This window comes from Sulfurihydrogenibium subterraneum DSM 15120, from assembly GCF_000619805.1.
Taxonomy (GTDB): Bacteria; Aquificota; Aquificia; order Aquificales; family Hydrogenothermaceae; genus Sulfurihydrogenibium; species Sulfurihydrogenibium subterraneum.
On the sequence record NZ_JHUV01000010.1, the window covers coordinates 115,344 to 172,049 of the forward strand.

General features: G+C 31.3%; 63 protein-coding genes, 1 tRNA gene, 1 other RNA gene and 1 pseudogene (2 of these 66 running past the window's edge). 40 read left to right on the plus strand and 26 right to left on the minus strand.

The window, feature by feature from the left end; all coding sequences use genetic code 11:
* Positions 1–1,120, minus strand: the beginning of a protein-coding gene (gene mgtA / locus Q385_RS0104940; protein WP_051524401.1) for a magnesium-translocating P-type ATPase. It extends 1,334 nt beyond the left edge of the window; the window shows 1,120 of its 2,454 coding nt (coding positions 1–1,120); the start codon lies at positions 1,118–1,120; its stop codon lies beyond the left edge, outside the window.
* Positions 1,121–1,175: 55 nt separating this feature from the next.
* The gene (locus tag Q385_RS0104945; protein ID WP_028950601.1) at positions 1,176–2,558 is read right to left on the minus strand and encodes an amino acid permease; all 1,383 of its coding nucleotides are present in this window, start codon (positions 2,556–2,558) and stop codon (positions 1,176–1,178) included.
* Positions 2,559–2,707: 149 nt separating this feature from the next.
* Between Q385_RS0104945 and Q385_RS09550 the strand changes: the two genes are divergently transcribed.
* Together Q385_RS09550 and Q385_RS0104955 are read left to right on the plus strand one after the other, a co-directional pair.
* Positions 2,708–2,830 carry an EAL domain-containing protein gene (locus Q385_RS09550; protein ID WP_156925200.1) on the plus strand — a complete coding sequence of 41 codons (123 nt, stop codon included), beginning with the start codon at positions 2,708–2,710 and terminating at the stop codon, positions 2,828–2,830.
* Between the two features lie 88 nt (positions 2,831–2,918).
* Positions 2,919–4,088, plus strand: a complete 1,170-nt coding sequence (locus tag Q385_RS0104955; RefSeq protein ID WP_028950602.1) for a hypothetical protein — start codon at positions 2,919–2,921, stop codon at positions 4,086–4,088.
* Here Q385_RS0104955 and Q385_RS0104960 read toward each other — a convergent pair.
* The 7 genes from Q385_RS0104960 to Q385_RS09400 form a co-directional block, all read right to left on the minus strand.
* Complete coding sequence (locus tag Q385_RS0104960) at positions 4,082–5,206, minus strand: glycosyltransferase (RefSeq protein WP_028950603.1); 1,125 nt, start codon at positions 5,204–5,206, stop codon at positions 4,082–4,084. The two genes, Q385_RS0104955 and Q385_RS0104960, sit on opposite strands and share 7 nt — an antisense overlap.
* Positions 5,203–5,445, minus strand: a complete 243-nt coding sequence (locus Q385_RS0104965; protein WP_028950604.1) for a hypothetical protein — start codon at positions 5,443–5,445, stop codon at positions 5,203–5,205. The genes Q385_RS0104960 and Q385_RS0104965 overlap by 4 nt, the downstream gene beginning before the upstream one ends.
* Positions 5,442–7,748, minus strand: a complete 2,307-nt coding sequence (locus tag Q385_RS0104970) for a glycosyltransferase (RefSeq protein ID WP_028950605.1) — start codon at positions 7,746–7,748, stop codon at positions 5,442–5,444. The genes Q385_RS0104965 and Q385_RS0104970 overlap by 4 nt, the downstream gene beginning before the upstream one ends.
* Before the next feature lie 67 nt (positions 7,749–7,815).
* Complete coding sequence (locus Q385_RS0104975; RefSeq protein ID WP_028950606.1) at positions 7,816–8,517, minus strand: polysaccharide deacetylase family protein; 702 nt, start codon at positions 8,515–8,517, stop codon at positions 7,816–7,818.
* Positions 8,502–9,275, minus strand: a complete 774-nt coding sequence (locus tag Q385_RS0104980; RefSeq protein ID WP_028950607.1) for a lysophospholipid acyltransferase family protein — start codon at positions 9,273–9,275, stop codon at positions 8,502–8,504. The genes Q385_RS0104975 and Q385_RS0104980 overlap by 16 nt, the downstream gene beginning before the upstream one ends.
* Positions 9,262–10,098, minus strand: a complete 837-nt coding sequence (locus tag Q385_RS0104985) for a GNAT family N-acetyltransferase (RefSeq protein ID WP_037919640.1) — start codon at positions 10,096–10,098, stop codon at positions 9,262–9,264. Before Q385_RS0104985 ends, Q385_RS0104980 begins: the two co-directional genes overlap by 14 nt.
* Before the next feature lie 15 nt (positions 10,099–10,113).
* The gene (locus Q385_RS09400) at positions 10,114–10,290 is read right to left on the minus strand and encodes a hypothetical protein (RefSeq protein WP_169733169.1); all 177 of its coding nucleotides are present in this window, start codon (positions 10,288–10,290) and stop codon (positions 10,114–10,116) included.
* A gap of 151 nt (positions 10,291–10,441) precedes the next feature.
* Between Q385_RS09400 and Q385_RS0104995 the strand changes: the two genes are divergently transcribed.
* The 5 genes from Q385_RS0104995 to Q385_RS0105015 all read left to right on the plus strand — a co-directional run bounded on the left by Q385_RS0104995 (position 10,442) and on the right by Q385_RS0105015 (position 16,204).
* A complete protein-coding gene (locus tag Q385_RS0104995; protein ID WP_028950609.1) occupies positions 10,442–10,645 on the plus strand; it encodes a hypothetical protein in 204 nt (67 codons plus the stop codon).
* Entirely contained in the window at positions 10,642–11,079 is a 438-nt protein-coding gene (locus Q385_RS0105000; protein ID WP_028950610.1) for a ribonuclease H-like YkuK family protein, read from the plus strand. The genes Q385_RS0104995 and Q385_RS0105000 overlap by 4 nt, the downstream gene beginning before the upstream one ends.
* Positions 11,080–11,166: 87 nt before the next feature.
* Entirely contained in the window at positions 11,167–13,155 is a 1,989-nt protein-coding gene (locus Q385_RS0105005; protein WP_028950611.1) for a dynamin family protein, read from the plus strand.
* Between the two features lie 2 nt (positions 13,156–13,157).
* Positions 13,158–14,711, plus strand: coding sequence for a dynamin family protein (locus tag Q385_RS0105010; protein WP_028950612.1), 1,554 nt, complete (start codon positions 13,158–13,160; stop codon positions 14,709–14,711).
* Between the two features lie 11 nt (positions 14,712–14,722).
* The gene (locus tag Q385_RS0105015) at positions 14,723–16,204 is read left to right on the plus strand and encodes a dynamin family protein (protein ID WP_028950613.1); all 1,482 of its coding nucleotides are present in this window, start codon (positions 14,723–14,725) and stop codon (positions 16,202–16,204) included.
* Between the two features lie 16 nt (positions 16,205–16,220).
* On the opposite strand, the gene Q385_RS0105020 is transcribed toward Q385_RS0105015, so the two are convergent.
* The 9 genes from Q385_RS0105020 to Q385_RS0105060 form a co-directional block, all read right to left on the minus strand.
* Positions 16,221–17,219, minus strand: a complete 999-nt coding sequence (locus tag Q385_RS0105020) for a sensor histidine kinase (protein ID WP_028950614.1) — start codon at positions 17,217–17,219, stop codon at positions 16,221–16,223.
* Positions 17,209–17,868 carry a phosphate signaling complex protein PhoU gene (gene phoU, locus Q385_RS0105025; RefSeq protein ID WP_028950615.1) on the minus strand — a complete coding sequence of 220 codons (660 nt, stop codon included), beginning with the start codon at positions 17,866–17,868 and terminating at the stop codon, positions 17,209–17,211. Before phoU ends, Q385_RS0105020 begins: the two co-directional genes overlap by 11 nt.
* A complete protein-coding gene (locus Q385_RS0105030; protein ID WP_037919643.1) occupies positions 17,862–18,302 on the minus strand; it encodes a hypothetical protein in 441 nt (146 codons plus the stop codon). The genes phoU and Q385_RS0105030 overlap by 7 nt, the downstream gene beginning before the upstream one ends.
* Positions 18,271–18,558: a nucleotidyltransferase domain-containing protein gene (locus Q385_RS0105035; RefSeq protein ID WP_028950617.1), complete on the minus strand. Its 288-nt coding sequence runs from the start codon at positions 18,556–18,558 to the stop codon at positions 18,271–18,273. Before Q385_RS0105035 ends, Q385_RS0105030 begins: the two co-directional genes overlap by 32 nt.
* A gap of 1 nt (position 18,559) precedes the next feature.
* Positions 18,560–19,324 (minus strand): phosphate ABC transporter ATP-binding protein PstB, encoded by a 765-nt coding sequence (gene pstB / locus Q385_RS0105040; protein ID WP_028950618.1) that lies wholly within the window; start codon positions 19,322–19,324, stop codon positions 18,560–18,562.
* A gap of 18 nt (positions 19,325–19,342) precedes the next feature.
* Positions 19,343–20,185, minus strand: coding sequence for a phosphate ABC transporter permease PstA (gene pstA / locus Q385_RS0105045; RefSeq protein ID WP_028950619.1), 843 nt, complete (start codon positions 20,183–20,185; stop codon positions 19,343–19,345).
* 1 nt (position 20,186) lies between these two features.
* Positions 20,187–21,143: a phosphate ABC transporter permease subunit PstC gene (gene pstC / locus Q385_RS0105050; protein ID WP_028950620.1), complete on the minus strand. Its 957-nt coding sequence runs from the start codon at positions 21,141–21,143 to the stop codon at positions 20,187–20,189.
* A gap of 98 nt (positions 21,144–21,241) precedes the next feature.
* Complete coding sequence (gene pstS / locus Q385_RS0105055; RefSeq protein ID WP_028950621.1) at positions 21,242–22,246, minus strand: phosphate ABC transporter substrate-binding protein PstS; 1,005 nt, start codon at positions 22,244–22,246, stop codon at positions 21,242–21,244.
* A 116-nt stretch (positions 22,247–22,362) separates the two neighbouring features.
* Positions 22,363–23,655, minus strand: coding sequence for a porin family protein (locus Q385_RS0105060; protein WP_028950622.1), 1,293 nt, complete (start codon positions 23,653–23,655; stop codon positions 22,363–22,365).
* A gap of 163 nt (positions 23,656–23,818) precedes the next feature.
* Between Q385_RS0105060 and Q385_RS0105065 the strand changes: the two genes are divergently transcribed.
* From Q385_RS0105065 to Q385_RS0105075, 4 genes are all read left to right on the plus strand, one after another.
* Positions 23,819–23,908 (plus strand) — tRNA-Ser (locus Q385_RS0105065).
* 17 nt (positions 23,909–23,925) lie between these two features.
* Positions 23,926–24,021, plus strand: an RNA gene (ffs, locus tag Q385_RS09240) — signal recognition particle sRNA small type.
* Between the two features lie 61 nt (positions 24,022–24,082).
* The gene (locus tag Q385_RS0105070) at positions 24,083–24,514 is read left to right on the plus strand and encodes a phosphate-starvation-inducible PsiE family protein (RefSeq protein WP_028950623.1); all 432 of its coding nucleotides are present in this window, start codon (positions 24,083–24,085) and stop codon (positions 24,512–24,514) included.
* Between the two features lie 2 nt (positions 24,515–24,516).
* Positions 24,517–25,203 carry a response regulator transcription factor gene (locus tag Q385_RS0105075; protein WP_028950624.1) on the plus strand — a complete coding sequence of 229 codons (687 nt, stop codon included), beginning with the start codon at positions 24,517–24,519 and terminating at the stop codon, positions 25,201–25,203.
* A gap of 15 nt (positions 25,204–25,218) precedes the next feature.
* Here Q385_RS0105075 and Q385_RS0105080 read toward each other — a convergent pair whose 3' ends face one another.
* From Q385_RS0105080 to Q385_RS0105115, 8 genes are all read right to left on the minus strand, one after another.
* On the minus strand, positions 25,219–25,716 hold the full coding sequence (locus Q385_RS0105080) for a DUF302 domain-containing protein (RefSeq protein ID WP_028950625.1): 498 nt from the start codon (positions 25,714–25,716) through the stop codon (positions 25,219–25,221).
* A gap of 81 nt (positions 25,717–25,797) precedes the next feature.
* Positions 25,798–26,193: a secondary thiamine-phosphate synthase enzyme YjbQ gene (locus Q385_RS0105085; RefSeq protein ID WP_028950626.1), complete on the minus strand. Its 396-nt coding sequence runs from the start codon at positions 26,191–26,193 to the stop codon at positions 25,798–25,800.
* Between the two features lie 3 nt (positions 26,194–26,196).
* The gene (locus Q385_RS0105090; RefSeq protein ID WP_028950627.1) at positions 26,197–27,486 is read right to left on the minus strand and encodes a complex I 51 kDa subunit family protein; all 1,290 of its coding nucleotides are present in this window, start codon (positions 27,484–27,486) and stop codon (positions 26,197–26,199) included.
* Entirely contained in the window at positions 27,461–27,943 is a 483-nt protein-coding gene (locus tag Q385_RS0105095; protein WP_028950628.1) for an NADH-quinone oxidoreductase subunit NuoE family protein, read from the minus strand. Before Q385_RS0105095 ends, Q385_RS0105090 begins: the two co-directional genes overlap by 26 nt.
* 59 nt (positions 27,944–28,002) lie before the next feature.
* Positions 28,003–28,878: a glycosyltransferase family 9 protein gene (locus Q385_RS0105100; protein WP_245596365.1), complete on the minus strand. Its 876-nt coding sequence runs from the start codon at positions 28,876–28,878 to the stop codon at positions 28,003–28,005.
* Between the two features lie 50 nt (positions 28,879–28,928).
* Complete coding sequence (locus Q385_RS0105105) at positions 28,929–29,249, minus strand: tetratricopeptide repeat protein (protein WP_028950630.1); 321 nt, start codon at positions 29,247–29,249, stop codon at positions 28,929–28,931.
* A 4-nt stretch (positions 29,250–29,253) separates the two neighbouring features.
* Complete coding sequence (locus Q385_RS0105110; protein WP_028950631.1) at positions 29,254–29,562, minus strand: ComEA family DNA-binding protein; 309 nt, start codon at positions 29,560–29,562, stop codon at positions 29,254–29,256.
* Positions 29,559–30,692, minus strand: a complete 1,134-nt coding sequence (locus Q385_RS0105115) for a DNA double-strand break repair nuclease NurA (protein ID WP_028950632.1) — start codon at positions 30,690–30,692, stop codon at positions 29,559–29,561. The genes Q385_RS0105110 and Q385_RS0105115 overlap by 4 nt, the downstream gene beginning before the upstream one ends.
* A 160-nt stretch (positions 30,693–30,852) precedes the next feature.
* Between Q385_RS0105115 and Q385_RS0105120 the strand changes: the two genes are divergently transcribed.
* The 29 genes and pseudogenes from Q385_RS0105120 to fliF form a co-directional block, all read left to right on the plus strand.
* Positions 30,853–32,442, plus strand: a complete 1,590-nt coding sequence (locus tag Q385_RS0105120; RefSeq protein WP_028950633.1) for a methyl-accepting chemotaxis protein — start codon at positions 30,853–30,855, stop codon at positions 32,440–32,442.
* A gap of 13 nt (positions 32,443–32,455) precedes the next feature.
* On the plus strand, positions 32,456–32,980 hold the full coding sequence (locus Q385_RS0105125) for a PAS domain-containing protein (protein WP_028950634.1): 525 nt from the start codon (positions 32,456–32,458) through the stop codon (positions 32,978–32,980).
* Positions 32,981–32,982: 2 nt separating this feature from the next.
* A complete protein-coding gene (locus tag Q385_RS09585) occupies positions 32,983–34,437 on the plus strand; it encodes a methyl-accepting chemotaxis protein (protein WP_028950635.1) in 1,455 nt (484 codons plus the stop codon).
* A gap of 160 nt (positions 34,438–34,597) precedes the next feature.
* Positions 34,598–34,822 (plus strand): annotated as a pseudogene (locus tag Q385_RS0105135) (methyl-accepting chemotaxis protein); the annotation flags it as partial.
* 14 nt (positions 34,823–34,836) lie between these two features.
* A complete protein-coding gene (locus tag Q385_RS0105140) occupies positions 34,837–35,784 on the plus strand; it encodes a chemotaxis protein (RefSeq protein WP_028950637.1) in 948 nt (315 codons plus the stop codon).
* Entirely contained in the window at positions 35,781–37,742 is a 1,962-nt protein-coding gene (locus tag Q385_RS0105145; protein ID WP_028950638.1) for a chemotaxis protein CheA, read from the plus strand. Before Q385_RS0105140 ends, Q385_RS0105145 begins: the two co-directional genes overlap by 4 nt.
* A 10-nt stretch (positions 37,743–37,752) precedes the next feature.
* A complete protein-coding gene (locus Q385_RS0105150; protein ID WP_028950639.1) occupies positions 37,753–38,226 on the plus strand; it encodes a chemotaxis protein CheW in 474 nt (157 codons plus the stop codon).
* A gap of 7 nt (positions 38,227–38,233) precedes the next feature.
* Positions 38,234–38,707, plus strand: coding sequence for a J domain-containing protein (locus Q385_RS09130; RefSeq protein WP_028950640.1), 474 nt, complete (start codon positions 38,234–38,236; stop codon positions 38,705–38,707).
* Positions 38,707–39,267, plus strand: a complete 561-nt coding sequence (locus Q385_RS0105160; RefSeq protein WP_028950641.1) for a protein phosphatase CheZ — start codon at positions 38,707–38,709, stop codon at positions 39,265–39,267. The genes Q385_RS09130 and Q385_RS0105160 overlap by 1 nt, the downstream gene beginning before the upstream one ends.
* 11 nt (positions 39,268–39,278) lie before the next feature.
* Complete coding sequence (locus Q385_RS0105165; protein WP_028950642.1) at positions 39,279–39,671, plus strand: chemotaxis response regulator CheY; 393 nt, start codon at positions 39,279–39,281, stop codon at positions 39,669–39,671.
* 4 nt (positions 39,672–39,675) lie between these two features.
* On the plus strand, positions 39,676–40,692 hold the full coding sequence (gene fliG, locus Q385_RS0105170) for a flagellar motor switch protein FliG (RefSeq protein WP_028950643.1): 1,017 nt from the start codon (positions 39,676–39,678) through the stop codon (positions 40,690–40,692).
* 24 nt (positions 40,693–40,716) lie between these two features.
* Positions 40,717–41,685: a flagellar motor switch protein FliM gene (locus tag Q385_RS0105175; RefSeq protein ID WP_028950644.1), complete on the plus strand. Its 969-nt coding sequence runs from the start codon at positions 40,717–40,719 to the stop codon at positions 41,683–41,685.
* Positions 41,666–42,235, plus strand: coding sequence for a FliM/FliN family flagellar motor switch protein (locus tag Q385_RS0105180; protein WP_028950645.1), 570 nt, complete (start codon positions 41,666–41,668; stop codon positions 42,233–42,235). The genes Q385_RS0105175 and Q385_RS0105180 overlap by 20 nt, the downstream gene beginning before the upstream one ends.
* Positions 42,236–42,237: 2 nt before the next feature.
* Entirely contained in the window at positions 42,238–42,951 is a 714-nt protein-coding gene (locus Q385_RS0105185; protein WP_028950646.1) for a flagellar hook-basal body protein, read from the plus strand.
* A 14-nt stretch (positions 42,952–42,965) separates the two neighbouring features.
* The gene (flgG, locus tag Q385_RS0105190) at positions 42,966–43,766 is read left to right on the plus strand and encodes a flagellar basal-body rod protein FlgG (protein WP_028950647.1); all 801 of its coding nucleotides are present in this window, start codon (positions 42,966–42,968) and stop codon (positions 43,764–43,766) included.
* Positions 43,767–43,771: 5 nt separating this feature from the next.
* A complete protein-coding gene (locus Q385_RS0105195) occupies positions 43,772–44,275 on the plus strand; it encodes a flagella basal body P-ring formation protein FlgA (protein ID WP_028950648.1) in 504 nt (167 codons plus the stop codon).
* Complete coding sequence (locus Q385_RS0105200) at positions 44,276–44,944, plus strand: flagellar basal body L-ring protein FlgH (protein ID WP_028950649.1); 669 nt, start codon at positions 44,276–44,278, stop codon at positions 44,942–44,944.
* A gap of 11 nt (positions 44,945–44,955) precedes the next feature.
* Positions 44,956–46,047, plus strand: a complete 1,092-nt coding sequence (locus tag Q385_RS0105205; protein ID WP_028950650.1) for a flagellar basal body P-ring protein FlgI — start codon at positions 44,956–44,958, stop codon at positions 46,045–46,047.
* A gap of 9 nt (positions 46,048–46,056) precedes the next feature.
* The gene (locus Q385_RS0105210; protein WP_028950651.1) at positions 46,057–46,347 is read left to right on the plus strand and encodes a rod-binding protein; all 291 of its coding nucleotides are present in this window, start codon (positions 46,057–46,059) and stop codon (positions 46,345–46,347) included.
* 2 nt (positions 46,348–46,349) lie between these two features.
* Positions 46,350–48,428, plus strand: coding sequence for a flagellar biosynthesis protein FlhA (flhA, locus tag Q385_RS0105215; protein WP_037919646.1), 2,079 nt, complete (start codon positions 46,350–46,352; stop codon positions 48,426–48,428).
* Positions 48,418–49,572, plus strand: coding sequence for a flagellar biosynthesis GTPase FlhF (gene flhF, locus Q385_RS0105220; protein ID WP_028950653.1), 1,155 nt, complete (start codon positions 48,418–48,420; stop codon positions 49,570–49,572). The genes flhA and flhF overlap by 11 nt, the downstream gene beginning before the upstream one ends.
* Positions 49,572–50,444, plus strand: a complete 873-nt coding sequence (locus Q385_RS0105225) for a MinD/ParA family protein (RefSeq protein ID WP_211245385.1) — start codon at positions 49,572–49,574, stop codon at positions 50,442–50,444. The genes flhF and Q385_RS0105225 overlap by 1 nt, the downstream gene beginning before the upstream one ends.
* Positions 50,441–51,109: a sigma-70 family RNA polymerase sigma factor gene (locus Q385_RS08910; protein WP_037919649.1), complete on the plus strand. Its 669-nt coding sequence runs from the start codon at positions 50,441–50,443 to the stop codon at positions 51,107–51,109. The genes Q385_RS0105225 and Q385_RS08910 overlap by 4 nt, the downstream gene beginning before the upstream one ends.
* Positions 51,087–52,568 carry a hypothetical protein gene (locus tag Q385_RS0105235; RefSeq protein ID WP_028950655.1) on the plus strand — a complete coding sequence of 494 codons (1,482 nt, stop codon included), beginning with the start codon at positions 51,087–51,089 and terminating at the stop codon, positions 52,566–52,568. Before Q385_RS08910 ends, Q385_RS0105235 begins: the two co-directional genes overlap by 23 nt.
* On the plus strand, positions 52,565–54,466 hold the full coding sequence (locus Q385_RS0105240; protein WP_028950656.1) for a tetratricopeptide repeat protein: 1,902 nt from the start codon (positions 52,565–52,567) through the stop codon (positions 54,464–54,466). Before Q385_RS0105235 ends, Q385_RS0105240 begins: the two co-directional genes overlap by 4 nt.
* Positions 54,456–54,824 (plus strand): flagellar basal body rod protein FlgB, encoded by a 369-nt coding sequence (gene flgB / locus Q385_RS0105245; RefSeq protein WP_028950657.1) that lies wholly within the window; start codon positions 54,456–54,458, stop codon positions 54,822–54,824. The genes Q385_RS0105240 and flgB overlap by 11 nt, the downstream gene beginning before the upstream one ends.
* Positions 54,825–54,838: 14 nt before the next feature.
* On the plus strand, positions 54,839–55,252 hold the full coding sequence (gene flgC, locus Q385_RS0105250; RefSeq protein ID WP_028950658.1) for a flagellar basal body rod protein FlgC: 414 nt from the start codon (positions 54,839–54,841) through the stop codon (positions 55,250–55,252).
* 11 nt (positions 55,253–55,263) lie between these two features.
* On the plus strand, positions 55,264–55,551 hold the full coding sequence (gene fliE, locus Q385_RS0105255) for a flagellar hook-basal body complex protein FliE (RefSeq protein WP_028950659.1): 288 nt from the start codon (positions 55,264–55,266) through the stop codon (positions 55,549–55,551).
* A gap of 3 nt (positions 55,552–55,554) precedes the next feature.
* A protein-coding gene (fliF, locus tag Q385_RS0105260; protein WP_028950660.1) for a flagellar basal-body MS-ring/collar protein FliF crosses the window boundary here: on the plus strand, positions 55,555–56,706 show its 5' portion. Its footprint extends 450 nt past the window's final position; the window shows 1,152 of its 1,602 coding nt (coding positions 1–1,152); the start codon lies at positions 55,555–55,557; its stop codon lies off the right edge, out of view.

Genomic DNA, 56,706 nt, shown 5'->3' on the forward strand with positions numbered 1-56,706 from the left:
ATGGGATTTCGTCTAACTTTTTATAAGCCTCAATATCTAAACTCTTGTAAGAGATTAAGGCTTCATCTATCGGATTTTTAAATCCAGTTTGAAAGTAAGCATTAAGATAAGCAAGTAATAATAATTTCTCACTTTTTTTGTTGTTTAAATCTTTGTATGATGCTAATTTCATAATTCCTTGGGTAATTGTACCTGTTTTATCACTGCATAAAACATTCATACTTCCAAAGTTTTCTATAGAAATTAACCTTTTTACTACAACCTTTTTACCAGCCATTTTCTTTGCACCAACAGAAAGGGCAACAGTAACGATAGCAGGAAGAAGGGTAGGAGTTATTCCTATTGATAAAGATAAAGCAAATAAAAATGATTCAACAACAGGTCTATGGAAGTAAACGTTTACAAAGAAAACAATCAATATTAAAACAAAGGCTATTTCCGTTAGAAGATAACCAAATCTTCTTAAATTTCTTTCAAAGTCAGTTTCATATTTTAATTGACTGTATTTAGACGCAATTTTTCCAAACTCTGTATCTTTTCCCGTAGCTGTACATAAAGCCTTTGCAAAACCGCTTACTACATAACTTTCTCTGTAGACTTTATCTCCATTTTGCTTTTCAACAGGGTAGGATTCTCCTGTTAAAATAGACTCATTTACAAATAAATCTTTTGACTCTACAATTATACAGTCAGCTGGAACAATATCCCCAGCTGTAAGTAGCACTATATCACCAACAACTATCTCTTCAATGGGTACATCCTTTTTTTGACCACTTCTTATTACTGTTGCTTTAACTTTTACTAAAGACCTGAGACTTTCAATTGTTTTATGAGCTGACCTTTCTTGAAAAAAGTCAACTACTCCACCAAGAAATAAGATAAGGACTATTATCAAAGATTCAAACTTGTCTCCTAAAATGTAAGATATTAAAGAAGCAAACAGAAGTAGTAGAATAAAAGGATTTTTAAACTGATTTATAAAAAGTTTTAAATCAGAAAAACGATCTTCTTCTTTTATAGTGTTATAACCGTATATCTTTAATCTTCTTTTACTTTCCTCTTCGGCTAAACCTTTTTCAATATCAGTATTTAGTTTCTTTACAAGTTCTGCTATATTCATAATTTAATTTTAAAGAAAATAATTTAAAAAACAATTCAAATTACGTTAAGGTTTTTTAACTTTTTCCTAAAATACTGTTTTTATAGCCATAGGAAAAGTAAATTAAAATACCAATGATTGTCCAGATAAAAAATCTCATCCAAGTATCAAATGGTAATCCAGCCATAATAAACATTAGGAAGATAAGGTTTAAAGGCAGTAGTAGGTTTGGATAAGGGACTTTAAAAATAGGTTTTATATCTGGTCTATTTCTTATAACGATCGCAGCAACTCCTACCATAAAGTAAGCAAAAAGTGTTCCTATATTTACCATTTCAGCAAGTATTTGCAAAGGTAAAAATCCAGCCAAAACAGACAAGAGAGCTCCTCCTAACATAGAAGCTTTATAAGGTGTGTTAAATTTTGGATGTATGTCTGCAAAGGTTTTAAAGAAAAGTCCATCTCTTGCCAGTGAGTATAACACTCTTGTAAATCCAAGACCCATAACTATCATGACACTTGTTATTGTGATTACAGCTCCTATAGAAATAAAATCTGCAACCCATTTTTCATTTACTTGATACATAGCGTATGCAAGAGAGTCAGGTTTATCTTTGTAAGAGTAATACGGAAGTATACCAACCAGTATAAAAGAAACCGCTATGTATAGAAAAGTACTTATACCTAAGGATAGTATTAGACCTTTTGGGAGGGTTTTTTGTGGGTCTTTTGTTTCTTCTGCCAGCGTTGATACTGCATCAAAACCAAGATACGCAAAAACTATCAAAGATGCAGCAGTCCAGACACCCTCCAACCCATAAGGAAGGAAGTTAGATGTTATATTTTCAAGTTTTACGTACTTTATTCCAATAAATATAAAAACTATCAAGATAGTAATCTTAAGAAGGACTATAAAAAAGTTAACCCTCGCACTCTCTTTTATACCTATGGTTAATAAAGTAAAAACCCCAAGTAAACCTAAAAATGCAAATAAGTCTACAACTGTCCCTTTTGATGGGTCAAATGCACCACTAAACTCTATAGGAAGTTTAAAACCAAAGTTATTTTCCAAAAATGTTCTTAAGTAGCCAGACCAACCTGTTGCAACTGCCGCAGCTGCTACGCCGTATTCAAGTAAGATATTCCAAGCAACAAGCCAAGCTATTACCTCTCCCAATGTAGCGTATGTATAACTGTAAGCACTACCAGAAACAGGAAATGCTGAACTAAACTCTGCATAAACCAAAGCAGTTATACCAATTGCAATTGCAGAAAGTATAAACGATAAAATTATACCTGGACCAGCATAGGTAGCTGCTGCCTGCCCTGTAATAACAAAGATACCAGCTCCTATGATCCCACCTACTCCTATAAAGACTAAATCCCATAAACCAAGACTTCTTTTTAGTTTTGTATTATCTATCTGATTATAATTTCTTTTTCTGAAAAAATCTTTCATTTATACCTCCTCTTAATTTCCTTAAGTAAAATTTTAGCACAATTAAAAATCAACATATATATTAAAAAACGTTAATTTTTTCTTAAAAATAATTTAACTTTTTAGTACTACACTTTTAAAAGATGTAATTAAAAGGGAGTTTATTACTTATGACAGAAGTAGAAGATATTATAGAGAAACTGTACTTTTTATATCAACCTATTGTTAATATAAGAACTGGAGAGATTTATGGATACGAAGCTTTAATTAAAAGCAAGAATGACTTTAGATAAAATTTTAAAAATTCTTTCAATGTAAAATCAAATATTTTCAAATTTTTGATATTATAATATACTCTTATTTTTTAGTAGGGGGCTTTTGTTGAAAAACAAAGAAAACTTACTTATAGTACTTTTTGCATCTGCGTATATATCAATATCATTGTTTACAGCTCTTATAGTGTTATTTTTAGTTTACGAAATTTATAAAATAGCTAAAAAGGAAATAAAAATCTATGGTGAGTTAAAACTTCCTTTATTTATGATAATTACTCCTTCATTATTATCTACCGCAATATACGGTAATCTGAAAGAGTTTACAGGAGTATTAGGTCAAACCTTCTTTAACATCTCATACTTTGCAAAAGATTTATTTAATCCTACAGAAAGACTCTTTTATAAAGTTAATCTCACAGTAGTTATTTTTTGTACAATAGAAGCTGTAATAACTGTGTTTAATTACTACAGAGGTTTAGAACAGCCTATATGGGGTGGTGTTTTTGAGATAGGTATAGTATTTGCTTTAGGTAGTTTATCAAGTTTTGTTATGCTTCTGTTAGAAAAAGAAAACTTTAAAAGAGGAATTTATCTACTTTTATTTTTAATCTTTACTTTTTTAGTCTTTTATACAGGAAAGAGAAATCCAATACTGGGAATATTTTTTTCTTATTTAGTTTTATTTGTTATTCTGCTTAAATTTTCACATGTGGGAAAAAAAGTCTTATACACACTATCAGGGTTGTTTTTTGTTGTAGTCTTGGCAGGAACTTACGTTGCCTTTGAAAAGTTTCCAAAGTATAGAATTTTAGTTGAAGCTGTAATCACAGGAAAAACTCTTTCTCAGCAGGAGTTAAACGAGTTTTCAAGTTCAAGGTGGGAGATAGGTAAAAAGGGTTTAGAGGTCATAAAAAAAGACTTTGAGAATAAAAACATCATTCCTATACTTATAGGACACGGTTATAATGCAGGGTCAAGGTTAGACCCTCCATCTCCTGTAGGAAGGTCGTATGAGTCTATCTTTTTAATATCAGAGTTTATCAATATTGGTCTAATTGGACTTTTAGGACTTATATTTTTAATGTACAAGTATTTTAGGTTTGTCTTATCGATTAAACTTCAAAATAAAAATCAGATAATAGCTTTGCCGTTTTTGGTATTTCCAACATACTTTTTAGTAGGGGGAATTTTTAGTGGAATATGGGACGCAATACTTCCTCTTTACTTTTTAATGTTTGGAATTGCTGAAAATTACTTTAAAGTGGAAAATCAATGATTTAAAACTTTTTTATAGACAGTGATGAGCTTTTCCATCGTTTTATTTATATCAAAATTTTCTTTAACAAATCGCTGAATTTTATCGGCTTCCACTTTTTCTAAGTTTTCTGATAGATTTATTACTTTATGTATAAAATCTAAACTATCTTTACAAAGTAAGTCTTTATAATAACAAACCTCTGGAAAAGCGTTTTCGTTATAAGCAACTACAGGAAGACCGCAAGCTTGAGCTTCAATTAGAGAAAATCCAAATGTATCAGTTTTAGAAGCTGTAACAAATATATCAGATATTTTATAAAGTTTGATTATTTCTTGTCTATCCTCTACATAATCTATAACTGTAAAATTACCGTCAAGTTGGTCGTAAATTTCTTCTTTAAGTACTCCATCTCCCACAAGTAAAAAGTGAAATTTTTTTGGTCTTAAAAAGTTTAAAGTTTTAAATATCTTTAGAAGTTGGGGAAAATTTTTGTCGGGTGAAAATCTTCCAACGTATATCAAAACGATTTTATCTTCTTCTATTGCATACTGGTATCTTAAAGATTTATTTACCTGAGAGTTCATAAAAACATCTAAATTTATACCGTGAGGTACTACTTCAACGTTATAAATACCTACAGTATTAAGATACTTTTTAGCGTAAAGAGAAGGAGCTATTACTAAATCCATCTCAACATAAGTTTTATATACGTACTTTCTAATTAATGGTCTTATTAGATTTTTACCTTTTAGTAAATTATTTGACACTTTTTCTAAATCAGAGTGAAAAAAACCCAGTACTTTAAAGCCTTTTTTCTCTTTAAGATAGTTAACTACTGATGGAATTAAAAAAGGAGATCCAATTTCAACTATATCAGGCTCTATCTCTTCTATAATCTTAGCTAATTTAACAGGATTTACAATTAATCTGTAGTTTTTTGAAAATAAAAGCTGAGGAGACTTAAGAGTTATAACTTTTGTTTTTTCTTTGTAGTAAACACTGTCTTCTTCTGACGGAATTAATAAAGTGTGTTGTATATCTTCAAACTTTGAAAAATAATTTATCTTGTTGTTTATGTAAGTTTTTATCCCCCCTCCCCTATTACTGTAAAAGTGAGTTATATCAAGTATTTTCATTTAGACAAACTCTTTGTTATTATTTTCACTAATTTTTTGTGATACAGTTTGAAACCATAAGATGTTTTTTGATAAAGATTATACTGTTTTGCTATCTTCCCAATCATTATTAGGCTGATGTATTTTTTAGTCTTTTTTATTACCTCTTTTTGTATGTCTGTAGCTATCCACCACTCACTATCTTTTAATTTTACTGTAGGTGTAGGGTCAACTGGGTAATAGCTTTTTCTTGATTTCATACAAATACCTCCTGATTTATTTTTGAAAGTTTTCCAAGGGATAACAGTTTTAACATCTCTATAAGAAGCTCCCTCTCGTCAAAGTTTTGGATGTACTGTAAAATGTTTTTCTTAATGCTGTTTCTGAGATTTTCATTGTTTATCAGTCTTTCTAAAATAATTTTGTACTCATCTGGATTGTTGTCCTTTACAATAAAACCTGTTATTTCATCTACGATGTTTTCTTTAGCCCCACCTTTATCTGATAAAAGTGGTATAAGTCCGCTTGCCATAGCTTCTAAAACGACGTTGCCAAATGTGTCAGTTGTACTTGGGAATAAGAAAAAGTCTGCACTTGCGTAAGCTTTAGCTAAGTTTTCACCTTCTAAAAACCCTGTAAAAGCTATTTTACCTGAGTAAGTCTCCCAGAGCTCCTTTTTATACGGTCCATCTCCAACTATTACAAATTTAACCTTTGGATTGTTTTTCATTCTTTCGTAAACTTCTATAAATACGTCTAAATCTTTTTCTTTAGATACTCTTCCTGCATATAACACTACAAACTGGTTGTTGTAATCTTTTATGTAATTTTTCCAGAAATTTTTGTCTCTATAAGAAGGGTTAAACTTTTTAGTGTTTACTCCTCTTTTAAATACAACCATTTTATTCTCATCTATACCTAACTCTTTAAGTTTTTTGTAGTATTCATTTGAAGGAACTAACACTCTGTCTGCAGAGTTGTAAAATAGTTTTATTAATGAAGCAGATAAATTAGCTATTGTATGGTCTTGGGTGTATCTGTAAACGTACTCTGGAAAATCTGTGTGATAAGCACTTACAAAAGGAATGTTTAAAATTTTTGATATTATTAGCCCGTATATTCCCATTACTCCGGGTGTTGCACTGTATATAACGTCAAAGTTTTCTGATTCTATGTAGTCTAAAACTTCAAGAAGGTTTGGTATATTTATAGGAATATCTTCATACTCTGGCAGGTCAAAAGTTAAGAGAGGCTCAAAGTTTTTTATGTAATTACTATCAAACTTTTTTTTGTGAGATATTAAAAACTTAACGTTATAACCCTCTTCTTGAACTAACTTGAAAAGTTTTTGAGTAGTCCTTGACACACCGTTAATTTCAAAAAAGGTATCGGTTAGGTAGGCTACTTTACCTTCTGAGTGTCCATTTCCAAAAAACTCTTTATGAAAGTTAATGGAAGTGTGTTTTTCTTCAGCTCTCTGTTTGTAAACAGAAAGATAAACCAAGTACACACTTGAAAAGATTAAAGCTTTACCTAAATACATACTGATTTTATCAAAATCAAAGCTCTTTTGATTTCTTATCTGATTTAAGGTGTATGGTAGTAAATTTGAGAAAAAGTTGAATATATTTTCGTGATTGTCTTTACTTATATCTCCTTTAAACTTTATAACGTTTTCTATAAATACAGATGCAGAGTTTCTACCTAAAATTTGGTCTAATATTGAAGATGATTGTGGCTTTGGGTCAAAAAGGTTATCAAGTAAATAACCTAAGTTGCCTAAACTATAACTTCTTTTAATACCTTCTTTCCCTATGTTCATTACCATGTGAGTTAATTTTTTTGGGTTACCGTAATCTCCCTCGTAATACGTTTTTCCTGATAGTATTGCCTGCTTTAAATCTTCTAAAGTATTTCCTTCCGCTACTGTGTAGCCTGTTCCTATGTCCATACCTCCGTGGTCATCTGACCCTCCAGTGAAGCTGATGTAATCTCTGGTTCTTTTGAAAATGTTGTGTTTATTTGCTAACTCTTCTAATTTTTCCTGTGTAAAAGATTTTGCTATTTTTTTTGTGATGTAAGCTGACGTTTTAGACCTTGTTCCGTTGAGTATCTCCCAGTTATCAAACAAAAGTGCAAATTTTTCTATATGTTCTCTTTTTAGCTTTCCGTCCATATTGTATAGAGGATGGGCTAATATGTGAACTATGTTATTTTTTTGTAGATAATCAACCAATTCGTAAATGTTTCCCCTTAGATGCTGTATGTCTTTATGCTGTTTTTCGTTTATGTCTATTGCTATAATGTGGACTTTACATCTATCTTCTGGAAAGTAAGTGGTTATCTCTTCTGATATAAATGTATCAGGAAGATGTGCTATTTCAAGGCAACCGTCTATCGTATCGTGGTCTGTGATGGTTATAAGTGTCATTCCTCTCTCTTTCAAGGTGTTATATAGTTTTATAGGTTTGACGTAGCTCTCACTTATTTTTAGTTTTTGAGAGAAATACCCTCCTGGTTTATTTGATGCTTCAGAATGTAAATGTAGGTCTACCTTTATCATCTCTACTTCCTCCTAACTTGTTATCAAGATTTTAGTTATAGAGTTTTAAGTTATTATTAAAAAAGGGTTAATTTTTGATAAAATTTAAAGTATCTTTTAAGAAGATAAATTCAAAATCATGACTGTCTAAAATGTCCTTTACAAGTTTCAGCTTCTTTTTATTAAGGACATCTACTGGGTGTAGTGCTATTCTGATAACTACAGGATTTAAAAGTTTTAGGATAGAAAAATGTCTTTTAAATGAAATAACTGACAAGGTTTCTATAAAACCCCTTGAACCAAAAGATAAAACAGGGGATAGTATCTTTTTATTGTTTTCTAAGTCATATACGAACCTTCTGTCTGTAGTAAATTTAAAGCCGTATTTTTTTAGCAGTTGAAAATCTGATTTTTTCATAAGCCAAGCAGGTGGTATAAAGCCTTCTGGGTTGTATCCTAAACTTTTTAACATCTCTAAACCTTTTTTTATTCTTTCTTCAGTATCTTGATAGTAAGCAAACTCTCCCTCTTGGTTTGTAAGCAGGTCTTTATAGCTATAAAACTTTCCAGATTTATGTGTGTATCCGTGAAGGACAACTTCGTTATCTTTTATATTTTCATATAACCACTGTTTTATCTCAAATAAACTGCCTTTTTCGTGATAAAAAGGTATAAGTAAAAAAGTTAAATTTTCTACACCTAAATTGTTTAAAAACTCTAACAACTCTTCAATCATTTCAAGGTTTGATTTGGTTATATCGTGGATAGACACGTTTAGTTTGTATAGCATCTTAATATTTCTGAGTGTAAGTATTTTGAAAGTTCTTTTCTGTCTTTAAAATCTTTAGGATTTATCGGTTTTAAAAACACAACCTCAACTTCAACACTTTTAACGTTTAGTAAAAAGTTAAAAACGTGATTAAAAAGTTTCATATCTCCGTAGTAATAGATAAGGTCTCTGTTTTTTTCATTTAATTTTTCTCTATTTACAGCCTTATACTTTATACAAGTAGGAGCTATTTTTACTCCAATTTGAAAAGCTAACTCTACAAATGATGATTTAAAAGGTAAAACAGTCTCACCGTTTGAAGTAGTTCCTTCTAAGAATATAACTAAGTTAAAACCTTTTTCTAACACCTCTTTTAACATTTCTATTTCTCGTTTTATACCATTTTTAGATTGTCTATCTATAAATACACTTCCTCCATACTCTGCTATCTTTCCAAATAAAAAGGTGTTTTTTACTTCATAAGTTGACACAAAAAGATTTTTATCACTGTTTTTTAAAATAAGAATGTCTAAATAAGATAGATGGTTTGGCGTAATTATGTAGCTTTCTTCAGGATTTAGGTTAAAGTTATTTATGTAAACTTTTATATTAAAAAGTTTTAAAGCTAAGTCTCTGTAAAAGTTGCTATTTTTTATAAGTTTATGTAATCTTTTTCTCTTATCTACGGTAAAAAAGTAGATAAAGGTTGAAGATAAAAAAAATAAAAAAGTTAGGACTAAAAAAATGCCAGCTCTGTATAAAAATCTAATGTATTTCACTTTTTTTATACTTTCTTTCAAAAGTTTTTGTCAAATTATCTGTGTTTAAAACTGTTAGAAAATCAATACACTGAAACTCTCTATCTAATGCAGGATAACTACACACAGAAGATCCTGCATTTAGGTATGCTTTTAAAAGTGATGGAATTAAGTCTTTTGCTTTTTCTAAGTCTGGATTCAGCTGTTGTAAAAAGTTTAAATATTTGTCAAACTTTGGCATGACATAATCGGGCTTTACTTCACAGAGTAGATTTTCGTTAAAATAGTTTTTTCTAAGATGTAAGTATAGATACGCAGCTTCTACTGGGTCTGTTATGTAAACACTCGAACAACCAAATAGATATTTAGAGTCTGTTTGTTTTACGTAATCAGCTATACCTTTCCATAAAAGTGCAATTGTGATACCGTTTCTATGGTCTTTCTTTATTGCAGCTCTACCCATCTCTAAAATATTTCCGTTTAACTTTTTTATGTTGTCTATGTAAAACTCTGTTTCTGAGTAAAACTTGTTAGAAAAAAGAGAAGATATTAATCTATAAGTACCTATTGGTTTACCTGTTTTTTTGTCAATAATTATTATGTGGTCTGCTAAAAGGTCGAACTCGTCAAAGTCTATAGGAATAAGTTTTTTCTTACCTTCTAAAAATACTTCAAACCTAAGTTTTAGTAAATCTAAAAGCTCGTTTTTTGTTTGAGCTGTCTTTACAATGTAGGAGTTTGTTTCTATGTGTATGTTTACTTTACTTTTTAAATTTTTTATTTTGTACTTATAAAAGTTTATAGGTATGTTTTTAACTTTTTTTATCTTATTTATAGCTATCATGTTAAAGCCTCCTTTTTAGACTTTCTTTTTAGTTGGTCTTTTTTTCAGTAAATCTTTATCTTTTAGATACTGGATAACAGTGTTCACTATCTCTTCAGCATCTTTCCAGTTTTGCAAAGTTCTATCATCTGTCTTTCCTGTAATTTCCCAAATTTTTAAAGCAATTTTCTCAACTATCTCTCTGTTTTCCATCTTGTCAGCTCCTTACTGATTTTTTATTGATTTTAGACAATAAGATTTAATTTTTGTTTAAGGTAATGTTAAAAATTTTTAGTTTAAAGTTAATGAAATTTAAAAATTTTTTGCTTATAATTATCTTTAAAAGAAAAAGAAGGAGTCTACAATGGACAGATTAGATGATATTCTTTCAGAAATAAAAAGTCTTGAAAAAAGATACTCTAAATATCTAAAAGAAAAAGAGAGAGTTAGAAAAAGACAGCAAGACGTCCACTTTACTCCAAAAGATAGAGAAATACTAATAGAAAGTTTTGTTATAGCTAACATTGTTGAAAACTTGATAAGTAAAGCCATTTCAAAATTAGTATGAAAAAGTTTGATTTTGATGAAATTAAACGATACATAGCAAAAACTTCCCAAGAAACGTCTATTTATGTAGGGTGTGATTCTAAGCAATTCCAAACTTACACGCTTTTTGTTACAGTGATAGTTGTCCATATAGACTCTTGTAGAGGAGCGAAGATATTCTCAGAGGTTCAAAAAACACGAAAGATAGAATCTCTAAGAGAAAGACTTTTAAAGGAAGTAGACCTTTCTGTTTATGCAGCGTTAAACATTTTGGAAGTAATAGAAAACAGGACTTTAGAAATTCATCTTGACATAAATCCTAGTGAAAAACATAAATCAAGTATGGTTGTAAAAGAGGCTATAAGTTATGTTATGGCTCAAGGATTAAAACCTGTTTTAAAACCAAATTCAATTGCTGCTTTTTCCGTTGCAGATTATATAGTTAACCACTGTTAAATCTTTTCAAGGACTTGAAGTTATTTGTATAACTATAAAAACTATGATAAAATTCAAGTATAGTTTATCTAAGGAGGGTAAATAAGTATGATTGACTTAAACTACTATAACAGAGAAAAATCTAAGGTAATAGAAAATGTAAATAATTACATAATTAGATTAAAGAAAGGTAAGGAAATTTTAAGCTCTGTAAATTTACCTATAAATTTTGATGAATTTACGGAAAAATTAGATGGAATTGTAAAATCCTTAATAGATGATAAAGTAAGAGTTTCTGTAATAGCAGAAGTTTCAAATGGTAAATCTACATTCCTAAATGCACTTATATTTAAGAACATTATTCTTGATGCAAGGATTGGAGAAACAACAGCAAGGCTTTATCATATTTCTTACGGTGATGAATATGCAGTAAAATACAAAAATTTAGAAAAAAAATTTAACAGTTTAGAAGAAATAAAAGAATTTATAAAGCAATTAAACAAAGAAACATTAGAAAAAGCAGAAGAAAGTAGAGAGGGAGGAAAAGTTTTAAATATTTCAGAAGATGAGTTAAGCGTGTTTATTTACATACCTTTGGAACATTTGAGAGTTGGAATAGAGGTTATTGACACACCCGGGTTTGGAACGCTAAATGAAGAATTAATGATGAAATTTATTACAAGTGCTATTCATTCAAGTGATGCTGTTATAACTATACTTGATATAAGTCAAGGAATTAAGAAAAGTGAAAGCGAGAAATTTTCAAAGCTATTGTCCATGATAAGGCCTGACAAAAGGTATATTGTTTTTAATAAGGTAGATTCATATGAAGATGAGGTAGAAAATTTTGATTATGTTAGTAGAGATGTTATAAACAATATGAACAGGATTTTAGAAAAGCAAGGATATGACCAAAAAATTGATGTAAATCAATTGTTTTATGTTTCAGCTAAATTAGCACTGCAAGGCTTTATTAAGCAAGCAAAAGCTGAAACTTTAGATGAGGGAGCTAAAAAATATAAGGAGTTATTCGAGGAGTTTGAAAAAGAGTTCTGGAACGATGTTATAAATTACAAACAAAAAGAATTTTTATCTGATAAAATCTCTTCCTTTGAAAGATTAAAAGACTCTATAAATAAAGAAATTAATAGTATTTACAAAAATTTAAAGAATAGATTATTACAAATAAAAGCTGAGAAAGATAAGATATTAAGATCACAATATGAAATAAGTTCAATGTCGTCAAAGCTTCAAGGAAAAGCTAACAATTGTATAAACTATTTAAAAAGTATTAAATTAAGTGCTGATGAAGTTATTTCTGATATTGAAGAGGAAATTTTACAAAAATCAAAAGTTATTGATTACATTGAAGAAAATTATGGTTTTTTGTCTTCACTTACTAAAAAAGGTGAAATAGAAGAAGAAATAAAGTGTAGATTAAAAAATGTAGATATAAAAAGTATTTTAAAGAGTAATCTCAAAAAATATTATGGTGATATTTTTGAAAGGATAAGATTCCATGTCCAGGATTATAATGAAAGTGCTTATGAGTTTAATTCTAAACTTGAAAAAATGGGAATAGAAAAATTTAGATTTCCCGTCGTAGAATACAAAGAATCTGAAGAAGGACAAGAAAAACAAATTTCAACTCAGTTTGAAATTAAAAGGAGCGGTGTTTTAGCTCCTGCATTAGGAGGATATCTGACAGGAGCCCTTATTGGTGGTTTAATTGAGCAATTAGTCTTAGGAACAGTTATTGGTGCAGCAGGGTTTGTTGCAGTTTCAATACTTATACCAATTTTTATCTCAAAAGATGTGAAAAAGAAAAAAGAAGAATTAAAACAAAAAATCAGAGAAGGAGTTCGTAATAGTCTTTATGATATAAAGGTAGAAATTAATAAACTAAATAATACTTTAGAAGACTATATAGACGATATTAGAAGAAAAGTTATCGAAGTTGAATTTATTAATTCAGAAATAATAAAAGCCCTTGAAAAAAGTGATTTAGACGAAGAGATAAAAAAGATAGAAAATCAATTAGATACATTAAAAAACATAGCTAATGTTTTAGAAATAAAAATCTTAGCGGAGGTTTAAAGATGGAGCAGGAACTTAAAGTTTTAAGAAATAATATATTGTTTTTAAGAAATGAATACCTTGAAAAACTTTGTGATGTTGCAATTGATGTTATAAAAAGGGATAAAATAGAAGTCATTTTTGTTGGTAAATTATCAACTGGAAAAAGTACGATAATGAATGCTCTCCTTGACAGAAACATTATGCCAACAGGGATTGGAACTATTACAAAATCTATAAACACAGTTATAAAATCTGATGAAGACAAAATCGAAGTTATTTATAAAGATGGAAACTCTGAGGTTTATCAACTTAATGAAAAAAGTTTTGAACTTATAAACGGAAAAGCCAATATAAAAGCCGTAAATGTTTATCTTAAAGACTTTCCTTTTTCAAGTGTAATATTTGTAGATACACCCGGAATTGATGAGCTACAAGAAAACTTGGAAAACTTAACTCTATCAAGAATCCCTACAGCTGACGCCGTAGTATTCGTTTTAGATATATCAAAAGGTTTAACAAAAAAAGATAAAGAGTTTTTTAATGATTATATTATTAAGTTTTTGAGAGATAAAATTTTTATTGTCTTTAATAAGCTTGATTTAGTTAAAGATGAAGTTGATGAAGAACAAATCCAAAATGTAAAAAAGGATTTAGAAGGATTTACAGTGTTTGTATTTTCTGCAAAAGAGAAAGATAAAGACTTTTTTGCTTTTAAAAATCAATTATTTAACTATCTTTCAGAAACTAGTAAATCCCAAATCATAAAATCAAGGATAAACTCAATTATAAAAGCGATTGAAGAAGTTTCTAAAAAACAGTTAAACTCACTAATTGAAAATAAACAAAAAACAAAAGAAGAGCTTCAATCAAAATTATCTGAATTAAAAATGAAGAAAGCTGAGCTTGACAATACATTAAATGATTTGAGGAAGAAGGTAGAAGTAGAAATTTTAGATATTATAAATAACAAAATTGTCCCACTTATTGATAATAAAAGAATAGAAGTTATTACAAAAGTAAAAAACATGGATCCAGATAATCTAAAAACTTATTTATCAGTGAATTTAAGAAATGAAATTCAATCACTTATAGTGAGCATAAAAGAAAATCTAAATAAGTCAAAATTTGACTTTAACATCGCAGAACTTTCTGGAATAGGGTCTACTTCATCCTTTACATCTTTTATCTTATCGTCGATAGACATTTTAGGAAAGATACTTGACCCATTACTAAAAAGATTCAATCTTCCAGACTTAACTGATGTTATTCAAGATTTGATTAAAACATTAGCTATGAGTAATATTGAAGACGATATAAATAAAATTTTTGACAAAATTAAAGAAAATATCATTTATTCTATAGAAAGCTCTAAAGACTATTACTTTGAGGAGTTAAAACTTAGAGAACATGCTAATTTAGATAGTGAAATTGTTTCGACCGAGAAAAGTATTGAATTTATTGGAAAAGATAAAGAAGAAATTGAAAATGAACTAAAATTTTATGAAAGTAAGATAAAGGTTATAGAAGACACTGTAAATAACATAAGGAGTATTCTTGAAAGTAAAGTTATTTAGGGTGATGATTTATGATAGAAAAACTTCTTGAAAAACTTGAGGAAAAAACAGACAAAATAAAACAAAAGAAAGAATATTTTATGATAAAACCTACTGTGTGTGTTGTTGGTAAAATGTCAGCTGGTAAATCTTCATTTTTAAATTTATTATTAGGTAAAGAAATATTTCTATCTAGATTGGGAGAGACTACTAAAAGTATAACAAAAATTGAGTTATGCGATAATAAATTATTAGTATCAGAATTGAATAAAACGGATTTTAAAATTAAAGAAAAAATTTCAATTTCATCGATTTATTCTGAATTTTTATCGTTTCTAAACATAGTAGATGTTCCTGGTTATGACGCAAGCTACGATGAAGAGATTAAAGCTTACCTTAAAGATGGAGAATACGATATAGTCTTATACATACTTGACATATCAAAAGGTTTAACAAAAAAAGATAAAGAGTTTTTAGAACTTTTGCAAGAAAAAGAACCTTATGTTTTATTCATTTTAAATAAAATAGATTTATCCGCAGATGAAGATAAAGAAGATACCAAAGACCACTTAAACAAAATAAAAAATGATATAGAAAAAATATATCCGAAGAGAAAAATTTTAGGTTATGTTCCATCTTCAGCCACAAAATTTAGGAAAAATAAAGAATTAGTTAAATTTTTACAAGATATTATTATAATTGCTTCTTATGTTTCTACATTTAAGAGTAATTTAAACATAATAAGGAATGGAACTATAGAAGCCATTAACAAAAATATGGTTAAAGTTAAAGAAAGGGACAAATATTACACAAATTTTTATCTCAATAAATTATACGATGAACTTTATAAAATCTCAAATTTTGACATTATAACTGATAGTAAGAATGTTATTGAAAAGCTGATAGAAAATTTAAACTTTGAACTGCAAAACGAAATAAGTAAAGATATGGAAACAATAAAGAAGGCTTTTAATGAGGTAATTAATAATGTTAGAAAATTCATAAACGATATGTCAATTTCCTATATTGAAATTTTAAATTTAGATTTAGATTATGATTTTGGGCAAGAATATTTAGTCTCAGATTTTTCAAGATTTACTATAGGACAAACTGATTATTCTGAAGAAATCTTAGATGAGATTTTCAATGGAATTATGGTTTCTATAGGTGGAGGAATACTTGCAAGACTTGCTTTAGGAGCTCTTATTCCAGGTATAGGAACACTTGTTTTCTTAGGGTCGTTAGTTTATACATTTATGAATTTAGGCAAAAAAGCCGATGAAATAAGAAGTAAAGTTTATAATGAAGTTTCATACAGATTACCGTCAATTATAACAAGTAGTTGGGAAAGTGTGTGTGGAGATATTGAGAAAAACTTCATAGAACAAATAGACTCTATAACCAAAAGTAAAGATATTGATGAGTTTCTCAATAAACTGATTTCTGGAGCTTACAATATGAATGAAGAACTTTCAAGCGTTATTATAGATAACATGGATAAACTTTGTAAATAGATTTTAATCAAAAAAGTCAAGTGTTTGGAATTTTTATAAAAAACTTCGACCCTTTGCCTAATTTACTTTCTACCCAAACTTTTCCTTTGTGAGCTTCTGTAATGTGTTTTACGATAGATAGTCCAAGACCTGTCCCGCCTATGTTTCTACTTCTTGATTTGTCTACTCTGTAAAATCTTTCAAATACGAGCGGTAAAGACTCTTCAGGAATACCTATACCTGTATCTTCTACAGTTATTGTTGTATGTTTACTATCTTTTACAGCTTTGACTATGACTTTACCGTCTTGTTTGTTGTATTTTATTGCATTTTCTATAAGGTTTTTTAAGGCTATGCTAAGTTTTTGCTCGTCAGCGTAGATTTCAAATTTAGTAGGTATCTGATTGATAAGCTGGATATTTTTTTCTTCTGTTAGGTGTTTTAAGTCTTCAAAGATTTCTTCTATCTGTTTGTGTAAATCGTAATTTTCTTTTTTGACTTGGTCTTCTTGGGATTCTAACCTTGCAAGGATTAAAAGGTCGTTTATAAGGTGATCCATTTGTTCTATTCTCTTTTTTGCAATGTTTACAAACTTTTTTATCATTACAGGGTCTTTTTCTTCTTCTATCGTCTCTACAGCTGACTTTAGCACGGATATTGGCGTTTTTAGTTCGTGGGATACGTTTGATACAAAGTCCTTTTTTGCTTGTTTGTATACTTCAAATGGTGTAATGTCCTGAATGTGAATTATCTTTTTTCCTTCTATCCTGTAAACGTTGATTAAGTATTTTTGGTTGTCTATGTTTACTTCAGCTTTTACATCTTTGTCGTGGTTGTAGGATATAAGAGAGTAGATATAGTCATTTTCTACAACTTCTTTAAAGTTCTTACCTTGGTAATTTTCATCTTTTAAAAATTTTTTTGCAAATCTATTAACAAACTCTATTACTTTGCTCTCATCATCAACTATTATTATTCCTTCTTTTAAAAAATCTAAGAAAGTTATTAAAATGCCGTCATTAATATTACTCTTCATCTAACTCCTGATGTCTTAACATTTTTCCTTCTTTCATATATATTACTTCTTCTGCAAGGTTTGTAGCTATATCTGCTACCCTTTCTATATTTTTAACAACATCTATAAGTCTAAGACCTACCTTTATAGTTGTAGGGTCTTCTACCATGTATGTGTAGAGCTCCCTAATAATTTGGTCTTCCAAGGCATCTATTTTATCGTCTCTTTTTATAACGTCTCTTGCAAGTTCTGTGTCCATTTCTGCAAAAGATTTAATAGCATCTTTTAACATCTGAATTGCCATCTGGGTCATTATTGGTAAGTCCACATACTCTTTTAACTTTGGTTTTTGTAAAATTGACTGGGCATGCTCTTTTATGTTTTCTGCGTGGTCTCCTATTCTTTCTAAATCTCTGTTAACAAATAAGTCCATTACTAAAAATCTTAAATACTTTGCCTCTGGTTGGTATCTTGCCATTGTAGTTATTATTAAGCTTTCATTTTCTACTTCCATCTTATCAACTACATCTTCATTTTCTTCAACATACTTCAAATAGTCTGGATTATGCTCAATTATAGCCTTTATTGCGTTGTCTATCATATTTTCTGCTATTTCTGCCATTTTTAAAAGTCTTTCTCTAATTTCTGTAAGTCTTGGCTCTATTAACATTTTATTTCCTCCTGAACGTATTTTTTTATTTTATCAAAGTCTTGTAAAAAAATACTGCTTAATTTTGCGATAGTTTCATAAATCTCTTCTAACTTTTCTGGTAAATATGCGTGAACAACTTTGTTTCTAAGAAGCTTTGCTTCCATGTAATCTTCTAAGTTGTTAATTATTCCTAATTTTTCTATCCTTTGAAGTCTTTGTCTAATAGTTTGAGATAAATCTCCATATAAATAAAGTTCAAGGCTTTTGAAGAAGCTGAGAAACATCTCTACCACTTTTTCAAATCTGAAGGATAAAGAGTCATAATATTCTAAGTCTTCATAAGAGTAAACAACGGTTGGGTCAAAGGGTTTATACTTTAATAAAGAATACTCTAAAAGTTTTACACTGCTTTCCAAGTCTTTATAAGCTTGACAAATCAAGTCTTTCTGCATCTTTCATTACTTCCTTTATAAAAGGGTCGTTTTCTCTGTATATTGCTATATCTATATTTGTGTCTGTGAGTAAAAAGTATTTTGTTTGATAATTTAAAATGTCCTTTAATGTCAGCTCTCTATCTGTTTTTAGGATTAAGTCTATGTCCCCTCCTTTTTTATCGTTTTTTGTCCTTGACCCAAATAAATAAATCTCTCCTTTAAAGTCTTTAAAAACTTCTTTTAATGCTTGTTTTTCAAAGTCATATAGTCTCATCTTATCCAAATCTACCTGAGATGTAGTCTTCTGTTAATTTTTTGTTTGGTTTAGTAAATATAATATCTGTTGAGTCAAATTCAATAAGCTCTCCAAGGTACATAAATGCTGTATAATCTGATACTCTTGCAGCTTGTTGCATGTTGTGAGTAACGATGATTATTGTGTGGTTTTTCTTTAGCTCTACTGTTAACTCTTCTATCTTAGCCGTTGATATTGGGTCTAACGCCGAGGTAGGCTCGTCAAACAGAATAACCTCTGGCTTTACTGCTATAGTTCTTGCTATACATAGTCTTTGTTGTTGTCCTCCTGACAGTCCAAAGGCTGAGGTATCTAACCTGTCTTTTACTTCATCCCAAAGTGCAGCTTCTTTTAAAGCTTGCTCTACTCTGTCTTTTAATTCTGTTTTGTTTTTTATACCTTGAAGTCTAAGTCCATAGGCTATATTTTCAAAAATAGACATAGGAAATGGTGTAGGTTTTTGAAATACCATTCCTACTTTTGTTCTGAGTTCCATTAAGTCTATATCTTTGCTTAAAATGTTTTTTCCGTCTAAAAGTATCTCTCCTTCGTATCTGTTTCCTGGATATAAGTCGTGCATTCTGTTAAAACATCTTAAAAGTGTTGTTTTACCACAACCTGATGGACCTATTAAAGCTGTTATCTTCTTTTCATAAATAGGCATATTGATATTTTTTAGTGCAAGTTTATTGCCTGCATAGTAAAAGTTGAGGTTTTTTACTTCCATCTTTAAATTTTCTGCCATTTTGAAAAACTCCTCCTGTTAGTGCTTTTTCCTTTGAATCAAGTATCTTGCGGTGATAGATGCGATTAAAACGCCAAATGTGAGTATAAACGACGCAGCCCAAGCCTGTCTGTGCCACTCGTCGTAAGGACCCATAGCGTATTGGAATACTGTAACTGTTAAAGATGCCATAGGTTTTGTAGGGTCTAAGTTAGTAAAGTTATTGTTAAAAGCTGTAAATAACAATGGTGCAGTTTCTCCTGATATCCTTGCAACTCCTAATATTACCCCTGTTAAAACCCCCACTTTTGCAGCTCTTAAAACAACCTGAAAACTTACCTGCCACGGTTGAGCTCCAAGTGCGTAAGCAGCTTCTCTTGTTTCTCTGGGAACTAATTTCATCATTTCATCAGTTGTGATAACTATAACTGGAATCATTAACAGTGCTAATGCAACCCCTCCAGCTATTCCCATAAAGTGTCCAACAGGTTTAACAAGGATAGCATACACAGCAGCTCCGATAACTATAGAAGGGTTGCTCACCATAATGTCAACTATGTTTCTTCCTATTCTTGCTATCTTTGAATTTCTTCCATACTCTGCAAAGTATATACCTGCTAATATTCCTATTGGAGTTCCTATTATAGTTCCTAAAAATGTAATTATTATGTGCCCTATAAATGCGTGTTTTAAACCTCCTCCTTCCATACCTGGTGGGACTGGGTCTTTTGTAAACAGGTCTATGTTGATGTATTTAAATCCATTTATAAACAAGTCTCCCAGTATCCAGAATAAGAAAAACAACCCAAAAACAGCTGAAAATAAAGAAAGGGTTAAAAATGTGTAATTTTCAATTTTTCTTTTTAACTTGTTAGCACCCATCTTAAACCTTCCACTTTTTTTCTATTTGTAATAACATCAATTTTGACAAGTATAAAATTATAAAGGACATGATAAATAAGATTAAAGCTAAAAAGTATAGAGAAGATAAGTAAATATCTGTGTCAGCTTCTGTAAATTGGTTAGCTAAAGCTACGGTGATGGTTGTAAACGGGTCTAAAAGTGAATGGGGTATCTGGTTTACGTTTCCAGCTAAAAATGTAACTGCCATAGTCTCTCCCAGAGCTCTACCTATACTTAAAATAAGACCACCAGCTATACCTGAAGCTGTGATAGGAATCATAACTTGTTTTATCACTTCCCACTTAGTTGCACCAAGGGCATAGGCTGATTCTTTCATAATTGGAGGAACCATGTTAAAAGCATCTTTTACAACTGAGCTCATAAAAGGGATTATCATAATTGCTAAGACTAAAGAAGTTGTCAAAACGTCAACTCCTGTTGGAGATCCTTCAAAAAGTTTACCTATAACAGGAACGCTTCCAAGTTTATCTTGAAGCCAAGGCTCTACCTTTTCACCAAAAAGTGGAGCAACAACGAAAAGCCCCCACATACCGTAGATAATACTTGGTATTGCAGCCAAAAGCTCAATAGCTGTTGAGAATATTGGTTTTAATTTGTTAGGGGATAACTCTGTAAGGAAAATAGCAATTCCCATAGATATAGGAGCTGCTATTAAAGTGGCTAAAAAGGTTGCTATTAAGGTACCTACAAGAGGAACCAACCCTCCAAATTTTCCAGCAACTGGATCCCAATCAGTAGAAGTTATAAAGTTTATTATTCCCAATTTATCTATTGCGAGAGATGCTTCTTTATATAGAATAATAAAAATTACAATAGGAAGTATTATCCCTATAAATAAAGCTGCAAAACCAAGTACTACTCTAAATATGTATTCTAAGAATTTAGCTTTTTTTAACGCAGAGTTTACACTGTTCATAATCCCACCTTAAAAATTTGTTTTCCTTAACTATTATAAAACAAAAAAACCCCACTACATCGTGGGGGAGAAAACGATGGAGGTTAAACATGGGAAGCTTACATTAAACCGTTTTCTTTCCAGTATTCTCTTATAAGATTTTTTACGTTTTGTGGTAATGGTATGTAGTTTAATCTTATAGCTTCTTGGTCTCCGTTTTTAAATGCCCAATCAAAGAATTGAACTGCTTTTTTAGAAGATTCAGGTCTGTCTTTTGCTAAAAGTATGAATGTCGCTCCAGCTATAGGATAACTGTTTTTACCATGTTGGTCTGTTAAAACATAGTAAAAGTGTTGTTTTTTGTCCCACTTAGCGTTTGCAGCTGCAGCTTGGAAGGATTCAACAGAAGGAGCTACGAAGTTTCCTTCTTTGTTTTTAACTTTAGCCACAGGCATGTTGTTTTGTTTCGCGTAGATGTACTCTACGTATCCGATAGCACCTCTAAATCTTTTAGTGTAGTTGGCAACACCTTCGTTTCCTTTTCCACCTATACCTGCAGGCCAGTTAACAGACGTTCCGTATCCAACTTGTTTTTCCCATTCTGGGCATACTTTTGATAGGTAGTTTGTAAATATCCAAGTTGTACCTGAACCGTCAGACCTTCTTACTACTGTGATATCTCTATCAGGTAGGTTAACTCCTGGGTTTAGTTGTTGTAAGTATGGGTCATTCCACTTTTTAATTTTTCCCATGTAGATATCACAAATAGATCTTCCGTCAAAGTTTAACTGTTTTCCTTGGACTTCTGGAAGGTTGTAGGCTAAAACTACCCCACCTATAACAGTAGGGAATTGTAAAAGTTTTTTCTCGTTTAACTCTTTTGGAGTTAAAGGTGCGTCAGAAGCTCCAAAGTCAACAGTTCTGTTTTCTATCTGTCTTATACCACCACCAGAACCGATTGATTGGTAGTTTAACTTTATACCAGTCGCTTTTTCATACATGTAAGCCCAAGCTGAATAAATTGGGTATGGAAATGTAGCTCCAGCTCCTGTTAACTCAGCTGCAAATACTACTGTAGATACTGTTAAAAGTCCCCCTATTGCTAACTTTCCTATAGTTTTCACTTTTTTACCTCCTTTCAAGATTTACTTAAGTTAAGTTTAAATCAAAATTTTTAAAATTTCATTAATTTTTTGTTAAAAAATTTTAACAATCCCCCTCTCCCCCATTCTTAACTCTATTACCAACTTAACTCAGCTGTGAGTTTGTATTGAGACTTATCAAAGTAGCTTGCAGATTTATTTAGATTACCTAAATCATCTTTTCCAGAGTAGTCAAAGTTTTCATAGTTTAAAATCCATTTTACATACTTATTCATAGTATAAGCAACACCTACATAATAAGCTCTTCTCTTATCCCAATAGGCAGTTGCCACACCTTGTTTATTTTTTGGTTTCCAGTAATCATATCTTCCAAAGATTGACCAATCTTGAACAGGTCTAACCTCAAGGTTTACAGAGTATCCATCACCAGCGTTGGCAGATGCTGTATTGTAGTCAACTTTTCCATACTGAGCTGCTATTAAAAACATTGGATGGTTGTAAACTGCGTGTATGTGGTAAAGGTTTAGATTTTTGTGAGTTGTGTATGCATCGTTATAACCTATGTTAGATGCTAAGTGTAAAGATATGTTTGCATACTGGTCTTTTGTTGGATTTAACTTTTTATCTCCGTTTCCAAGGATGTGATATGTGATTCTACCTTCAAATGAGTTATGTATTCCAGAAGATTTTGTAGAGCTTGTTTTTATTTTGTCATAACCTTCTCCGTTAAACATTCCTATTTCAGAAGATATATAAGGAGTTTTTGTTTTAAAGTTGATTCCAAGGTCAGCAGACGGCCAAAGTCCCATACCGTATCCAGATTCAGCAAATGTTTTATCTACACTTCTATACCACCAGCCTGTATGCTCTTCAAAGTCTATCCAAGGAGTGTGAGCCACACCAAACTCAAATCCAGTATGTGGTATTAATTCAGAGATGTCTTTGTAGAGATATCCGTATTTAATTTTTAATTTGTAATCTGTACCAGCTGATAAATCAGTAGTAAATCTTATGTGGTCTTTGTCTTTTAAGTATGCTTTTGTATCAAAGTAGAATCTTCTTACTTCAAAGTCCCCTCTGTCGTTGTTTCCTGTGTATTGTTTTTTGTCAACTGTGTAAGTATAACCTATGTAGGCTTTTCCGCCAATTTCAAACTTTTTAAACTTTCCTGCTAAAGCTGGCATGTCTCCCCATTTTTTCTCTAACTTGCTTAACTTCTCCTTTGCTTCCATTGCTGTCTTGTCAATTTCAGCTTGATACTTTGCTTTTTCAGCTTCTTCCTGTGCAAGTTGTTCGTCAATCGCTGCTGCTTCCTGCTCTGTTAAGATACCCTTTTCTACTAACTTTTTAAGAATAGGGTTCTCAACTACAGCTGCCTGAGATAAACCTACTGCCCCCATAAGAGCAAGTAATGCTAAACTCTTCTTCATAAACATAACCTCCTGTAAAAATTATTTACTCAGAAAGAATACAAAAAAATTGTTAAAATTTAACGAAGGAAAAATTAATAAAACTTAACGATAAGACAAAGATTGTTAAGAAAATTTAAAATTGAAAAAATCGTAGTGTGGTATAATATTTTATTCTAATAAAGGATGGGTGTCCGAGTGGCCGAAGGAGCAGCACTGGAAATGCTGTGTACGGGTAATCCCCGTACCGCGGGTTCGAATCCCGCCCCATCCGCTTGGCAGTAGAAAACAATCGGGACCCTCCGGGTAGGAGACGGTGAACCTCCCCAGGTCCGGAAGGAAGCAAGGATAAGCCGAACCTCCTATGCCGGAGTAAGTCCCGTTAATATAAAAATTTCTTAACAAAATCTTAATAAAATCTTAAATTAATCTTATTAAAATCTTCACTATGCTAACCGTAGAAAAAATTTTAAAGTTTAGAGTGCTGGATAATGCAATACTAATCTCACTATTTATATTAGAGATAATAGTATCTTTTGGACTTGGTCTAAGTATATTCAATATAATTTTTAGCCTTTATCAAAATTACCCTAACCTTAAACAGATGATAGAAAGCCTTATAAATAATACTCTGTCTATCTTCATAATGATAGAGATAATAAAAAGTATAAACGACTACATAGCTTTAAAAAGAGTTAGAATATCTGTAATTATAGACATCTCAATAATCATACTCCTTAGGGAGCTGGTGATAGGATTGTATCAACATAATATTTCTACAGAGTTTTCTATATTACTAATAGGTATTATCTTTTTATTAGTTATAATGAGAGTAATAACATTAAAATACTCACCGAATAAGTATAAACTGGAGGTATAAAAATGGCACTCATTTATGTAATTGAAGACGATGAAGACATCAACGAACTACTAACTTACAACTTTAAAAAAGAAGGATTTGAAGTAAAGTCTTTTCCTAATGGTAAGGTAGCGTTTGAACACATTAAACAAGATAAACCAGATGCTGTGGTTTTAGACTTAATGATGCCAGAGGTTGATGGGCTTGAGTTTTGTAAGTTAGTCAGGTCTGATAAAGAAATAAGCCATACACCCTTAATTATGCTAACTGCAAAAAGTACAGAAATAGATAAAATAGTAGGCTTAGAGCTTGGAGCTGATGATTATGTAACAAAACCTTTTTCTTTTAGAGAGCTTTTAGCAAGAGTTAAGGCTGTAATTAGAAGGTCTAAGTCTTACCACTTTCCAACTGCAAAACCTAAGTATAAATTTAAAGATTTAGAGATTATCCCAGAAAAGTTTGAAGTTACTATAAAAGGACAACACATTAACCTTACTATAACACAGTTTAAACTACTTTTAGCCCTTGTTAACGCAGAAGGTAGAGTTTTATCAAGAGATTACATATTAGAAAATATATGGAAATGGGATAAAGACATATACGATAGAACAATAGACGTTCATATCAAAAAATTAAGAGAAGTTTTAGGAGAGTATGGAAACTGTATTAAAACAGTCAGGGGAGTGGGATACAAATGGGAGTGCGATTAAACACTCCCACATTTCTTACATTGAAGGGTTATTTTGTCTCTTTTCAAAATGGTCTGCTGTTTTTTGAAGGATACTTTTCATTTCTTCTGTAACTTGTTTTAAAAATGCTTTAAATCTTTTATCTTCTACACCAAAGTTAGATGAAGCTGATTCTACATCTTCAACTAAGATTTTAATATTATTTTTATCCTGATAAATAGATATTCTACAAGGTATCAAAACACTTATCACATCTTTATTAAATTTTAATCCTTCTGTTAGATAATCTGCTCTACATAGTAAGTAAGTTTTGTGAGGTGTGTTTGATTTTACAGTTTTATCTACGTTCATTGTATGAATTACTCCCCATTTATGATTTTCTATCTCTGTCTTAAGTACCTCGTTAACTCTGTCAAAGTTAGCATTTTTAATAACAACGTAATAATAACCTTTTTCAAATTGAACTTCCGCAGCTAACACTGAATAAAAAGATAAAAGTAAAGACAATGAAAGGACTGTTAAAAATTTTCTCATGATACATACCTCCATTTTTTTAATATAACATGACTATATTTAATTATAGTGAATATATATTCATATATACTATGATTATTATCATTCTATTATTTTGATAAAAACATTTCTACTCCTTGGACCGTCAAACTCTGCAAAGAATATTCCCTGCCAAGTCCCCAGTAGTAAATCCCCCTTGTCAATGATTATTGAGATTGAATTTCCGGTCAAAATTGATTTTATATGTGCAGCTGCATTTCCTTCTAAGTGTTTGTAGTTGTTTATCCATGGGACTAACTTTTCAAGATGGTTTTTTACATCGTAAACAACATCTGGGTCTGCATTTTCGTTTATAAATACTCCAGCTGTCGTGTGGGGGACGTAGATAACGCATAATCCTTCTTCTACTTTAGACTGTCTTACAATTTCCCTTACTTTTGAGGTAATATCTATAAAATCTGTATGAGATGAGGTTTTTATCGAAATTCTGTATAGCATTTTTTACTCCTTAAAACAAACTCCAGCTGGACATTTTTTCTCAATGTGTGCATAAAATTCATCTTTAAACTTTCTTAAAGCATCTCTTACAGCGTTAGGAGCTGAATATCCAAGACCACATATTGAACCAACAGGAATGTTATCACATAGATGTTCTAAATATTTTATATCTTTCTCAGTTGCTGTTCCATCTTGGAATTTTTTTAGTATATTCAAAAGTTCATAAGTTCCTACTCTACAAGGAGTACATTTTCCACAGCTTTCGTGATGGAAAAACTCACCTATAACGATAAGAGCATCTATAATACAGTCATCTTCTGCTAATACTATGGTTGTACCCGTTCCTCCAAAACCCTTTGGTGAGTAGTCCATAGGTGTATCTAAATCTCTTTCTGAATAAACGCCTAAAGCTCCTGCAAAGACAGCTTTAAACTTCTTACTGTCTTTCATACCTCCAGCCATATCTATAAGTTCACGGAGTGTAATGTCCATAGTAGATTCATACACACCGGGCTTGTTCACTTTTCCACTAACAGGAAAAAGCTTTGGTCCATAGTATCCAGCAGGTCCTATATTCATGTAATAGTTCTCGTAAGTCACTATTATTGGAATGTTAGATAGAGTTTCTACATTGTTTACGACTGTAGGTCTTCCAAAAAGTCCTTCGTTTGCGGGATAAGGAGGTCTTAGTCTTGGATGTCCTCTCTTACCTTCAAGGCTTTCTATAAGAGCTGTCTCTTCTCCACATATGTAAGCTCCAGCTCCTCGGTATACCAGTATGTCAAATGAAAAATCTGTTCCTAATATATTTTTTCCTAAATAGCCTCTTTTCCTTGCTTCCTCTATTGCATCTTCAAGTATCATGTACCCAGCAGGATACTCTCCTCTAATGTAGATAAATCCAAGTTCTGCACCTAAGGCGTAAGCTGATATAATCATTCCTTCTATAAGTAAGTGTGGGTCTCTTTCTATTATGATTCTATCTTTAAAGGTTCCTGGCTCGCTTTCGTCAGCGTTGCATATCAGATATCTTGGCTTAGGGTTTGCAAGAGCAAATCTCCACTTTCTTCCAGTAGGAAATCCAGCTCCTCCTCTTCCTCTAAGAGTGCTTTCTTCTACCATTATAACTATGTCTTCTGGAGTTAGTTTTGTTAAAGCTTTTTTTAATGCGGAGTATCCACCTGTTGTTTCGTACTCCTCTATCCATACTGTTCTATTCTCTTTTGCCCTTTTTAAAAGAAGGTTTATAGAGCTGTTTGCGTTTAAATCAGGTATATTTGGATAGTATCTCATTTAACTTACCTTCTGTTATTTTTGTTCCGTCATACAAATCATCGTCTATCATAAAAGCAGGTGCTATACTACAAGCTCCTATACATTCTACCGTCTCTATGTAAAATCTTCCATTTTTACTTTCTTGGTTTGCCTTCTCTCCTGTAAGCTTTTCAAACAACTCTATCAACTTTTTACAACCCATTACATGACATGGAAGATTTTTACACACTCTTATGTGGTGTCTTGCACCTCTTTTTACTCTAAACATGTCATAAAAACTTACTATACCTTCTATATGAGCAAGAGGTACTTGAAGGTAGTCTGACAGCTCCTGCATATGTTCTAACGTTATGTCTCGATATTTTGAGTATATAAGATGAAGAGATTGTATTATAGCTTGATCCTTTACAGGAAAATGTTCTAAGTATCTATCAATCTTTTCTTTTATGTCTTCAGTTATATATATATAACCCAATCTAATAAACTCCAGCTTTAACATTTATAAAGTATATTTTATAACATTGTTTTATTTTTTTAAAGCAATGAAAGAGTCTTTTCTACTACCTCTTGAGGAGATATTGAGGTTAGGCATCTAAAATCTCCGTATTTACAGCTATCTTTACCGTGTAAAGTACAAGGCTGACATTTTAATCCTTTAAATATGTAATCTCCTTCGTCTTTCAAAGGAGCAAATCCAAAGTATGGATGGGTTGAGCCGTATATCATCAATACCTTTACGCCAACAGATCTTGCCATGTGTGCCACAGCTGAGTCATTACTTATTACAAGCTTTGATTTTGAGATAACAGCAAAGCTCTGTCTTATAGAAAGTTTTCCTCTAAAGTCTATTACTTGCTGAGGATAAATAGCTTGGTCTTTTTCTTTGTCTTCTTTGCTACCAACTAAAACAATGTTGTATCCTTTACTTATCAAAATCTCTGCTACTTGGTCGTAGTAAGGATACATTTTGCTTAAATATCTTGCTCCTGCACCTATTACGATGTAATTTTGTAGAATGAGATTTTCAACGGAGTTTAAATCTTCTTGGTCTAATATAACTTTTGGTCTGTAATCTCCCGATATTCCAAGAGGTTTTAAAGTATCTAAGTATGCCTTTACAACATTAAAGTTTGGGTCTAACATTTTTAGTCTTCTTTTTAAACTTTGTTTTTTATACCTTAAAACTTTCCCTTTGGTAAAAGTAGATAACAAAAAAGACCTTAGATTACCGTGAAGGTCAATTATATAATCATATTTTCCAAGAGTTTTAGAAAATTTCAGTATATCTTTAAATGATTTTAGTTGACTTTTGTCAACTGCTATAAGATTTTTAATTCTGTAATCTTTTTCGAAAATCTGTGAGAATGGTTTAAAAGTTAAAAAATCTATCTGATAACCACTTTGATACAAAGGGTCTAATACAGCTGAAGATAGTATAACATCACCTAAAGATGATAATCTTATAACAAGGACTTTAATCTTTCTATCTCCTGTTTAAACTCTTCTACCATTGTTGGATGGTTGTACTTCCTTGCCTGCTCTATTCCTCTTTCGTATGTTTCTATAGCCTGTTCTATATCGCCAATATTTACATAAGCCTGTGCTAAGGTTCTATAAGCAGCTCCTTGGTCGTCGTAAACACTTAGATATTTTTTAAAATACACTATTGCATCTTCGTATCTACCTTCTTTATAAAACTCTAAGGCAAGTCCGTAAAGCCCTAACGGATTGTTAGGGTCTTTTTCCAATGCTTTTATCAAAGCCTCTATTCTGCTACTCATTTTGCTACTCCTGTAATTTTAAGTATTCTTTTGCTTTGTCATAGTTTCTTATCCACTTTAACTCTTCAATACTTTTATAATATCCTCTTATTTGACGGTCTTGTATGATTAAAATAGCAGTATTTTCTCCTATGTAAGGCACTTTTTCAAGGGTTAGCTGGTCTGCTTTGTTTACATCTATTTTAAGATTATCAGCTGAGTATTTAGGTTTATCTTTAAAAATTACACTCAGGTAAGAAAATACAACGGTTATAACCGTTAGAATAACTATCCCAACTGATTGAATTTCAATTAATTTTTCATTTATTTTCAAAGAGCTTCCCTTCCTGTTATTGAAAAGCTCAGTCCAAGCTCTCTTTCTATCAGCTCAAAATCTGCTGCTGTTATCCTTACTTGTTTGTCTACCATCTTAAGTCTTAATGGGTAGTTGTAAACGGAAGTGGTATTTCGTAAGTAGTCTAAGATTTCTTCCTCTTTTACACTTGCCCTGTCTGGATGTTGAAAATACTCTATAAGGTTAATAGACCTGACATCGCTATACTTTGCATAAAAAGACTCTATCGTTAAATCGTATAACTTATTGTTTAAGTCAAGGTCTACATACTGCAGCTGTCCAAACTCTGATTTTAAACTTTGTAGGTTTTGATACACAGGTTGTGAGTAGCCTAAATCTTTACAATACTCAAGAAAAAGTTTTATGTCAGGGACAGAGGACTTTAAAAGGTCTGTTCCTGTACTTGTTTTTGCAAGTCCTATTATTATCGGTTTGTACTCAAGATTTAAAAGGTTGTACAGGGTTATAAGATGCTCGTAGTAGGCAAGCTGAGATATTACTACTTCTAATAAATCTCTTCTTTTATCAGAGAGATTGCTTAAAACTTCTTTTTCAATCTCTTGGGACAGAGAGTATATGTAAGGATATGATAAACAGTTATCTTTTACTTTTGGATAAAGTTGTTTTATTAAACTAAGTAAATCTTCTGATTCTTCTTTTGTAAACCAGTAAGGTAGAGGAAAAGGTATTATAAATTTACTTGTTATTGTTCCATCTAACATTATAAAATCTGGTTTTTTTCTTTTGGCAAGGTTATAAACTGCCTTTACTTCTGACAAAAACATAAAAAGTGTGAGTAAAGTCTTAAAGTTATCAGACTGTTTTATAACGGATAAATAAACGTCTCCAACAAAATCACTGTCAGCTTCTTGGGTTTTTGGGTCAAAGCTCTCTGCATAACCGCTAAACACTCCTAAGAAAAATCCAAGATACTGTTTACTGTAAAAAGACCCATCAGAAGCTGCTATGTGTATGTCTTTACCTGCTGGGCTGTAGCTGTTCCATTTTTCTAAAATCTCTTGTAAAGAGATATCTAAATCTTTGTTTTCTAAATACTTTAATATGTATGATTTTTTTTGTCGGATAACTTCTAAAAGTCTATAAACCATTACTTTAAAACCTACCGTGATTTTTTTTTATTTATTTTAATATAATTTTTAAATAAAAAGACGAAAAGAATTAATATGTTAAAATTATCAAGTAGCAAAGAAAAATGGTAAAAATTTAACAGTTAGATAAAAAGTTGATTGTATGGGAGGTTAAATGTTCATGAAAACGATTAGAGCAAAAATTGTGTGGAGTTTAATAGTTGGCTCAATTATTGCCTGTATTGTCATCATTTCAGCAGTATATATTGATTTTAAAAAATTACAAAAACAATCTTCTTACGATGAGATTTCTTTATTGGCAGAAACAGCTTTTAGGTCTCTAAGAATAGCCATGAATACCGGAAATCCAGAACTCGTTGAATCAGCAGCTAACGAGATAAAAAGAATTGAGGGTATGCATAGTTTTAACGTTCACAAATCTAAACAAGTTATAGAACTATTTAGACCAGATGCAAAATATACAAACGATAAAGATGTTTTAGAAGTTTTTGAAAGTAAAAAAGAAAAGATATTTGAGTTTACACAAAATGGAGATAGACATTTAAGAATCTTAAAACCTGCCATCGCTGAACAGATGTGTTTAAAATGTCACGTTAATGCAAAAGAAGGGGATGTCTTAGGTGTTATAGATATTACTAAAAGTATGAAGAAAACAGATAAAACTATATCTAACAATTTAAAGACACTTGTTGGTTTGTTTATTATTTTAATCGTTATAATTATTATATCTTCTTTAATCTTTTTAGGATTTTTCTTGTTTAAACCTCTTAATTTATTAACTGAAACGGCAAAGAATATATCTGAAGGAGAAGGAGATTTAACAAAGAGACTAAATATAAAAAATAAAGACGAAATAGGAATTGCCGCGTCATACATAGATAAGTTTATAGAAAAAGTTCAAAGTGTACTAATAAACATTAGAAAGAAAGTAGATGATTTAGTATTAGCTGAAAAAGAAGTTTCAGAAAGTGTAGAAAATATTTCAGAAAAAGTTATAAAACAAAATGAATCTATAGAAGAAGTTAAAAATATGAGTGATTTTATTAAAGATAAAGCTCTTCAGTCTAAAAATGTTGCACAGGAGACAGAAAAGTTAGCTAATGAAAGTAAAGATAATCTTGAAATGGTTGAAAAAGAGATAGATAATTTAATTAAAGATATAAACATTATAAGTTATGAAGAGCAAAACATATCTCAGGAAATTTTAAAATTACAAAATCAAGCTGAAAATATAAAATCAGTTATGTCATTAATATTAGATATAGCTGAACAAACAAACTTACTTGCACTGAACGCGGCAATAGAAGCAGCAAGAGCAGGAGAGATGGGAAGAGGTTTTGCAGTTGTTGCAGATGAAGTTAGAAAACTTGCAGAGAAAACGCAAAATAGTATATCTCAGATAGAAAATGTAATAGGAGATGTTATATCTAAGATATACCAAACTAGTGATAGTATGTTCAAAAATGCAAAAGAAATTCAAAATTTAAGTGATGATATATCAAAACTTAAAGAAAACTCTACATTAACTAAAGAAAAAGTAATACAAATGCTTGAAAGTTCAAAGCAGTCTTTAAACTCTGCCATAGAAATAACAAAAGCAGTAGAAGATATGAGTAAAAAAATTGAAGATATTTCAGAAAAATCTTTAGAAACAAAAGAAATAACCGATAATTTAAGATACACAACCGAAAAATTAAACAAAGTCAAAAACGAAATAACTCAATTAATTTTGAAATTTAAACTAACATAAATGGAGGTAAAAAATGGAAAGACCAACACCAAAACCGGTAGAAGTTCCGGTACCACCAGATAGGTTCCTCGTATCAAAAACAGATACAAAAGGTATTATCACTTACGCAAATCCTGTTTTTTGCGAAATTGCTGGATACTCAGAAGAGGAACTTATCGGAAAACCACACAACATTGTAAGGCATCCAGATATGCCAAGAACTATATTTAAACTTCTGTGGGATACAATTCAAAAAGGAGAAGAATTATTTGCATACGTAAAAAATATGGCAAAAGATGGTAGTTATTACTGGGTTTTTGCCCATGTAACGCCTACCTTTGACAGTAGTGGAAAAATAATTGGTTATACATCCGATAGAAGACCTGTTTTAAACAGAGACGTTCTTACAAACATTATAGAACCTCTCTATAGAGAACTAAAAGAGGCGGAAAGTAGAGGAGGATTAGAAGCGGGAGTAAGACTTTTAGATGAGAAGTTAAAGCAAGTGAGTAAATCTTACGAAGAGTTCGTATTTACGATTACATTTAAGGAGGACTGAGGATGAAAGAGTATAACAAACCATCTTCGCTGACTATAATACAGTATGCTAACATGCTATCTATAGGTATATTTTCTTTTGCACTTGTCATAGAGATTTACAAACATGGTTTTGACTTGATAAGAGTTTTAAATCTTATTAACTTTATAACAGCTTGGATAATTTTTGTTAATATTAGAAAAGTTCAAGGTTTTATAAAGAGAATATCTTATGTTCTAACAGAGGCAGAGAAGGGTAATCTTGAACCAAGACTTATAAAAGAAAAAGAAAGAGGAGAGCTTTTAAAACTTGCCCATGATATAAACTACCTTTTAGACCAAGTTGATGTGTTTATAAGAGAGTTAAAAACACCAATAGAGTATGCTTCCCATAGAAAATACTGGAGAAAACCTGTAGATTTTGGGTTTACTGGAACGTTTAAGGTTGTTATGCTGTCTTTGAAAAAACCTTTAAAAGCTATAGAGGAAAATGACAGATTTATAGAGAAGACACTTATGATTGAAGAGATGGGCAAATTAGGCGGTGGAATATCATCAAACTTACAAATAATAAGTAAAGACCTTGGAAGAATAGTCCAAGAGATACAAAATATAAAAAATGAAAGCAGTAAAACAAAAGAGGTATCCGAAGAAGGTTTAGAGAAGATAGAAGAGATAGTAGAACACTTAAACCAAATTATAGAATCAATAAAACAATCTTCTGATGTTGTGCTTAACCTTACAAGAAAGATATCTGATATTTCAGAAGTGGTAAACCTTATCAGAGAGATAGCAGACCAGACAAACTTACTTGCACTAAATGCAGCGATAGAAGCAGCAAGGGCAGGAGAGATGGGAAGAGGTTTTGCAGTCGTTGCAGATGAGGTTAGAAAACTTGCGGAGAAAACACAAAAAGCAACAGAAGAGATAACAACGTCTATTACTCACCTACAATCACAAAGTAAAGACGTAGCAAAAGAAACAGAAAAGATGGTAGATATGGCTAAAAATTCAGTCGAAGAGATTAAATCGTTTAAAGATATAGCAAAAGAATTCGAAAGACAAGCAGATACGGTAAACAGATTGGCTATTTACATTTCAGATATAGCGTTCTTTTCGGCAAGAAAGTTGGATCACATAATATTTAAAAACAACACATACTCATCTTTATCACAGGAAGAATTAGTCTTTAATTTTACAGACCATCATAACTGCAAATTCGGAAAGTGGTATTATTCAGAAGAATCTGAAGAGTTTAAAGTATTTAACTCATTTAAGCAGATAGAAGAATACCATAAAGACTTTCATCAAACTCTCTATCCACTTATAGAACTTATAGAAAAAGGAGAGGATATTGTAAAACATAGACAACTTATATTTAACAACCTTCAAAAAGCTGAAAATGATTCTATGGAGCTGTTTAAGCTTATGGATGATGTACAAGAAGAAAGAAAAAAATATCTTTTAAAATCTTTTTAAGAAGGTATAAATGTTGATTTATTTAGATGGAGCAGAAATTAAGTTTAGATATTAATAAACATCTTTCTCCAATTTAAAAAAACTGTATTCAAGTGAACGGAGGTATATGACAATGAAACACGTAGAAAAGATCAACGAGATAAAAAAGATGGTAGAAAACATAAAAAAGATTGCAAAACAAAGCAATCTTTTGGCTTTAAACGCCGCCATAGAAGCTGCAAGAGTAGGAGAGATGGGAAAGGGTTTTTCAGTCGTTGCAGGAGAGTTTAGAAAATTGGCAGACGACACAAACAAAATAGCAGCAGAGATAGGGATAATTGTAAATGAACTTCAACATGAGATAGAAAAGTTAGAGGAAAATTGCAAGGAAAAAGATAACAGTTAAAATGGAGGTTTGTTATGAGTGACAACTATGGACTTCCGGATATACTAAAAACCGGACAGAACGAACTTGAGATAATAGATTTTAGAATATATGAAGATAGAGAAGAAGGATTATACGAATGGATATTAGGAGTTAATGTAGCCAAAGTAAGAGAAGTTTTAAGAACACCACCTTTAACAAAAATTCCAAACATGCCACCTCAAGTAGAAGGTATGGCAGAGATAAGGGGAGAACTTATACCAGTTATCAGCCTTGCAAAGTGGATGAACATACCAGAACCTCCCGAAAGAAAAAAGTATCTTCTGTTTATGGAGTTTTTAAGAGAAAAGGTAGGAGTTATTATACATAAAGCAAACAGGATAAGAAGAATATCTTGGAAAGACATTAAAAAAGCACCTGAAGTTATTAATCAAAGATTAAATGGTAGGATTACAGGGGTTGTAGAAGTAGAAGATGGATTTTTACTTATCCTTGACTTTGAAGGAATACTAAATGATATGAACTTACTTTACGTATTTAACGTACCTACCGAAGCAGAAAAAAGAGAAGCAAAGAAAAAGTTAAGAATACTCGTAGCCGAAGACTCTGCTGTAGCAAGAAAGATAATAAAAGACATTTTAGAATCTGCAGGACACGAAGTTATACTTACAGAAAGCGGAAAGCAAGCGTGGGAAAAACTACAGGAGATTTATAACCAAGCTTCCGCTTACGGTAAAAGCGTAAAAGACTATATAGATGTAGTACTTACAGATATTGAGATGCCAGAAATGGATGGTCTTACACTTACAAATTTAATAAAAAACACTCCCGGATTTTTAAATCTACCTGTAATAGTAAACACAACTCTATCAGACGAAGCAAACCAGCAAAAAGCAAGAAATGTAGGTGCGGATGACTACTTAGTAAAGTTTGATGCAAAACACTTAACCCAACTGATAGAAAAGTATGGAGGTGGGCAATGATTCCAGATGAACTTAAAGAAATTTTTGAAGAGTTTGTAGTTGAAGCATCAGACCATTTAGAAAATTTAGAATCAGCACTACTAAGCCTTGAAAAAGATGCCGAAAATCAAGATTTGATAAACTCAGCTTTTAGAAGTATGCATACTCTTAAAGGTGGAGCTGGTTTTTTAGGATTAACAAAAATAGTAGATGTTGCACACAAAGCTGAAGACATACTGGGAAAAGTTAAAGAAGGGAAGCTGAAAATCACTTCGGAAATTCTTGACGTTTTGCTTAAGGCAGTTGATTACATTAAAAATGCTATAAGGGATTATCAATCTGGAGAAGAACCTGAAGAACCTACAGATATTATAGAAAATCTCACTGAAATATTAACAGACAAACCAAAACATTCTTCCTCTCAAGACCAAGGAGAAATAACATTAGACAGGTTGTTAGATAAGTACGGTTTATCACACCTAAAAGGTCTTACCATAGAAGAGATACTCGAAGAGTTAGTTTTAATGCCACCAAACAAAAGACCAAAAGAGATAGTAGATTACATAGATAACTTGTTAAATGTTGGTGCTGAGACAAAACCTATACCTACAGACATAATCCAAAGTATAGAAGAAGAAACAGCTAAAAAGATGCTTGAAGCTGTAGAAGAAGAAATAATAAAGAGAGATTTAGAGACACCAACGACAGAAGAAAATAACATAGAAGAGACTAAGATAGAAGAAACAAAAAAAGAAGAGAAAAAACCTCAAAAACCTCAGAAAAAAGATGAAGAAGAGAGGGTTTTAAGGATAGACGTTCAAAAGATAGAAAACCTTATGAACCTTGTAGGAGAGCTGGTTTTAGATAGAAACAGGCTTTTGAGAAGCGTTCAGGAACTGACACAAAACATGGCTTCAAATAAGTACATAGAAGAGATAGAATCAGTTGCATCTTCAATAGATAAAATAGTAGGAGATTTGCAACTTGCAGTTATGAAAACCCGTATGCAACCTGTTAAGAGGCTCTTCCAAAAGTTTAGCAGAGTAGTAAGGGACTTATCAAAGTTAGTAGGAAAAGAAGTAAATCTTATAATTGAAGGCGAAGATACGGAGATGGATAAATCTATTCTTGAAAAGTTAGAAGAACCTTTAGTCCACTTGATAAGGAATGCCTTAGACCACGGATTAGAAACTCCTGAAGAAAGAAAGAGACTTGGAAAACCACCTATCGGCAAATTAGTTCTAAGGGCTTACTATCAAGGAGATAGAGTTTATCTTGAAGTAGAAGATGACGGAAGAGGAATAGACCCAGCAAAAGTAGCCCAGAAGGCGATAGAAAAAGGAATAATAACAAAGGAACAACTTGAAAAAATGACAGAAAAAGAGATATTGCAACTTGTTTTCTTACCGGGCTTTTCAACCAAGGATAAAGTATCAGAAATATCTGGACGTGGCGTAGGAATGGACGCTGTAATGAATACAGTTATAAACTTTAGAGGAACCATTGATATATGGAGTGAAAAAGGTAAAGGAACAAAGATATCTATGGCATTTCCTTTAACAGTTGGCATAATAAGGTCTCTGCTTGTATCTGTTAGTGGAAGAAGATTTGCTATACCTATATTCTTAGTAACTGAAATTATATCTGTAGAAAATGCGACAGTAAAAACACTGTCTGGGAAAGAAGTATTAATATTAAGAGAGAAAGCTTTACCACTTATAAACATATATGATATGCTAAAAGTGCCTCCTTGTAAGACAGGATATATAATAGTATGTCTCATTGGTAATCAGAGAGTAGCATTTACAGTAGAAGACCTTTTTGGAGATGAAGAGATAGTTGTTAAACCACTTGGAAAAATATTTGGAGACTTGCACGGTATATCAGGAGCTACTATAACAGGAGATGGTAAAATCGTTTTAATACTTGATTTAGTAGAACTCCTTAAAAACTTAAACAGTAATGCCTTAAAAGTATAGGAGGGTCATTATGAGCTTAGTACTATCGACACAAAAAAAACCAGTAATTTACGGACAAGATACCACTAAAATTTTAGAGTTTTTAGGAGTGTACCTGGAAGACGAATTTATAGGTATATCCCTTAAAAATGTTTTAGAAATATCAAAGATATTAGAAATTTTTCCCGTCCCTCTGACCCTACACTACATAAAAGGAGTAATAAACCTAAGGGGTGAGATACTTCCTGTTGTATCAATAAAAGAGATGGTAGGAGTGAAGGAGACAAAAGAACCAACAAGACTTATTATATTAGAAACAAACTTAGGCAAGTTAGCTATACTTGTAGACTCTGTTTACGGTGTGTTAAAAATTCCAGAAGATAATTTAGAGCCAAATCCTATGACCAGTATATACAGTAATTACCTTTCAAACGTAGCCTTAACACCTCAAGGATTTATAAGTATAATAGATTTAGATAAACTTTTTCCTGAGAGGGAAGAATAGGAAATAGATGTTTATAGTGAAAATTATGGAATTTATAAGCAATAAAAGAATGGATCTTTTTCAAAGTTTATTTTTTAACCTTTATGAAAAGTACAACGGAGATGCGGACTATTTTGTAGAAGATTGGTTTAGACGATATACTTATACAACATTAAAAACTTACTTTAGAGAGGACTTTTTTAAAAAAGATTTAGAAGAGTTTTTTAATAAGAATAAACATGTTATAAAAACTTACATAAAAGCTTATTGGAGTTTTTGCAATGACCCAGATGCAAGACCCCACCATATAAAAGTTGCAATGGATTTTTTCGGAATAAAAGAACTTTCGGAAAAAGAACTTAAGAAAAAGTTTAGAGAGATGGTAAAGTTGTATCATCCTGATATTCATCCAAATAAAAAAGAAGCAACATTAAAAATGATGGAAATAAACCATCATTATCAGATTCTCAAAGCATTTTTAGAAAAATACGGAGGAGAGTAATGGAAAACCTAAAGACTGTTATAAAGAGCATACTGGAAGAAGTAAGATTACTTGAAGAAAAGATAGAAGAAACTGCAAAAGTTACTACCCATACAACGAAAGTCATAACACCTACCGCTACAGAAAGTCTTAGAGAGGTAATAAAATTCTCCGAAGAAAGTGCAAACAACATAATAGGGCAGATAGACAAAGTAGAAGAAAATTGTAAGATAATCGACGCTATAACAAATGAACTTTTAAACTTAAACCCTATTAACACTATAAAAGAAAAGTTAAATATAATAAAAGAAAAAAATCAAGATAACATGAATATCTTAATAAAGGTTTACGAAATGTTTTCTTTTCAAGACCTTATGGCACAGCAGATAAAAGAGGTTATAAACATATTAGAAGAAACAAAGAAAAATCTCTTAAAGTTTGCGGCTACATCTATAGAAATGTCATCATCTTTATCCGAAGAAGATAAAAAGAAAGCAGTTGGAAAAGTTCATGAACTTATTACTGGAGATAGAGTTAATCAGGAAGATGTAGATAAACTTTTAGAAGAATTAGGATTATAAAGGAGGTTAATATGGGATTTCCTTCAGATGCTAAAATTTTATCAGTAGACGATATGGCTACAATGAGAAAAATAATAAAAAGTCTTTTAACACAACTGGGATACACAAATGTTGATGAAGCTGAAAACGGGAAAGAAGCCTTAGCAAAACTAAAACAACAAAAATACGATTTGGTTTTACTAGACTGGAATATGCCAGAAATGGACGGAATCACACTACTACAAGAAATAAGAAAAGATCCGGATTTGAAAAATATACCGGTTATAATGGTTACAGCTGAAGCCAAAAAAGAAAACGTTTTACAAGCAATACAAACCGGAGCAAATAACTATATAGTTAAGCCTTTTACAGCTGAAACTTTGAAAGAAAAGATAGATAAAGTTTGGGCACAATTGCAAGGTTAGTAAAATGGATAAAGAAAAACTTTCAGGATTAGATAAAGCTGCTGTACTTTTATCAATTTTACCAGAAGATAAAAATGTAAAGATTTTTAAACATTTAAAGCAGACAGATTTAGAAAAAATTATAAAAAAACTTCTAACGCTCGAATCACCAGATAAGGAAACTTTAAAAAAGGTCATTGAAGAAGCTTATAAAGAAATATCCGAAACAGCTCCACTAAGGCTTCTTCCAGAAAACCTTAGAAAGATATTAGAAAAAGCTCTTCCTCCAGAAAAGGTTAAAGAACTTTTTGACGGACTACTTCTAGCAGAACAAGGAAAAGCCATATTCAATGAACTTGAAAAACTTCCCTCTAAAGTAGTAGCAAATCTTATAAAAAATGAGCATCCTCAAGTTATATCACTAATATTAAGCCAGTTAAAACCAAGTAAAGCAGCAGAGATAATCCAATTTTTACCAAGAAGACAAGGAATATCAAACATTCAAGAAGAAGTAATAAAAAGACTTGCATCTTTAGAGAAAGTATCATCAAATATGATTAAGATGGTTGCTGATAATCTTGAAGCAGAGTTATACACTATAGGAGCTGGAAAAGAAGAGATGTTAAGCGGTTTAGACATAGCTGCTGAGATAGTTAACAACCTTCCAAAAGACTTTGCACAGGAGATATTAGACGAAATAAGAAAAGAGGCACCTTCGTTGGCAGACAACATAGAAGAAAGAATGTTCAAATTTGAGGACATTATTAAACTTGACAACAGAGCTATTATGGAAATACTCAAACAAGTTGACAAAAATGACCTTCTTGTTGCACTTAAAGGAGCTCCTCAAGAGATTATTGACAAGTTCCTTGCTAATATGTCAAAAAGGGCTGCACAGATGTTTATGGAAGATATGGAAGTACTTGGACCTGTTAAAAAGTCAGATGTTGAAAATGCCCGTAAGAAAATTATACAGGTTATTAAAAACCTTATACAAGCTGGTGTTATTGAGTATGGCGGTGGTGGAGAAGAGATGTTATAATTATAATTTAGTGGGGTGATTTAAATGTCAGATTTTTTATCTCAAGAAGAGATTGATGCATTACTTGGAGGTGGGAAGAAAGAAACTGTTGTTGAAACGAAAAGAGAGAAACCTTTTGATTTTTCTAAAATTGAAAAGATAAAGAAAGGTGGTTTTCCGGGATTGGAAGTAATCTTTGAAAGATGGGCTAAAATATTCCGAGAAGAGATAAGATCTCTATTCCCCGTTATAAACATGGTTTCTAAAAATATTATAACTGTGATGAAGTTTGGAGATTTTATCAACAAAATTCCACTACCTGCATCTTACACGATATTTACAATGAAACCTCTTAATGAGTCTGCACTTTTAGTAATAGACTCAAGAGTAGTTTTTAATTTAGTTAGTGCCTTGTTTGGAGGAGGTGCAAGACCCTTTAAAATAGAAGGTAGAGACTTTACAAAGTTAGAGATTAACATAATTAATGATTTTGTAGATACTGTTTTAAGTAGTTTTGAGAAAATATGGCACACTGTTTTTCCAGTTGAAATAGAAAAAAAATCTATTGAATTTAACCCATTTTTAGTAAGGATAGTATCTCCTGCTGAAAAAGTTATAGTAGTTGAGATGATACTTGACATAGAAGGTTTAGAAGTACCCTTTAGTTTTGCTTTTCCGCAGATGCTTTTTTTACCACTAAAAGATATCATCTTTTCAGAAACTTCTGGTTTAGAGATATCTCCGGAATGGGAAGAAAATATCCAAAAGAAAATATCAAAAGTAGAACTTACGCTAACTTTAGAACTCTCACGTTTTACTATGTTAGTAGAGGAATTAATAAACTTGGAAGTAGGGAGTGATATAATTTTAGATGTAAAAAAGGATGATATCATAAAACTGTTAGTTGCAGGAAAACCTAAGTTTTTAGCAAAGCTTGGAAGGTACGACAAAAAGTACGCAGCGATGATAGTAAGCAGAATTAAAGGTGAGGAAGATGGAAGAGAAGGAAAATAATAACCAAGAAAACCAAGAAGAAGTATCTCAAGAAGACTTGGCAGCTGCTTGGGAGCAGATGCTTCAGCAGGAACCTGTTGTAGAAGAAAAAGAAGAAAAAAAAGAAGAAAGTAAACCTTCTGAATCTCAAGAAGACTTAGCGGATGCTTGGGCACAGATGCTTGAATCTGAAAAAAAAGAAGAGAAAACAACACCTGAACAAGAAATTATAAAAGAACAACCAAAAGAGGAACCTATAAAAGAACAAACACAAAATATTCCAGAAGTTATACAACAAAAACTTAGCATACTCTTAGACCTTCCTATAACTATAACGGTGGAGATAGGTTCAAGGGTAATGACAATAGAGGAGATATTAAAACTTTCACCAAGTAGTGTAGTAGATTTAGATAGATTTATAACAGAGCCTATAGATTTAAAAGTAAACGGCGTTTTAGTAGCAAAAGGAGAGCTTTATCAGGTTGAAGATCAGTTTGCAATAAAGATAAAAGAAATTTTGACGAAAGAAGAAAGAGTAAACCTTATATCAAAACAATTGAAGAGGTTATAAAGATGGCAGTAAATTTTCAACCAATTTACATTTTAGCCTCTGGAGGAAGTAGGGCGGTAGATCAGTTAGATACTATAACAAATAATATATCAAACGCAAACACTTCTGGATTTAAAAAAATACTTATGAGGGAGATGAGTCAAAAAATTCCAGAAAATGTAGGACAAACGGGAGACTTGCTTGTATTTCCAAGATTTAGAGATACACATGTTATCAACAGTCAGGGGACTCTCATAAAAACAGATAACCCTTTAGATTTAGCAATAGAAGGTGAAGGATTCTTTCAAGTAGAGACAAACGTAGGAAGATTTTATACGAGGAATGGACATCTTTTTATAAACAACGAAGGTTTTTTAGTTGACCAAAACGGTGGATACGTACTTGATACAAACGAACAAAGAATAAAATTAAACACAAACGGTAGAATAGATATTACAACAAAAGGAGAGATATACCAAAACGGACAACTTGTAGCAACTTTAAGAGTAGTAAACCTACAAAACCTTCAACCTGTAGGAAATAGTTATTACAACGGACAAGAACAACCAACTCAAAAGTATAGTATTAGACAAGGGTTTTTAGAAGGATCTAACATAAATATAGTAAAAGAAATGGTAGAGATGATAAACAGTCATAGAAGATTTGACATTTACATGAATTTAGCAAAATCTTTAGACCAACTTGAAGGAAGATTAAACGAAATAGGAAAAGCTTAAAAGGAGGGTTTAACATGTTAAGAGCACTTTGGACGTCAGCATCAGGAATGGAAGCACAACAAACAAACTTAGATGTTATATCTCACAACATAGCAAACGTTAATACTGTAGGGTTTAAAAGAAGTAGAGCAAACTTTGAAGACCTTATTTACCAAGATGTTAGAGACCCGGGAGTTTTAAGCTCTACTCAAAACAGAGTTCCAGCAGGAATACAGATAGGTTTAGGTGTGAAAGTCTCAGATGTTGCAAAAATGTTTTCTCAAGGAAGTCTTATAAAAACAGATAACCCGTTAGACCTTGCTATTCAAGGAGATGGTTTTTTCAAAATAGAGATGCCAGATGGTAGTGAAGCCTTTACGAGAGCGGGAAATTTCCAACTTGACAACGAAGGTTATATAGTAAATCCAGAAGGTTATAGATTAAGTCCAAATATCCAAATATCAGCCCCAGAAACAGTTATAAGTATATCAGTAAGTCCAAACGGTAAAGTTGTTGTAGTTAGAAACAGTGGTGGACAGCAGACAACAGAGGAAGTTGGAGACATAAAACTCTACAGATTTATGAACCAAGCAGGATTAAAAGCGATAGGACAAAACTTGTTTAAATATACAGAAGCATCAGGAGAACCAATAGAAGGAGACCCTAACACAGACGGTTTTGGAAAGATTACACAAGGATTTTTAGAAGCTTCTAATGTAAACATAGTTGAGGAGATGGTTAACCTTATAGTTGCCCAAAGAGCCTACGAAGTAAACTCAAAAGGAATAATTACAGCAGATGAAATGTTAAGAACTGTTTCAACGCTTAAAAGTTAGATAGGATGGTATGGTTTTTTATACTAATTTTAGCTTTTATTAAGCTAAGTTTTTCAGCGGATAACGTAGAAAAATTCAAAAACTTAGTTGATAATTACGTAAAGACAAACTTTAAAGAGTTTGAAATTGTAAATATGGTAAAAATACCTGAAAGTTATACAAAACAGATTACGGAAGACTTTGACAGTGTAGATTGTAAAAGTAAAGGAAACAGTGGACTGTACCTTTACTTGTCTTGCTTGGTGATAGAAGATGGTAAAACTTTAGCAGAAATACCAGTTGCGTATAGAATAAGTCAGCAAAAAGATGGAAAATTAATTCTAGTTATACGAAAAAATCAAAAAGTGAATATTTTATATATGAAAGGTGCAATAAAAGTTCAACTTTTAGGTATTGCGTTAGATAATGGAAAAGAAGGAGATTACATAAAAGTTAAAAATATTTCTACTGGTAAAGAAATAGTAGGAAAGGTTATAGATGGACAAACGGTCTTAGTTGAGGGAGAGTAGATGAAATTAAAGTTAACAGCTTTTATTCTAACGGCTTTTGTTATAGGATGTGCATCTAAAAACGAGTATGCCAAGCCTTACAACCCTGTTCCTCCTGATATTCCACAAGAGAAAGTTTCAAGAACTGCAGGGTCTTTATACACGGGAAGTTATAATAATCTGTTTACAGACTCAAAGGCATTTAACGTTGGAGACGTTATTACTATAAAAGTTGTAGAGACAATAGCAGGACAGACAGCTTCCGGAACAAACACACAAGAACAATCTAAAATGTCTTTAGGCGTACCATCTCCAACTATAATGGGTAAACAAGTACCAAATAAAACGCCTATTGCAGGTATTACAGAAAATAACTCTGACACTTATAAAGGGACTGCATCAACAAACAGGTCTTCTAAACTGATAGCTACAATATCTGCAAGAGTTACTAAGGTTTATCCCAATGGAAATCTATTTATAGTCGGTAAAAAAGTTGTAAAAGTAAACGATGATTATCAAACACTTGTAATATCCGGAATAGTAAAACCTACGGATATATTACAAGATAACTCTGTTGATTCATCAAGAATATCTGATATGTATGTTGAGTACAACGGAGAAGGTTATATGGCAGACAGTACAAAACCAGGCTGGCTTGCACAATTTTTAAAGAAAATCTGGCCATTTTAAAGGTAGAGAAAATGTTTAAGAAAATAATTTTACTGCTTTTTATACCTTTTATAACGTTTGCTGCTACAAATGAGATAAAAATCAGAGATTTAGTAGAAGTAGAAGGTTTTAGAACGAACTATCTTACAGGCTATGGTATCGTTGTAGGACTTAACGGGACTGGAGACGGAACAACAAGTAGATACACACTTATAAGTATTGCTAATATGCTTAGAAAACTTGGTATATACATAGACCCAGCTCAAGTAAGGACTAAAAACTCAGCAGCTGTTATCGTTACTGCAAACCTTCCACCGTTTGCAAAACCGGGAATGACTGTAGATGTCCAAGTTGCTTCCATAGGTGATGCAAAAGATATTAGAAATGGACTTTTAATAAGGACACCTCTTTATGGTCCCGATGGTAAAATATACGCTTTTGCTCAAGGTCCCGTATCAACTGGAGGAGGATTTACTGAATCTAACAAGACAGGTAAAGTTCAAAAAGGATTTACAACAGCTGGTATAATACCAAACGGTGTAATAATAGAAGAAGAGCTTCCCTTTGATTTTAACTCTTTAACTGAGATAACACTTAACTTGAAAAATCCAGATTTTAAAAGGTCTACACTGATTGCAAACACTATTAATAAAAAGTATCCAAACATAGCCAGTGTTTTAGATGCCACTTCTGTTAAAATTAAACTTCCAGATGGAAACTCCAAGGCGGAGTTTTTAGCATCAATTTTAGACCTAAAAGTTTCCTTAGATACAGATTATCCAACTATTGTTATCTACGAAAAAACAGGAACAGTTATAATGAGTGGAGATATTAAAATAGACCCACCTGTTTATGTATCCCATGGAAATATATACGTATCGGTTGAAACTGTTCCTCTTGTTTCTCAGCCGCCGCCTTTATCAGGTGGTCAAACTGTAATTGCTCAGCAGACTATAACGAAAGTAGTTGAAGAAAAAGGAAGAATTATAGAAATAGAAAAGCCTTCTTTAAAAGATTTAGTAAAAGCCCTCAACGATTTAGGTGTTTCTCCGTACGACCTTATAGCTATCATTCAAGCTATAAAAAATGCAGGAAAGATTAACGCAAACATAATAATAATGTGAGGTTTCATAATGGAGATAAATCACATAAACTCTTACTTTGATTTAAAAAGTATCCAAGAAGCAAAAACACCGGAAGAAGTAGCAAAAAACTTTCAAACTATTTTCTTATCGATGGTAGTTAAAGAGATGAGAAAAACAGTTCCTCAGTTTTCCTCAAACGATTTTGGAAGTAGGATGTACCTTGATATGTTTGATATGCAACTTGCACAGGTAATGGCAGACTCAGACCAGTTAGGTTTAAAAGACTACATATTAAACGCTATAAAATCCTATGCTCAAAACCAAGATAAAAAGGGATAATCTTGGAAAGAGCCTTAAGTGTATTTGAAAAGATAAATCAATACTCAGATGCAATAGTAATTATTCTTATTTTAATAATTTTAGGTTCATTAGTTCTTCCCGTTCCACCTTTTTTACTTGATATACTTCTTACGTTCAGTATTACATTTTCTATGCTAATTCTTATGGCTACTGTATATGTAGAAAGTCCTTTAAAGTTTTCTTCATTTCCTTCTATACTTCTTGTAGCTACACTTTTTAGACTATCTTTAAACGTTGCATCTACAAGAAGAATACTTCTGCATGGACACGAAGGACCTGATGCAGCAGGACACGTTATACAGGCTTTTGGTCAGTTTGTAGTAGGCGGTAACTACGTAGTAGGTATAATTGTATTTTTAGTGCTGGTTATAATTAACTTTATCGTTATTACTAAAGGAACAGAAAGAATATCAGAAGTTGCTGCAAGGTTTACACTTGACGCTATGCCAGGAAAACAAATGAGTATAGACGCTGACCTAAACAGTGGTCTTATAGATGAAAAAGAGGCTCAAAGAAGAAGACAGGAAGTTCAAAGAGAAGCTGATTTTTACGGAGCTATGGACGGTGCTACCAAGTTTATAAGAGGAGATGCGGTAGCAGGAATAATCATCGTTTTTATAAACATAATAGGCGGAATTATAATAGGTATGGTTCAAAAAGGTATGGACTTTCAGACAGCTCTGCAAAACTTTACAATACTTACTATAGGTGATGGATTAGTATCTCAGATTCCTGCATTAATAACTTCAACAGCTGCCGGACTTATGGTTACAAGGGCAGCCTCTGAGATGAATTTAGGACAAGAGATATTTACACAGCTTACAAGTTATCCAAAAGCACTATTTATGGCTGCTGGTGCAATATTTGTTATGGGTATTATTCCGGGAATGCCTACATTACCATTTTTAATCTTATCTTCCATAGTAGGTATATCTGGTTATATGATGAACTTAATACTTAAAGAGAAAGAATCAAAAGAAAAAGAAGAAAAAGCAAAAGAAATAGTAAAGTCGTTAGAGGAGGAAAAACCCGAAGATTACGTCCAACCACCAGAACCTCTTACATTAGAGATAGGATACGGGCTTATATACCTTGTAGATGAGAAACAAGGAGGAGATTTAGTAAAAAGAATAAAAAATTTAAGAAAACAGCTGACTAAGGAGCTTGGTCTTTTAATACCTTTAGTACACATTAAAGACAATCTTGAATTAAAGCCAAACGAATACAGAATTCTTATAAAAGGAGTAGAAGTAGCAAAATACGAAGTTTACCCTGGAAAGTACCTTGCGATAGATACAGGAATGATAAAAGAAAAAGTTGAAGGTATTCCTACGAAAGACCCTGCTTTTGGATTAAACGCTTTATGGATAGAAGAGAATTTAAAAGACAAATCAAGATTATCAGGTTATACAGTTGTAGATATAAGCACAGTTATAATCACACACCTTTCAGAAACAATTAAAAAGTACTCATACGAAATACTTACAAGACAGCAGGTAAAAGAACTTTTAGACATAGTATCTAAAAACTACCCGATGGTAAAAGATATCGTTCCAGACCAAGTACCTTTAAATATTTTACATAAAGTATTACAAAACCTTTTAAAAGAAGGAATTCCTATCAAAGATATACCTACTATCGTAGAAGCATTGTCAGATAACATAAATAAAACAAACGACCCAGACCTACTAACAGAATATGTAAGAATGGCTCTTAAAAGAGTAATTACAAGTATGTATCAAAAAAATGGAGAGATAATGGCATTAGTTTTAGGAAATAGAACGGAAAACTATATAAATAAACTACTTAATGAGAACAAAAACGGCTTATCAGTAAGCCCTTCTTTTGTACAGAAATTAATAGCATCTATAAGCCAAGACTTAGATAAGTTTATAATAAACTCTACCCAGCCTATACTGATAACTTCACCTATCGTTAGAAAATACGTAAAACAGATACTTGAAAACTACCTTCCAAATCTTACTGTTTTATCCTACGGGGAGATAGAAAATAATGTAAAATTAAATATAGTAGGGATGGTGGATGTAGATGAAAATTAAAATATACGAAGGTTTTAACTTAGAAGAGCTTTTGAATAAAGTAAACCAAGAGCTGGGAGATAAATATAAAATCCTTTATAAAGATAAAGTTAAAGTAAAAACAAAGATACCTTTTATAAAAAAAACAAAACACATACTAATAGTTGAACCTGAAGAGGAAGAAAAAGTCCAGTTTGAAGAATTGTTAGAAAAAGAGTTAGAGGTTGAAGAAGAGGAAAATTATCAGCCTCCTTCCAATCCACTTCGGTCTTACCATCTGGTAGAAGAAAGTCCTGTAAAAGAACCAGAAGTTAAAAAAGAAATAACAATACACGATAATAAATTAGAGGAGATTACAAAAGAATTCTCAGGCAAAGCTATAGATTTGATTAACATCTTAACACAAAAAGAGGTAAACTTAGAGGTTGCTAAAGAGATTGTAAGAGGAGGATGTGGTTTAGAGCTGTCTTCTAATAAACTTGATTTAAAACACTTTACTTTTAGAGAATCATTGATAGAAGGTCTAACTAACAGCGTTAAGTTTAAAGGTGATGTATTTGAAAACTTAACAAGACCAAAAGTTTTGGTTTTCTTAGGTCCAACAGGTGTAGGAAAAACAACAAATCTTTTTAAAATAGCTTCAGATTTAGTTTTAAATAAAAACAAAAAAGTAGCAGTACTCTCTATTGATACTTTTAAAGCAGGAGCTGCAGATCAGGCAAGAAGTTATTCTAACATCTTAGGAATACCTTTTTACCTACTATCAGACCCTAAAAAAATAAGAGAGACCGTTGATGACTTAAACTTTGTAGATGTTATACTTATAGACACGATAGGAAGAAGCCACTATGACCACTGGAAGTTAGGCGAGATGAAAGAAACTTTAAGATTTTTGGATGAAGCTCAGTATATGATGGTTTTAAGTGCTAATATGAATACAAAGGAAGGTTTTAATATAATAGAAAAATACCAAAGATTTTTCAAAATAGACTACTTATTCTTTACAAAGATAGATGAAACTGCTTATCTGGGTATAATACTTAACCTTACAGTAAAAACAGGCATACCACTCACTTATATAAGTACAGGTCAAAACGTCCCTGAAGATATAAAAGTTTTAACCCCAGAAAGACTTGTCTCTTTACTACTTAAGGAGACAGAATAATGGAACAGCAACTTGAGCATTTAAAAACTTTAGTAAAACAAAAGTTAGAAAATAACAATAATGTTATAAAAAACTCGAAATTTATATGCGTTGCTTCTGGAAAAGGAGGAGTAGGAAAAACAAACTTCTCTATAAACTTTGCCTATATCTTAGCTAATAAATTTAACAAAAAAGTTTTACTTATTGATGCAGATATAGGACTTGGAAACATTCACGTCATCTTAAACATACCACTAATAAGGTCTTTAAAAGAGTTTTTTGAAGGTAAAAAAGACATAGAAGAAAACATACTAAATGTAAAGAATTTCGATTTAATTCCTGGCTTTTCTGGAATAGACAACATATCGGTTTTAGAAGAAGAGAAAATAATTATGTTAGTTGATAAACTTGACAAAATTTCAAAACTATACGATTACGTAATTATAGATACTGGAGCTGGAATAGGAAAAGATGTTATAAACTTTGTACTTCCATCTGACAAAACTTACCTTATCACAACTCCAGAACCTACCGCACTTACAGATGCTTACAGTTTTATAAAATCCTTATATAAGATTTATAACTATAAAGACTTTAAAGTAGTTATTAATATGGTAAAAAGCGATGAAGAAGGATATGAAGTATTTGAAAGATTGAAAGAATCTTGTAAAAAATTTTTAGAATTAGATTTAGAGTTATCAGGATTATTGCCTACATCTGAGAACCTAAAAAAATCAGTTTTAGAAAGAAAGTTAATATGCGAAGAATATCCAAAAGATAAATTTTCAGAAAAACTAATCCAAATAGCAGTAAAAGAAACAGGAGAAGAAATTAAAAATAAAGAAGAGAAAAGCTTTTTTAAAAAATTTTTATCACTGATAAAAGGTGAATGAATCTGGATAAAGAAAAGAAAAAATTAGTAGAAGAGAATTTAAATCTCGTTAAAAAAGTTGCTTCAAAAATATACTATAGATTACCAGATTGTAGTATTGATTTTGATGATTTATTTCAAGTTGGAGTGATAGGTCTAATTAAAGCTTCAGAAAACTATAACGAAGATAAAGGGAAATTTTCAACCTATGCCTATATAAGAATTAGAGGAGAGATTTTAGATTTTTTAAGAAGCTTAGAAATTTTTCCCCATACGGAAAGAGATTATATAACAGTAGAAAAAGCAGAACCAGACGAGGATCTACCTTACTCTAATACTGCTGTTATCCTTAGTCTTGATAGGATAATATCTACAGAGGATGAAAGTATATCTTTAATAGACTCTATTGTATCAAACTCCAAAACACCTGAAGAGGAGTATGAAATAAAAGAACAGATTGAAAAAATATCCCAAATAATAGACAACCACTTAGATGAGAATGAAAAAAAAGTTATAAATTACTTATTTTTTGAAGAAAAAGATCCGAAAGAGATACAGGAGATTATGGGAATAAGCTTAGGTAGAATATCTCAAATAAAAGCAAAAGCACTGGAAAAAATCAGAGAAATTATGTATCATAATAAGGAGAAAGTTGGAGGGAAATATGAATCCCATAAAAGAAAGTAGTTTAGATAGCAATTTAACTGCGATAAAAAATAACAAAGCAAAACAGAAAATAAAGTTTTCTGTTTTTGACCTGATTTTGTCCAAAGAAACTTCATCAAAAGAGTCTTTAAAACCAGAAAACAAGTTAAAAAAAGATAAAAACATAGTGGAGAAAGAAACAAAACTCCAGCAAGATTTAATAGATTTGTCCAAACAGACTGATAATGTTCAACTTCATAAAGCTATTGAGATATCAGAAATTCAAATAAAAGAAAACCTAAAACCAGAAAATAAGACAAAAAAAGATAAAAATGCTTCAGAAAGAGATTTAAAAATTCAGCAAAATTTGACAGATTTATCCAAGCAGATTGATAACCTTCAGCTTGATAAACCCATTGAAATAGTAAAAATTCAAACAACTGGAAATCTAAAACCAGAAAACAAACCAAAAAAAGATAAAAACATAACAGAAAAAGGTTTAAAACTTTCGCAAAGTTTAAATCAAATTCAAATAAAGACTAATACTGAAAAAGGGGGCAACTTTTTAACAGAATTACAAAATGATGGAAAGCATAATAAAATTTTAGACCAGTTAGGTGTTCTATCTCAAGAAGATTTCAAATACCAAAAAACTTTACCTCAACAGAATTTAAAACAGGTGTTAACGCAAGCAGAGAATCAATCAGCTAATAAATTAAGTAAACTCCAAAATCAAGATAGTGATGTAAAAGATGTATTAAAAACATATAACCTTAATCAGCTTAAAAAATTAGAAAATAATAATAACTTAAATGAAAATAAGTTATTGCACAATACCTCTTTAAAGAACGACGAGATTAAAGTGAAAAGAAATTATGAAAGTATTAAAGAAACAGATCAAATAGATTTGAAAAAAGTAGATATTAAAATAGAATCTAAAAAACAAGACTTTCTTAAATCCCTAAAAATAGAAAGAGAAGATTTTACCAACAATATAAATAATAACATCTTAACAGAAAGTTTTAAAAATACAGAAAAACAAAGTATTAACACTAACCTTAACAGTAAAAGTTTAGACCAGAATACGAATAAGAGTAATAATTTAGACTTTGTTAATACTAACAACGCTACAGCTGTTAACTACGACCTTACCTCTGGGTATAACAGCTCAAAATCAGCGGGTGATAATGCAAATAGTTTCACTCAAAACCAACATCAGCCCAGCACATCTGGACAAAGTAGTTTCCAAAATTTTAACATAACATATCAAAACACAAACATTAACGCAGTTATTACACAAACAACATTAAATCTTTTTATAAAAAGTTCAGACGTTGTGTTTACACCTGAAATTATTGACAGTATAAAAAATATCCTTAAAACCAGTGGCTACAAAGATTTAAAGCTTACTTTAAAAGATAGAGAAAAAGTATACAAAGTAAACAGCATAGAAAAATTAAGCCAACCGACTACCGAAAAAGGTATTAATATTGCAGTATGAAAAAACTTTTTTTTGTTATACTTGTTTTTTCTTTCGTCTCTTTAAACTCTTACGGAAAAACTGAAAGTGAAGATTATCCAATCTATCAAAAAGCATTATCTTACTATAATTACGGTTCTTATTACTCTGCTTTAGAAGAGTTAGATAAATTAATTTACAAAAAAAATCTAAAGTTTTATCCAGACGTTCTACTTTTAACTGCGAAAACGTATTTAGGTATAGGAATAAAATCTGGAATAAAAAAGTATCTTTGGAATGCTGTATACTATCTAAATTACTACATAGGATATGGCGGTAAAAAGACAGAAGATTATTATTATACAAAGGGGTTGGCATACGAAAGACTTGGATTTTACGAAAGGGCTTTAACAAACTATAAAATAGCTTTACTATCAAAATCAGAAAACAGCAATATTACAAACAAGATAATTCTTGGAATTATGAGAACTTCTATTTTAATGGAAAAGGTTGACAACATAACTAAGTACATAGTATACCTTGCACCTTTAGAGACAAGCGAAGGACAAGAGTTATCTGTCGTTTTAGGTATGAAGTATTTTTATGAAGGAAATTATGATTTAGCATTTAACTACTTCTCACAAGTTTATCAAGATTTTGAAGAATATTTACTTTACAATCCGGATTTTTACTACTACATTGGAGAGACTGCCTATAGATTAAAAAAGTACGAGTTTGCTAAAAGAATATTTAGAAAAATTGTAAATAATGTAAAAAATGACGATGTTATAAGGAAAGCTTACTTAAGACTTGGTGATATAGCAGTAATACAGAATGATAAGTATGAAGCGTTTAACAATTACTACATAGTTATAAACAGATTTCCAGAAACAAATGAAAACACTGTAGCAAGGCTTAAAATGTTAGCGCTTGGATTAAAGTATTCAGATTTAGAAAGTAAAATAAAAAAAGTAAAACAGCTCGAAGACCCTATTAAATTTGTAGTTCAAACTCTTGTATCAAATAGGACAAACTACATAGGAAAATACGCTATAGGAAACTTTGGAGTTTTAGTTTTACAAAACCCTATAGATTTTTTGATTGATAAACTATCTTACGAGCTTTCCCTTTTATACCCTGCCAACTTTACTTATGAACAAGCAGAGTATATAAGAAGTCTGTGGACTCCTTACTTGGAAAAATTAGATAATAAAGCACTTATAAAACTTTACAAAGCAAATCCTAAGTTTTTTAAAGATATATTTGATGAAAAAATTCTAAAAAGAATATTAGAAAATCTTAAAGACAACTACTACAAAAAAGACTTACTAAAACATTTAATTAAGATTTACGACAAAGATGAGTATAAAATCCAGCTTACAAAAATATACTATGAAGAAAAAAATTACTCTAAAGCTTTAGATACCCTATCTACTGTAAAAGATAAAAATTGTAACTTTTATATAATTTCTGCTCTTGTTAAAAAAGCTATGAATATGAGCTACAAAGAAGATTTGGATAACATAGAAAAAAGCTGTAAAGACCAAAAACTACCATTTGAAATTGCTCTTGATTATCACTTAATAAAGAATGACTTATCAAAAGCAGTATCTACTATTTTAGAAAACAAAAACAATCTAAAAGACGGTGAAGATACTAAAAATAAAATCTCAGACTTAATCCTAAAACTGTATAACGCTAAAATGTATAAAGAAATCTCTGAACTTTTAGATAACATTCCAGAAAATCTATTACCAAAAGAAAAACTTTGTGATATAGCATCTTACTATTTAATTGCAAAAGTTAAACTAAATTCAGTTAATGCTAGAGAGTTGTATTATAATACTGTAAAAAAATGTGATACACAAATCGCTAAAGTATCTTTTGAACTTTACGAAACAGTAAAAGTAATACAGGAGGTTAAAGGAAATGTTCGATGAAACAGATAAGATAAATAAAATGTCTTCTTTTTACTTTGAAAGATTTAAGGTTATTCAGGGAAATATTGCAAATGTCAATACACCTTTTTACAAACCTAAAGACCTAAAGTTTGAAGAAGTTTTTAGAAACCATGTTCCTATGAAGCTCACTAATCCAAAGCATATCAATCCAGAAGGTAGTGAAGATATAAAAATAACAAGTTTTGAGAACGGATACATCACAGGATATGATCAAAACAAAGTAAACCTTGAAGAAGAGATGGCTAAGCTTGCGGAAAGCTCAATAATGTATAAAACTCTTGTTGAGGTTATGAAAAAAGAAATGGCAAAGATGAAGTATGCGATATCAGGTAAATAAGGAGGGATTAAAAGATGATTTTTAAAGGGCTTGAAGTATCAGTTTCAGGAATGCAAGCAGAAAGAGTAAGGATAGACTTATCAGCCAGCAACCTTGCTAACATAAACTCAACTAAAGCAGAAGATGGACAACCTTACAGAAGAAAAGTTCCAGTATTTGAAGCAGTTTTAGACAGTCAGTCAAAAAATATACCTGTATATAAAGTGAAAGTAAAAGAGATTCAAACAGACCCTTCTCCTTTTAAATTAAAATTTGACCCAAATAATCCTGACGCAGACCAAAACGGATACGTAAGACTACCAAATGTTGACCCTGTAAGAGAAATGGTAGATATGATGTCAGCAATGAGAAGCTATGAAGCAAACCTTACAGCTTTTAACACCCATAAAGACATGATTTTAAAAAGTCTTGAAATAATAAGAGTATAAAGGAGTAAGCTATGAGAGTAGAATTAAACACTCTTCCATTAAAGTTGGACCAAGAAACTAATTTAAATAATCAAGAAAAACCCTCTTTTTCAGATATTTTGAAAAACTTTATCCAAGATGTAAACAACGACCTTTTAACAGCAAAGCAGGTTGAACAAGATTTAGCAGCAGGAAAAGTGGAAAACATACAAGAAGCTATGTACCTAATAGAAAAAGCAGACATATCATTTAAACTTTTAACAGAGATAAGAAATAAAGCATTAGATGCATACCAAGAAATAATGAGAATGCAGGTGTAATCCTTGGCTATAGACATTAATCAGCTAAAGGAAAAGCTTATAGAATTTGTAAAGGACAAAAAAAATCTTAAATATATAGTATCAAGTCTTATAGGGCTTTTTTTAGCCGTTATTTTGTCTTTAATACTGTTTAAATCTTTTCATAAAGAAGATTACGCAGTTTTATACTCTGGTCTATCTCCTGATGATGCAGGAAATGTTCTTACAGCCCTATCACAAGAAAACATACCTTACAAGTTGGAAGGAAATGGAACAATTATAATGGTACCAAAAGATAAAGTCTACGATGCAAGGTTAAAACTTGCCGCAAAAGGACTACCTTCTGGAAAGGTTGTAGGGTTTGAGATATTTGAAGAACCAAAGCTTGGAACTACTCAATTTCAAGAAAACGTCAATTATATAAGAGCTGTTGAAGGAGAGCTTACAAGGACTATAAAACAGCTTGATGCTGTTATGGATGCCAAAGTAAACATATCTATGCCAAAAGATTCTTTATTTGTAAGAGAAGATGAAGAAGCAAAAGCATCAGTAATAATAAAACTCTGGCCAGATAAGGATTTAACAAAAGAACAGATAAAAGCTATCGTATTTTTAGTATCCCACGCCGTACCAAAACTAAAACCAGAAAACGTAACAGTTGTAGACAATAGAGGAAGAGTTTTATCAGACCTTATAGATGAAAATATAACAGAAGCCTCTGGAGATAAAACTGTAGAGTTAAAAAGAAAACTTGAAAAGCAGTTAGAGAAAGACATTCAATCAATGCTTGCAAAAGTAGTAGGACCAGAGAGGGTTGTTGTTAAAGCAAGCGTAGAACTTGAAACGGGAAAAATCAATCAAAAAGATGAGATATATGACCCTGACAAAGTTGCTGTAGTTAGTGAAAGAAAGATAAAAGAATCAGAAATAGAAGAAGCAAACACTATTAACGCCCCTCCAGGAACTCCTACAAACGTGCCACCAGTTATGAACACGCCTATTTTTGGTGGAGGTGGTAAGAAAAAAGAAAAAAGTGATATAACAACAAACTATGACGTTTCCAAATCTATGATAGAAACTCAAAAACCTCTATTTGCTATTAAGAAAGTAAGTGTTGGAGTTATGATAGATGGTAAGTATAAAGAAGTTAAAGATAAAGATGGAAATATAAAGTTA

Excerpts from the sequence above, each read along its gene's own strand:
- Q385_RS0105145 (WP_028950638.1), top strand. The coding sequence starts at position 35,781 with ATGATTCCAGATGAACTTAAAGAAATTTTTGAAGAGTTTGTAGTTGAA.
- Q385_RS09550 (WP_156925200.1), top strand. The coding sequence starts at position 2,708 with ATGACAGAAGTAGAAGATATTATAGAGAAACTGTACTTTTTATATCAA.
- pstB (WP_028950618.1), bottom strand. The coding sequence starts at position 19,324 with ATGGCAGAAAATTTAAAGATGGAAGTAAAAAACCTCAACTTTTACTAT.
- Q385_RS0105030 (WP_037919643.1), bottom strand. The coding sequence starts at position 18,302 with ATGCAGAAAGACTTGATTTGTCAAGCTTATAAAGACTTGGAAAGCAGT.
- Q385_RS0105200 (WP_028950649.1), top strand. The coding sequence starts at position 44,276 with ATGAAATTAAAGTTAACAGCTTTTATTCTAACGGCTTTTGTTATAGGA.
- Q385_RS0105105 (WP_028950630.1), bottom strand. The coding sequence starts at position 29,249 with ATGAGTAGCAGAATAGAGGCTTTGATAAAAGCATTGGAAAAAGACCCT.
- Q385_RS0105160 (WP_028950641.1), top strand. The coding sequence starts at position 38,707 with ATGGAAAACCTAAAGACTGTTATAAAGAGCATACTGGAAGAAGTAAGA.
- Q385_RS0104970 (WP_028950605.1), bottom strand. The coding sequence starts at position 7,748 with ATGATAAAGGTAGACCTACATTTACATTCTGAAGCATCAAATAAACCA.
- Q385_RS0105120 (WP_028950633.1), top strand. The coding sequence starts at position 30,853 with ATGAAAACGATTAGAGCAAAAATTGTGTGGAGTTTAATAGTTGGCTCA.
- Q385_RS0105090 (WP_028950627.1), bottom strand. The coding sequence starts at position 27,486 with ATGAGATACTATCCAAATATACCTGATTTAAACGCAAACAGCTCTATA.
- fliE (WP_028950659.1), top strand. The coding sequence starts at position 55,264 with ATGAGAGTAGAATTAAACACTCTTCCATTAAAGTTGGACCAAGAAACT.
- flgC (WP_028950658.1), top strand. The coding sequence starts at position 54,839 with ATGATTTTTAAAGGGCTTGAAGTATCAGTTTCAGGAATGCAAGCAGAA.
- flgB (WP_028950657.1), top strand. The coding sequence starts at position 54,456 with ATGTTCGATGAAACAGATAAGATAAATAAAATGTCTTCTTTTTACTTT.
- Q385_RS0104965 (WP_028950604.1), bottom strand. The coding sequence starts at position 5,445 with ATGAAATCAAGAAAAAGCTATTACCCAGTTGACCCTACACCTACAGTA.
- Q385_RS0105005 (WP_028950611.1), top strand. The coding sequence starts at position 11,167 with ATGATTGACTTAAACTACTATAACAGAGAAAAATCTAAGGTAATAGAA.
- Q385_RS0105140 (WP_028950637.1), top strand. The coding sequence starts at position 34,837 with ATGAGTGACAACTATGGACTTCCGGATATACTAAAAACCGGACAGAAC.
- phoU (WP_028950615.1), bottom strand. The coding sequence starts at position 17,868 with ATGTTAATAGAGCCAAGACTTACAGAAATTAGAGAAAGACTTTTAAAA.
- Q385_RS0104975 (WP_028950606.1), bottom strand. The coding sequence starts at position 8,517 with ATGCTATACAAACTAAACGTGTCTATCCACGATATAACCAAATCAAAC.
- Q385_RS0105010 (WP_028950612.1), top strand. The coding sequence starts at position 13,158 with ATGGAGCAGGAACTTAAAGTTTTAAGAAATAATATATTGTTTTTAAGA.
- Q385_RS0105015 (WP_028950613.1), top strand. The coding sequence starts at position 14,723 with ATGATAGAAAAACTTCTTGAAAAACTTGAGGAAAAAACAGACAAAATA.
- Q385_RS0104960 (WP_028950603.1), bottom strand. The coding sequence starts at position 5,206 with ATGAAAATACTTGATATAACTCACTTTTACAGTAATAGGGGAGGGGGG.
- Q385_RS0105080 (WP_028950625.1), bottom strand. The coding sequence starts at position 25,716 with ATGAGAAAATTTTTAACAGTCCTTTCATTGTCTTTACTTTTATCTTTT.
- pstA (WP_028950619.1), bottom strand. The coding sequence starts at position 20,185 with ATGGGTGCTAACAAGTTAAAAAGAAAAATTGAAAATTACACATTTTTA.
- Q385_RS0105000 (WP_028950610.1), top strand. The coding sequence starts at position 10,642 with ATGAAAAAGTTTGATTTTGATGAAATTAAACGATACATAGCAAAAACT.
- Q385_RS09400 (WP_169733169.1), bottom strand. The coding sequence starts at position 10,290 with ATGGAAAACAGAGAGATAGTTGAGAAAATTGCTTTAAAAATTTGGGAA.
- pstC (WP_028950620.1), bottom strand. The coding sequence starts at position 21,143 with ATGAACAGTGTAAACTCTGCGTTAAAAAAAGCTAAATTCTTAGAATAC.
- Q385_RS09585 (WP_028950635.1), top strand. The coding sequence starts at position 32,983 with ATGAAAGAGTATAACAAACCATCTTCGCTGACTATAATACAGTATGCT.
- Q385_RS09130 (WP_028950640.1), top strand. The coding sequence starts at position 38,234 with ATGTTTATAGTGAAAATTATGGAATTTATAAGCAATAAAAGAATGGAT.
- Q385_RS0105235 (WP_028950655.1), top strand. The coding sequence starts at position 51,087 with ATGAATCCCATAAAAGAAAGTAGTTTAGATAGCAATTTAACTGCGATA.
- Q385_RS0104985 (WP_037919640.1), bottom strand. The coding sequence starts at position 10,098 with ATGATAGCTATAAATAAGATAAAAAAAGTTAAAAACATACCTATAAAC.
- Q385_RS0105070 (WP_028950623.1), top strand. The coding sequence starts at position 24,083 with ATGCTAACCGTAGAAAAAATTTTAAAGTTTAGAGTGCTGGATAATGCA.
- Q385_RS0105150 (WP_028950639.1), top strand. The coding sequence starts at position 37,753 with ATGAGCTTAGTACTATCGACACAAAAAAAACCAGTAATTTACGGACAA.
- Q385_RS0105060 (WP_028950622.1), bottom strand. The coding sequence starts at position 23,655 with ATGAAGAAGAGTTTAGCATTACTTGCTCTTATGGGGGCAGTAGGTTTA.
- Q385_RS0105075 (WP_028950624.1), top strand. The coding sequence starts at position 24,517 with ATGGCACTCATTTATGTAATTGAAGACGATGAAGACATCAACGAACTA.
- Q385_RS0105165 (WP_028950642.1), top strand. The coding sequence starts at position 39,279 with ATGGGATTTCCTTCAGATGCTAAAATTTTATCAGTAGACGATATGGCT.
- Q385_RS0105240 (WP_028950656.1), top strand. The coding sequence starts at position 52,565 with ATGAAAAAACTTTTTTTTGTTATACTTGTTTTTTCTTTCGTCTCTTTA.
- Q385_RS0105115 (WP_028950632.1), bottom strand. The coding sequence starts at position 30,692 with ATGGTTTATAGACTTTTAGAAGTTATCCGACAAAAAAAATCATACATA.
- Q385_RS0104945 (WP_028950601.1), bottom strand. The coding sequence starts at position 2,558 with ATGAAAGATTTTTTCAGAAAAAGAAATTATAATCAGATAGATAATACA.
- flgG (WP_028950647.1), top strand. The coding sequence starts at position 42,966 with ATGTTAAGAGCACTTTGGACGTCAGCATCAGGAATGGAAGCACAACAA.
- Q385_RS0105085 (WP_028950626.1), bottom strand. The coding sequence starts at position 26,193 with ATGCTATACAGAATTTCGATAAAAACCTCATCTCATACAGATTTTATA.
- Q385_RS0104995 (WP_028950609.1), top strand. The coding sequence starts at position 10,442 with ATGGACAGATTAGATGATATTCTTTCAGAAATAAAAAGTCTTGAAAAA.
- Q385_RS0105205 (WP_028950650.1), top strand. The coding sequence starts at position 44,956 with ATGTTTAAGAAAATAATTTTACTGCTTTTTATACCTTTTATAACGTTT.
- flhF (WP_028950653.1), top strand. The coding sequence starts at position 48,418 with ATGAAAATTAAAATATACGAAGGTTTTAACTTAGAAGAGCTTTTGAAT.
- Q385_RS0105195 (WP_028950648.1), top strand. The coding sequence starts at position 43,772 with ATGGTATGGTTTTTTATACTAATTTTAGCTTTTATTAAGCTAAGTTTT.
- fliG (WP_028950643.1), top strand. The coding sequence starts at position 39,676 with ATGGATAAAGAAAAACTTTCAGGATTAGATAAAGCTGCTGTACTTTTA.
- Q385_RS0105175 (WP_028950644.1), top strand. The coding sequence starts at position 40,717 with ATGTCAGATTTTTTATCTCAAGAAGAGATTGATGCATTACTTGGAGGT.
- Q385_RS08910 (WP_037919649.1), top strand. The coding sequence starts at position 50,441 with ATGAATCTGGATAAAGAAAAGAAAAAATTAGTAGAAGAGAATTTAAAT.
- Q385_RS0105020 (WP_028950614.1), bottom strand. The coding sequence starts at position 17,219 with ATGAAGAGTAATATTAATGACGGCATTTTAATAACTTTCTTAGATTTT.
- Q385_RS0105185 (WP_028950646.1), top strand. The coding sequence starts at position 42,238 with ATGGCAGTAAATTTTCAACCAATTTACATTTTAGCCTCTGGAGGAAGT.
- Q385_RS0105125 (WP_028950634.1), top strand. The coding sequence starts at position 32,456 with ATGGAAAGACCAACACCAAAACCGGTAGAAGTTCCGGTACCACCAGAT.
- Q385_RS0105035 (WP_028950617.1), bottom strand. The coding sequence starts at position 18,558 with ATGAGACTATATGACTTTGAAAAACAAGCATTAAAAGAAGTTTTTAAA.
- Q385_RS0105180 (WP_028950645.1), top strand. The coding sequence starts at position 41,666 with ATGGAAGAGAAGGAAAATAATAACCAAGAAAACCAAGAAGAAGTATCT.
- Q385_RS0105210 (WP_028950651.1), top strand. The coding sequence starts at position 46,057 with ATGGAGATAAATCACATAAACTCTTACTTTGATTTAAAAAGTATCCAA.
- Q385_RS0105225 (WP_211245385.1), top strand. The coding sequence starts at position 49,572 with ATGGAACAGCAACTTGAGCATTTAAAAACTTTAGTAAAACAAAAGTTA.